A 40,408-nucleotide genomic window follows, 5' to 3' on the forward strand; every position below is an offset into this window, starting at 1 on the left:
CGGCGAGATCGACGGCATGAACCAGTCGGTGGCCACCGCCACCGAGGAGCAGAGCGCGGTGGTCGAGAGCCTGAACCTGGACATCACCCAGATCAACACCCTCAACCAGCAGGGGGTGGAGAACCTCAACGAGACCCTGCGTCACTGCGATGCCCTGAGCCAGCAGGCCGGGCGGTTGAAGCAGTTGGTGGGGAGTTTCAGGATCTGAGGCGAGCTGCTGGCTGGGGCTCCTGCACTTGCCAATGATGTGGCTTTGCAGGGCCCTGTGGGAGCGGGCTTGCCCGCGATTGGGCCGCACAGCGGCCCCCGCTATCTACCCCTGCCAACCTACCTGCCGCAGTGCCTCCAGCAAGCGCTCGCCACCCAGCCCCGGCACCAGCACACCGTCGGCGGTGTGCATGTCACCCCCCGCCAGCAGGGCATTGACGATCGCTTCCTCCACCGCCTCGGCCGCCGCCATGAACAACGGTGTGATGTGGTCGTTGTTGAGCATCTGCACCGGCATGCTCAAGGGCACGCCCTTGCGCCCGTAGGCGGCCGCTGGCAGTTGCTGGTCGGCGCAGGAGAAGGCGACGAACAGGTCACCGCTGGCATCCTCGGTACCACCGCCGGTACGGGCGATGCCGATGGACGCCCGTTGGGCCAGGCGCTGGCACTGGTGCGGCAGCAACGGTGCGTCGGTGGCGATGATCACCACGATCGACCCCATGCCCGGCTCGCCACGGTCGTCGAAGGGCGAGGGAATGCCGTCCAATACCCGGCCGACCGGATAGCCGTCGATGCGCAGCTCGCGGCGCTGGCCATGGTTGGCCTGCACCAGCGCGCCCACGGTCCAGCCGCCCTGGTCTTGCGGCAGCTTGCGCGAAGCGGTGCCGATACCGCCCTTGAATTCGTGGCAGATCATACCGGTTCCGCCACCGACAGCGCCTTCGGCGACTGGGCCGGACTCGGCGCGGGCCAGCGCTTCGTTCACCTGGGCCGGGCTGACATGCTGGCCCCAGATATCGTTGAGCAGGCCGTCGAAGGTCTCCAGCACCACCGGCATGCACCAGTACACCGACGGATCGGCCAGGGCATCGCGCTCGGCGGCGATCAGGGCGTCACGCACCACGCCGACGCTGTGGGTGTTGGTGATGGCGATGGGCGTGGTCAAAAGGCCTGCCTCGCGGATCCATTCCAGCCCCGTGGCATCGCCATTGCCGTTGAGCACGTGGACACCGGCGAAGCACGGCGCCAGGCGGGCCGCGCCGGGGCGGGGCTGGATCACCGTCACGCCGGTGCGCACCTGCTTGCCGTCGCCGTCGGCGACCAGGGTGCTGTGGCCGACGCGGACCCCAGGGACATCGGTGATGGCGTTGAATGCTCCGGGGCTACCCAAGCCCAGGGTGATGCCGAGTTGACGAGCGCGCATAGGGACTCCTTCGTTTCAGAGTTTCTGGAAGGCTGGGCTGAGCTTGCCGTAGGTGCCATAGAGGAGCACCGAGGCAGCCAGTATGCCGAGGATGATCAGGGTGTCGCGTACCGAAGCCCCGAGCAGGCAATTGAGCAGCAGGTAGCCGGAACCGAGCGTCGCCAGCAGCGCCGGCAGTGGCCACAGCGGCATGCGGTACGGGTGTTCGCGGTCGCTGCGCAGTACCCGGCTGAACAGGCCGCACAGGGCCACCGCCAGGTAGACCATGACCAGTAGCAGGACGGTGAAGGAGGTCAGTTCCTCCAGGTTGGAGCTCAAGCTCAGGGCTGCCGACGGCACGGCGAGGAACAAGGTGGCCAGCCACGGCGATTCCCAGCGTGGGTGGATGCGCGTGAACAGGCGGTTCAGGGCTGGCGTCCACAACTGGTCGCGGCCGCTGCTGAAGATCACCCGGCCAGACTGGATGACGATGGCGATGATGGCGTTGAACACCGAGAGGAAGATCCCGGCACTGACCAGCCGCGAGAGGGTTTCGTTGCCATGGGCGGTGAGCAGGTAGCCGATCGGGTCGGGGCTGGCCAGCATGTCCTGCAAAGACGGGGCGCCGAGCAACAGCGCGCCGATCGGTATCAGCTCGATCGCCACCACCAGCGCCAGCGACCAGAGCACGGCGCGGTGGATGCCCTGCCCACCGTCCTTCATGTCCTCGGCCAGCAGCACGGCGCCGCCGAAGCCGTTGTAGGAGAACAGTGCGGTGCCCACCGCGGCGAACACCAGCGCCCAGGGCGCTGCCGCGAGCAGGCCGTGGTCCAGGTGCAGGGGCTGGGCCAGTACGCTCAGCGGCTGGCTGACGTTGCCCAGGCCAAGCACCACGATCACCAGCAGGGCGACGACCTCGCAGAGCAGGAAGACCCCGGTGACCCAGGCGTTGACGCGGATGTTGAGGATACCCAGGCCGTAGCTGGCGACGACGATGGCCAGGGCCACGGACGGGGTGTCGAACTGCGTGCCCAGGGCGCTGTTGAGGTAGGTGGCCGCGCCTGTGGCCAGCACCGGCGGGATGAACAGCAAGGACACCAGCACGGTGAGGAAGGTGGCATAACCGGCCATGCCGCCGAACACTCGCTTGGCATAGACGTATTCGCCGCCAGCCGAACTGTGCGCACGGCCGAGCTCGGCGTAGCACCAGGCGAACATCAGCGCCAGCAGGGCGGCCAGGACGAAGGCCAGGAAGGCACCGCTGCCGGCCTGGGCGATGGCGAAAGGTGCGATGACGAACACGGAACTGGCCGGTGTGACCGCCGATACCGTGATGGCGACCACATCGAGCATGCCCAGGCTGGGCTTGAGCGCACGGTCGTGCATGTCGTTCTCCTCGAATTGTTATTGGTGGTTGAGGCAGTGACGAAGAAGCGGATGGCGCCCTCTCGGCGCAGCGCTGCATGGGCGGCAATCTAGGCTTGGCGGGGGAGGCGGCCAATCACCCTTTGGGGGTACGCCCCTTGACGCGAGGGCGGGAAAGGAGGGAAATCCCATCACCTTTTCAGGGGAACCGACGGATGCACAGCCTGTTTCACGAAGTCGGCGTTCACGCCAGCCTTGGCCGCACCATCGAACAGATCGGCCAGCCACGCTTCTGGAAGCAGCTGGTCCTGCTGCTGCGCTGCTGGCTGCCGTTCGACAATGCCCTGGCCGCCTTCTACCCCGCCCGCGGGACGCCCGTGGTGCTGGAGGAGTACGACGCCGCCCCCCAGGATGGCCCGGCAGCCATGCCCTTGTACCTCAGCGGCCTGTACCAGCTCGATCCTTTCTACCAGGCCTGCCAGGACGGCCTGCCCAGCGGCCTGTACCGCCTCGACGAAGTGGCGCCGGACCAGTTCCAGCAGAGCGAGTACTACCTCAACTACTTCCATGCCAACGTGCTGGAGGACGAGGTGCAGTTCATCCTCCAGCTACCCGGCCAGGGGGCGCTGTCGTTGTCATTGGGCATGCGCCAGCCGTTCGACGTCGGGCAGTGTGGCCTGCTGGAGATGCTCTGTCCCTGGGTGCTGGCGCTGATGCAGCAGCACTGGCCATTGCGCAGCCAGCGCTTGTTGCCGGCCGGCGAGCCGGTGGCCGCCCAGGTGCGTGATGCGCTCAGCCACTTCGGGGCGGGGGTGTTGTCCGAGCGCGAGCTGGAGATCGCCCGGCTGATCCTGCGCGGCTATTCCTCCAAGGCCATGGCCGAGCGCCTGGCGATCTCACCGGAAACCGTCAAGGTCCACCGCCGGCACCTCTACGCCAAGCTCGACATCTCCTCGCAGCCGGAGCTGTTCTCGTTGTTCCTGCAGTCGCTGGGGCACGATGTGGAGAACCCCTGAGCCTATTTCGAGCCCTGCCTGGCTTGCTCGGCGCGCACGGCCATCATGAAGGTCTGCATCGCCGAGGAATGTACCCGGTTGCGCCGGGTGATCAGGCCGTAGGGCGGCAACCGGGGCTCCAGTTGGATGGGCAGGACCGCCAGCAGGTGCCGTCCCGGATAGTCCTCGACCACCGAGCGCGGGGTGATGCCGATCATGTCGGTCTGCTGCAGCAGCGACAGCAAGGTCATGATCGAGGTGGTCTCGACGATGCTGCTGGGCAGGTCGATGCGGGCATTGTGGAAGGCCTGGTTGACGATGGCGCGCATGGGGCTGGGATGTTGCTGCAGCACCCAGGTCATTTCCTGCAGTTCGGTCCAGTCCAGTTTCCTGGCCTTGGCCAGCGGGTGCTGCGCGCCGGTGATCACGCACAGGTCCTCTTCGCCGAGGCTGTCGAACTGCAGGTCGTCGGTACGCGCGTTGCTGGGGATGCGCCCCAGCACTACGTCGAGCTGGTCTTGTTGCAGGGCCTGCACCAGCACGTCGCTGGTATCCACCTGGATGCTCATCGACAGGCGCGGGTGGCTTCGCTTGAGGGTGGCGATGGTACGGGTCAGCAGGCCAGAGGCCAGGGCAGGAATGGCGCCGACCGTGACCCGGCCGAGGTTGCCGGACTCCAGGGCGACCATTTCCTCGCGCATGCCCGACAGCTCGGCGAAGATCATCCGCGCGTAGTAGATCAGCGTCTCGCCGAACGGCGTGGCGCGCATGCCGCGTGGCAGGCGCTCGAACAGCTCGACGCCGAGCAGGTCCTCGGCTTCATGAAGCATCTTGGTCGCCGCCGGCTGGGTCATGCCGATCTCCTCGGCGGCACGCCGCAGCGAGCCCAGCTCCTCCAGGGCCAGCATCAGGCGCAGCTGACGCAGACGCAGGCGGCTATGGATGATACTGGCGTCGGGGATGCGGGACATGGTCTGGCTCATGGTCGAGGGGCGGTCAAGAGTGACAAGAAATGGCAGCGCTCGCCAGCGGATTGCGCGAGGGGGGCTGCAAAGCAGCCCCTGCCCAGGAGGTTCAAGCCGTGCGCCGCTGCCGTTTCTGCCCCAGCGCCGAACGCAGCGCTGTCGCCAACCTGGCAAGCAGTGGCCAGCACAGCATCACCAGGGCCGCACTGGTCAGGCTGCCCACCAGCGGGTTGGACCAGAAGATCGACAACTGCCCGTCGGAGAACAGCATCGACTGGCGGAACGCATCCTCGGCCTTGTCCCCCAGTACCGCGGCCAGCACCAGCGGGGCGATGGGGTAGCCCAGTTTCTTGAACACATAGCCCAGCGCGCCGAACAGCAGCATCAGCCCGACATCGGTCATCGAGTTGTGCACCGAGTAGGCACCAATGGCGCAGACCATGATGATGATCGGCGCGATGACCGAGAACGGAATGCGCAGGATCGAGGCGAACAGCGGCACCGTGGCCAGCACCACGATCAGGCTCACGACGTTGCCCAGGTACATGCTGGCGATCAGCCCCCAGACGAAGTCGTGCTGTTCGACGAACAGCGTCGGCCCTGGGTGCAGGCCCCAGATCATCAGCCCGCCGAGCATCACCGCGGCGGTCGCCGAACCGGGGATGCCGAGGGTCAGCATCGGCAGCAAGGCGCTGGTGCCCGCACTGTGGTCGGCGGTCTCCGGTGCGATCACGCCTTCCACCTCGCCCTTGCCGAACCTGTCGCGGTTCTTCGAGAAGCGCCGGGCCAGGCTGTAGCTCATGAACGACGCGGCGGTCGGGCCGCCAGGCGTGACCCCCATCCAGCAACCGACCAGGGCACTGCGCAGCCAGGTCAGCCAGTAGCGCGGTAGCTTGGCCCAGGTGCGCAGGATCACCATCGGCGTGATACGGGCACGCTCTCCCCGGAACACCAGGCCTTCCTCCACGGTGCAGAGGATCTCGCCGATGCCGAACAGGCCGATCACCGCCACCTCGAAGCTCAGGCCCGACAGTAGCCATGGCTGGTCGAAGGTCAGGCGCAGTTCGCCGGACACGGTGTCCATGCCCACGGCGGCCATGGCGAAGCCGATCATCATCGCCACCACGGTTTTCAGCGGTGGGTTCTTGCTCAGGCCGATGAAGGTACAGAACGCCAGCAGGTAGACGGCGAAGAACTCCGGCGAGCTGAACGCCATGGCGAAGCGGGCGATGTGGGTGGAGAGGAAGGTGAGCAACAGCACGCCGACCAGAGCCCCGAGCAGTGCCGAGGTGAACGCGGCGGTCAGCGCTTCGCCGGCCTGGCCGTTGCGGGCCATCGGGTAGCCGTCGAAGGTCGTGGCCACCGAGGACGGCTCGCCGGGGATGTTGAACAGGATCGAGGTGATCGAGCCACCGAACAACGCCCCCCAGTACATGCACGACAGCAGGATGATCGCCGACACCGGCGACATGGTGAAGGTCAGCGGCAGCAGCAGGGCCACGCCGTTCGGCGCGCCCAGCCCTGGCAGCACGCCGACCAGGATGCCCAGCAGCACGCCGACCACCATCAGGCCCAGGTGGTGGGCGGTGAAGATCAGGCTCATGCCCTGCATCAGCGAGTCGAATTCACTCATGGCCGCAGCCCTCCCAGGAAGGTGGCCAGGTCGCCCAGCACGCCGGCGTCCAGCGGCACCTTGAACCAGACCGCGAAGATCAGGTAGCTGGCCAGTGCCGCACCGCAGGAGATCATGGCGATGGCCAACTTGCCATGGCCCTGGCCATCCTGGCGGCTGCGCCACATGAACCAGGCGATGAACAGCACCGAGGCCAGGTAGATGCCCGTGAATGGCATGGCCGCCACGTACACGGCAATGGGCAGGAACACCGACAGCACCCGGGCGAATGCCTGGCGCCCGACGAACGCCGCCATCGCCTGTCGGCGCAGCAGCGCCAGGAGCAGGTTGCCGATACTGGCGGCGCTCAGCAGCAGGCCGATGTAGAAGGGGAAGTAGCCGGCTTCTGGGCCGGCATCGCCCCAGCCGATACCGATATCCAGGCTGCCCTGCATGACGATGCCGCCCAGTGCGGCAGTGAACAGCGCAAGGCCGGTTTCCACCCAGCGGGTGGCGATCAATGGCGCGTCTGAAGGTGAGGACATGGGCGTCTCCATGGCAGGGTTCACTGGCGCAGCCAGCCGGCTTGCTGGAACAGCGGGATGACCCGCTCACGGTCCTTCTCGATGTAGGCCACCAGGTCCTGGCCTTCGAGGAAGGTCGGTGCCAGCGCCGAACGTTCGATGTAGGTCTTGAATTCCGGGGTCTGGCTGACCTTGCGCAGCAGCTCGACATAGAAGGCGCGTTGCTCGTCGCTGATGCCGCCAGGCAGGAACACAGTGCGCGGGAAGCGGTACTGATCGATGCCCAGGCCCTGCTCGTGGCAGGTCGGGATGTCTGCCCAGGACTGCTCGGCGGTGACCTTTTCGCTGTAGATCATGCGCTCGCGGCTGAACACGCACAGCGGCTTGACCTGGCCGCCGCGCCACTGGCTGAGGCTTTCGGCAGGGTTGTTGAGGTTGGCCGCGATGTGCTTGCCGGCCAGCTGGATGGAGGCCTCGCTGCCGCTCTTGAAGGGGATGTAGGTGAGCTTGCTGCCGACCTGCTGGCCGATCAGCAACGCCAGGGTCTGGTCGACGTCCTTGGACTGGCTGCCGCCGAAGCGCATCTTGCCGGCGTTGCTTGCAAGGGCTGCCTTGAACGCCGAGGCATCGGCCCAGGGCGCGTCCTGGTAGGTCCAGAGGATGAAGTCATCCTCGGCGACCGCGGCCACCGGTGTCAGGTCGGTCCATTGGTAACCCAGCTTGGCCACCAGCGGTAACAGGTAGACATTGTTGGTGCCGATCACCAGCTTGTGCGCATCGCCCTGGGCCAGCTTCATGTCGAGGAAGGCTTCGGCGCCATTGCCGCCGCCTTTGTTCAGCACCACGGTGTTGACGTCCAGCAACTGATGCTGGCTGATCGCCGACTGGATCAGGCGTGCCAGCTGGTCGGTGCCGCCCCCGGGGCCACCGGCGACGACGATTTCAACGTTCTTCCCGGGCTTCCAACCCTCGGCAAGGGCGGGCAGGGTGCTGGCGCAGAGCAGCGTGCAAGCGGCCAGGAACGACGACAGGTGACGCGCGGATGCGGTTCGCATGGGATACCTCTTGTTGTCTTTGTTATGGGTAGCCGGAGTGTGCGAAGCGAACCGATAAGCGTCTACTCAAAATAAGGCATACACCGATAGCCCTGGGTTATGCCAGGCCGGTGCGCCTAGCGATAACCACAGGAAATGGCTGTATGAGCAGGTTTGATTAGACGGTTATCGATGCCGCACCCATAGTGGGCTTCACCGGCCTTACCGGATCACAACAATAACGATCAGAGGGACTTCCCATGGCTCAGGCACACCCTGCCGTGCTGCACGCCAGCCCTGCGCGCGGCAAGACCGTCGCGCAGAAGGCCAGCAATGTGCGCTGGCGCATCTTCGCCATCATCTTCGCACTCACGGTGATCAACCTGATCGACCGTGTCTCCCTGTCCATCGCCATGCCCACCATCGCCGCCGAGTTCGAGCTGACGCCGAGCATGCAGGGGCTGATCCTCAGCAGCTTCTTCTGGGCCTACGCCTTGCTGCAGATCCCCGGCGGCTGGTTGATCGACCGCTACGGGCCGCGCCGGGTGATCGGCTGGTCCACGGGCTTGTGGGGCATGTTCCAGACGCTCGCGGCATTCGCCACCGGGGGCCTTTCGCTGATGTTCGCGCGCGTGGCGCTGGGGGCCGCGGAGGCGCCATTGTTCCCCTCCGGCGGCAAGCTCAACTCGCTGTGGCTGGGTTCCAGCGAGCGCAGCCGTGGTGCCGTGCTCATGGATTGCGGCGGGCCGCTGGGCGTGGCCCTGGGCGGTTTGATCATCGCCTACCTGATCGCCGTGCTCGGTTCCTGGCGCATCGCCTTCTTCATCGCCGGCATCGCCACCCTGGCCATGGCCTGGCTGGCCTGGCACTACCTGCGCGACAACCCCGCCGAGCATCCGGCGGTCAATGATGCCGAACTCGACAAGATCAACCAGGGCCGTGCCGTGCCGATGGCCGAGGCCGCCCTGCAGGCGACCAAGGGCCTGGGCATCGCCGCCCGTTCGCTGACCGGCATCCTGCTCGGGCGTGCCAGCTGGGCCATGGTGTTCTTCGGCCTGCTGACCTGGGGGCCGAGCTACCTGGCCCAGGCACGGGGCTTCGACATCAAGGGCATCGGTGCCGCGACTTTCATCATCTTCCTGTGCGGCGCGGTCGGCTCGCTGGTTGGCGGTTACCTCTGCGACCTGTTGATCCGCAAAGGCGTGCGCCGTGGCGTGGCGGCCAAGAGCCTGTTGAGCGTGTCCGGGCTGGTGGCGCTGGGCGCCTTCCTGCTGCTGCCACAACTGGACGATGCCTTCGCCGCCGTCGCGCTGCTGGCGCTGACCGCCTTCTTCCTGATGTGGGGCAGCCTGTACTGGAGCTTCCCGGCGCTACTCGCCGCCCCCTCGCGGGTCGGCTTGATCGGCGGGGTGATGAACCTGGCCGGCAGCCTCGGCGGCATCGTCGTGCCGATCTTGGTCGGCCTGCTGCTCCAGCACTTGGGCGGCTACTCGGCGGTGCTCGGTTTCTTCGCCTTGTGCTCGGCGCTGTTCATCGCCGGCACCCTGTTGATCGCTCTGGACAAGACCGAGGTATCCCATGGCTGAGCTGTACGACGGGCCGATCGTCGATGCCCATCATCATTTCTGGGACCCGCAACGCAACCACCATCCGTGGTTGTCGGGCAGCGAGAACATCCCCTTCCGCTACGGTGACTACAGCGCGATCAAGCGGCGCTATTTCCCCGAGGACTACCTTGCCGATGCAGGGGCCCACCGGGTGGTCGAGACCGTCTACGTGGAAACCGAGTGGGACCCGCGTGACCCGATTGGCGAAACCCGCTTCATCCATGAGGTCGCCGCCCGCTATGGCGCGCCCAACGCGGTGGTCGCGCAGGCCTGGCTGGATGCTCCCGAGGCGGCCGAGGTGCTGGCCGCACAGGCCGGCTTCGAGCGGGTCCGCAGCGTGCGCCACAAACCGGGTGGCCCGAGCCGGCCGGAGGAGGTCGGCCAGTGCCGCAGCCTGATGAGCGACGAGCGCTGGCGCCGTGGCTACGCCGAGCTGGCCCGCCACGGGCTGCACTTCGACCTGCAGACGCCGTGGTGGAACCTGGCCGAGGCCGAGCGGCTGGCGCGTGATTTCCCCCAGACACTGCTGATCCTCAACCACACCGGCCTGCCGTCGGACCGCGGCGAAGCGGCCCTGGCGGCCTGGCATGCGGCCATGGCGCGGTTCGCCGAGTGCCCGAACGCGAGGGTGAAGATCTCTGGCATCGGCCAGGCCGGCAGGCCGTGGCGTGCCGAGGACAACGCCTGGATCGTGCGCGAGACCATCGCCATGTTCGGCGCGCAGCGGGCGATGTTCGCCAGCAACTTCCCTGTCGACAGCCTGTGCGGCTCGTTCGACGACATCTATGGCGGCTTCAAGCGCATCGTCGCCGACCTGCCCGGCGAGGCGCAGGCCCAGCTTTTCTACCATAACGCCCGGCGCATCTACCGCACCGTGCCCGACACCTTGCGCCCTGCGCCAGTGTCGACCGACCTGAGGACCCCTGCATGAGCAAACCCACCCTCCCGCGCCTGGCCATGGTCCTGGGCGACCCCGCCGGTATCGGCCCGGAGCTGATCGCCCGCCTGCTGGCCGAGCCCGAGGTGCGCGGCAAGGCCCGCGTGGTGCTGATCGCCGACGAAGCGGAAATGCGTCGGGGCATGCGTATCGCCGGCTGCGAGTTCCCTTACCGGCGCATCGACGACCTGCAAGCGCTGGACTTCGCCGATGACACGCCGCTGCTGTACCCCTATCGCGGCGCAGCCGAGGGCGAGTTCCCGCGCAGCGAGGCGAGCGTGATCGGCGGGCGCTACAGCCTGGATACCCTGGCCGTGGCCCTGGCGCTGACCCAGGACGGCAGGACCGACGCGATTCTCTTCGGGCCATTGAACAAGACCTCGCTGCACATGGCCGGCATGGGCCATAGCGACGAGCTGCACTGGTTCGCCGAGCGCCTGGGCTTCGCCGGCCCGTTCTGCGAGTTCAACGTGCTCGATGAGCTCTGGACCTCACGGGTGACGTCCCACGTGGCGCTGGCCGACGTACCGGGCCTGCTCAGCCAGGCGCGGGTGCTCGAGGCCATCGGCCTGATCGACACCGCGCTCAAGCGCAGTGGCCTGGCCCGGCCGCGCATCGGTGTGTGCGGCCTCAACCCGCACAACGGCGACAACGGCAGCTTTGGCCGCGAGGAGCTGGACATCATCGGCCCAGCGGTGCAGACGGCGCGTGCGCAGGGCATCGAAGCCGACGGGCCTTATCCGGCCGACACCATCTTCCTCAAGGTGCAGGGCGATGCCCAGGCCTTCGATGCCGTGGTCACCATGTACCACGACCAGGGGCAGATCGCGATCAAGCTGATGGGCTTCTCCCGTGGCGTGACCGTCCAGGGCGGGTTGCCGGTGCCCATCACCACACCCGCGCATGGCACGGCCTTCGACATCGCAGGGCAGGGCAAGGCCAACGTCGGCGCGACCCGCCAGGCCTTCGAGATCGCCTGCCGGATGGGGCTCAACGCCCGCTGATCCCGCGCACCGCCAGCCTCACCTTCCCGTCAGTCAATCACCCACATCGCCTGGGGCCCGGAGGGCTCCACGGCGGGGCTCACCCTGGAAAAAGGAAAACAACAACAATGACCCGTGCTTTTTCTCACCGCTTCAAAGCCACCTCGATGGCGCCTGTGCTGATCGCCGGCCTGCCGCTGAGTGCCATCGCCGAGGGTTTCATCGACGATGCCAGCGTGACCTTGGGGATGCGTAACCTCTACTTCAACCGTGACTTTCGCCAGCCCGCTGCGGCGCAGTCGAAGCAGGAGGAATGGGCCCAGGGGTTCTTGCTGCAGGCCAAGTCCGGCTACACGCCCGGCCTGTTCGGGGTGGGCATCGACCTGATCGGCCAACTGGGCTTCAAGCTCGACAGTAGCCCAGAGCGCAGCGGCTCGGGACTGTTGCCCAGGCATAGCGATGGCCGGGCGGTGGACGATTACTCGCGGCTGGGCCTGGCACCCAAGCTGCGGTTGTCGAAGACCGAGCTCAAGGTAGGCGAACTGCAGCCGGAGTTGCCGATCCTGCTGCGCAACGATGGCCGCTTGCTGCCACAGACGTTCCAGGGCGGCATGCTCACCTCGCGGGAGTTCGATGGCCTGACCTTGCAGGGCGGGCAGATGCGCTCGCTGAGCCAGCGCAACTCTTCCGACCATGAGGATTTGTCCGTGGACGGTCGCGGCGGGGTATTCGCCGACCGTTTCGACTATGTTGGCGGCGAGTACCGCTTCAATGCCGACCGCACCCAAGTCGGGCTGTGGCAGGCACGGCTGCAGGACATCTACCAGCAACGCTTCTACAACGTCAGCCACAAGCAGAAGGTCGGCGACTGGACCTTGGGGGCCAATGTCGGCTTCTTCGCCACCCAGGAGGAGGGGAGTGCCGACCTGGGGGATCTGGACAACCGGGCGCTGACCAGCTTCGTCAGTGCGAGGTACGCCGGCCATACCTTCGGCGCCGGCTATCAGCGCATGTATGGCGACGACGGCATGGTCTACATCGCCGGGACCAGCACGCCGCTGGTCAACGATATCCAGGTGCGCAACTTCACCACGGCGGGCGAGCGCTCCTGGCAGGTGCGCTATGACTACGACTTCGTCGCCCTGGGGATTCCCGGGCTGTCGCTCATGGCCCGCTATGCGAGCGGTGACCATGCCGAGGTGGCAGGCGGGAGCGATGGCAAGGCCTGGGAGCGTGACCTGGATATCACCTATGTCATCCAGGCGGGGCCCCTGAAGAACCTGGGCGTGCGTTGGCGCAATGCCATGGTGCGTTCCAACCATGCCGCCGATGTGGATGAGAACCGCCTGATCCTCACCTATACCCTGAAGTTACTCTGACACTCCCATGGCCTCTGGGGCCGCTTCGCGCCCCAGCTTACGATGCATACCTCCCCCGATAACCCCGAAGCCACCAATGGGCATCCTGGTATATCCCCAGGTTATCGATGGATACGCATAAGTGATTATCCAGCCCCGCCTGCCCCCTCTACAGTCGCCCCATGGCTCGCCACTGCCTGGCGCGCCAGCCAAGACCAACAAGAAGCCCGTCCTGACGCTTCGCAGGACGATCACGGCAAGCACGAGGAAGTCCCCATGAGCGACCACGCCAGAGCCCTGGCCTCGGCCATTTCCATCAGCCGCGCGCGGCTACTGCCTTTCCTGATCCTGATGTACGTACTGGCCTTCATCGACCGGGCCAACGTCGGTTATGCCCGGGCCTTCCTGCAAGCCGACACCGGCCTTGGCGATGCGGCCTTCGCCTTCGGCGCGAGCATCTTCTTCATCGGCTATGCCTGTTTCGAAGTGCCCAGCAACCTGATGCTGCACCGCCTCGGCGCACGGGTCTGGCTGTGCCGGATCATGGTCACCTGGGGGCTGGTCAGCGCGGCGATGATGTTCGCCGACAACGCCACGACCTTCTACGTGCTGCGCTTCTTGCTCGGCGTCGCCGAGGCCGGCTTCTTCCCCGGCATCATCCTCTACCTCACCTACTGGTTCCCGTCCCAGAGCCGCGCCCAGGCCCTGGGCCTGTTCTACTTCGGCCTGCCGCTGGCGCTGGTGCTGGGCGGGCCGTTGTCCGGCTGGTTGCTGGAGTTCCATGGGGTATTCGGCCTGACCAACTGGCAATGGCTGTTCGTGGTCGAGGGGCTGATGGCCTCGGTGGTCGGTATCGCCGCCTACTTCTACCTGGTCGACCGCCCACGCAATGCCCGCTGGCTCAGCGATGTGCAGAAACAGGCGCTGGAAGGCACGCTGGCCGAGGAAGACGCGCAGAAGCAGGCCCATGGCCCGCACGGCTTCCTCGGTGCGCTGCGCAATGGCCAGGTCATGAAGTTCTGCCTGGTGTACTTCACCGTGCAGATGAGCGTGTACGGCGTGGTGTTCTACCTGCCGACCCGCATCGCCAGCTTCCTGGACGGCCAGGTGGGCCTGAGCGTCGGCCTGTACACCGCGATTCCCTGGGCCTGTGCCCTGGTGGTCACCCGCCTGGTGACCCGTTATGCCGACCGTAGCGGCCTGCACCGCCAGCTCGCGGTGGCCATGCTGGCCATGGCCGCCGCCGGTATCGCGGCATCGGCCCTGGCTGGCAGCCTGCCGCTGGTGGTGCTGGCCTTCTGCTTCGCCGCTGCCGGTTTCGTTTCCGTGCAGCCGCTGTTCTGGACCCTGCCCACCGGCTACCTGAGCGGTGCGGCCGCGGCCAGCGGCATCGCCCTGATCAACTCCCTGGGCAACCTGGGCGGCTTCGTCGCGCCGAACCTCAAGACCTTGACCGAAACCCTGTTCGCCGATCCACGTGCCGGCATGTTCGCCCTGGCCGTGGTGGGTGTCCTGGGGGCCTGCCTGTTGTCCCGACTCAAATCTTCCCGACCATCGCCTGCCCCGATCGAACCCGCGCGGGCCGGCTGATCAACGCCATGTGATAGGAGCTGTGACCATGAAAATCAAATCCGTGCGTACCCGTGTCTTCGAATGGAAAGGCAAGGTCGTGCCACCCCAGGCGCATTTCTGCACCAATGCCAGCGACATCCTCTTCGAGCGCGGCGACGCCATGGGTTCGTTCCGCTTCCACGGCTGGCTGGTGGTGGAGATCGAAACCGACAACGGCATCGTCGGTATCGGCAACTGCGCCCTGGCCCCGCGCGTGGCCAAGGAGATCATCGACCTGTACCTGGCACCGATCTGCATCGGCGAGGACCCCTTCGACAACGAGTACATCTGGCAAAAAATGTACCGTCGCACCCATGCCTGGGGCCGCAAGGGCATCGGCATGGCGGCCATCTCGGCGGTCGACCTGGCGATCTGGGACATCATGGGCAAGGCGGTGAACAAGCCGGTGTTCAAGCTGCTCGGCGGGCGCACCAAGGAAAAGATCTGGACCTACGCCTCCAAGCTGTACGCCAACGACAACCTCGACGTGTTCCTCGAGGAAGCCCAGGGTTACCTGAACCAGGGCTTCACCGCGCTGAAGATGCGTTTCGGCTACGGCCCCAAGGACGGTCCGGCCGGCATGCGCCGTAACATCGAGCAGGTCCGCGCCCTGCGCGAACTGGCCGGCCCCGACGTCGACATCATGCTCGAGTGCTACATGGGCTGGACCCTGGAGTACGCCCGGCGCATGTTGCCCAAGCTCGCCGAGTTCGAGCCGCGCTGGCTGGAAGAGCCGGTGATCGCCGATGACATCGAAGGTTATATCGAGCTGAAGAAGATGGGCATCATGCCGATCTCCGGCGGCGAGCACGAGTTCACCGGCCATGGCTTCAAGGACCTGTTGGAGCGCCGCGCGGTGGACGTCATCCAGTACGACACCAACCGTGTCGGCGGCATCACCGCCGCGCGCAAGATCAACGCCATGGCCGAAGCCTGGTCGGTGCCGGTGATCCCCCACGCCGGGCAGATGCACAACTACCACTTGACCATGGCCAGCACCGCTTCGCCGATGGCCGAGTTCTTCCCGGTGTTCGACGTCGAGGTCGGCAACGAGCTGTTCTACTACGTCTTCAAGGGCGAACCGCAGCCGGTGGATGGCTACATCCAGCTGGACGACGACAAGCCGGGCCTGGGCCTGGAGATTTCCGAGGAATACCTCAGCGACTTCAACATCATCGAATGATCGCGCCGGGCGCTGCCGCTCGGTGGCGCCCAGCCCGTCGAACGGGAGGAGAGACACATGCGGTTGATTCAATTCGAAGACCCGGCCGGCCAGCGCCAGGTCGGAGTGGTCGAGGGTACGCAGGTCCAGGTGGTGCGCGGTGTGCGCAGCACCCGCGAGCTGGCGTTGGCGGCGATCCGTGGTGGGCGCGCTCTGGTGGAGGAAGTACTGGCCCGTGGCTGCGACGCCGGGCCGGCCTATGCCGGGCTGCTGGAGGCGGGGCGGGTGCTGCCACCGTTGGACCATGAAGACCCGGCGCACTGCCTGGTCAGCGGTACCGGCCTGACCCACCTGGGCAGCGCCGCCACGCGAGACAAGATGCACCAGCACGGCGAGCAGGACGACACCACGCTCACCGACACCATGCGTATCTTCAAGTGGGGCCTGGAGGGGGGCAAGCCCGCCGCCGGCGAAGCGGGGGCGCAGCCGGAATGGTTCTACAAGGGCGATGGCAGCATCGTCGTGCGCCCCGGTGCGGACCTGCCGTTGCCGGCCTTCGCCGAGGATGCCGGCGAGGAACCAGAGCTGGTCGGTCTCTACGTGATAGGTGACGACGGCCGCCCGTATCGGCTGGGCTATGCCCTGGGCAACGAGTTCTCCGACCATGTCATGGAGCGGCGCAACTACCTGTACCTGGCGCATTCCAAGCTGCGCAGTTGCGCCTATGGCCCTGAGCTGCGCGTGGGCGAGCTGCCGCGCCACCTGCAAGGGCGCAGCCGTATCCTGCGCAATGGCGAGGTGCTCTGGGAGCGCGAGTTCCTGTCCGGCGAGGACAACATGTGCCACAGCTTCGAGAACCTGGAGTTCCATCACTTCAAGTACGCCCAGTTCCTGCGCCCGGGCGATGTGCACGTGCATTACTTCGGCACGGCCACGCTGTCCTTTGCCGACGGCATCAAGGCCGTGCCGGGCGACACCTTCGAGATCGCCGTGCCTGACTTCGGTGCGCCGCTGCGCAACGGCATCGCCGCTGGCGAACCGGCCATGGCGCCGGGACAGGTCGCGGCGCTCTGAATCCTCGTCACCATCCGCTTTTGCCGGGTCGCGCCGCCTGCCGATGGCGGTGGCGCGGCCCCCGATCATGAGGTCGATATGCCAACCATCCTCGGTTACAACTACATCGCTGGCGCCCGTAGCGCGGCAGGTTCGGTCGTGCTGCAGAGCATCGACGCGACCACCGCCGAGGCGCTGCCCTACAGCTTCCACCAGGCGACCCTGGAAGAGGTGGACGACGCGGCGCAAGCGGCCGCCGCTGCCTTCTTGCCATACCGCGACCTGCCGGCCACGCGCCGGGCGGCGTTCCTCGACGCCATCGCCGAGGAGATCGACCTGCTCGGCGATGAGTTCGTCGCCATCGTCTGCCGCGAAACGGCATTGCCGGCGGCACGCATTCAGGGCGAGCGTGGCCGTACCAGCGGTCAGATGCGCCTGTTCGCCCAAGTGCTGCGGCGTGGGGATTTCCATGGCGCGCGGATCGACCGCGCCCTGCCGGAGCGCAAGCCGTTGCCACGGGTCGACCTGCGCCAGTGCCGCATCGGCGTGGGGCCGGTGGCGGTGTTCGGCGCGAGCAACTTCCCACTGGCATTCTCGACTGCCGGTGGCGATACCGCCGCGGCCCTGGCCGCCGGATGCCCGGTGGTGTTCAAGGCGCACAGCGGCCACATGGCCACCGCCGAGCTGGTGGCCGATGCCATCCTGCGCGCCGCGCAACGCACCGGCATGCCCAGCGGTGTGTTCAACATGCTTTACGGCGCCGGTGTCGGCGAGCCGTTGGTCAAGCACCCGGCGATCCAGGCGGTCGGCTTCACCGGTTCGCTCAAGGGCGGTCGTGCCCTGTGCGACATGGCGGCTGCACGGCCGCAGCCGATTCCGGTGTTCGCCGAGATGAGCAGCATCAACCCGGTGGTACTGCTGCCCGAGGCGCTGCAGGTACGGGGCGAGACGCTGGCTACCGAGTTGGCCGCCTCGGTGGTGCTCGGTTGCGGACAGTTCTGCACCAACCCCGGGCTGGTCATCGGCATCCGCTCGCCGGCCTTCTCGCGCTTCGTCGAGCAGTTCAGCGCGCGCATGGCCGACCAGCCGGCACAGACCATGCTCAACGCCGGTACCCTGGCCAGCTACGAGAAGGGACTGGCGGCCCTGCACGCCCACCCGGGCATCCGCCACCTGGCCGGCCAGCGTCAGGAAGGCAGGCAGGCCCGGCCACAGCTGTTCCAGGCCGAGGCCCGGGTGCTGATCGACGGTGATGCGTTGCTGCAGGAGGAGGTCTTCGGGCCGACGACCGTGCTCGTCGAGGTGGCGGATGAGCAGGCGCTGGCCCAGGCCCTGAATGCCCTGCACGGGCAGCTCACGGCGACCCTGATCGCCGAGCCGGACGACCTGCGCCAGTTCGCGGCGCTGGTGCCGGTGCTCGAGCGCAAGGCCGGACGCCTGTTGCTCAATGGCTACCCGACCGGTGTCGAAGTCTGTGATGCGATGGTCCATGGCGGGCCGTACCCAGCCACCTCGGATGCGCGGGGCACCTCTGTCGGTAGCCTGGCGATCGACCGCTTCCTGCGCCCGGTGTGCTACCAGAACTACCCCGATGCCCTGCTGCCGGATGCGCTCAAGGACGGCAACCCGCTGGGGATCGTACGCTTGCTCGACGGGGTGCCGAGCCGCGATGCGCTAATCCCAGCCTGACAACGTCAGCCGTTGGCGAACAGCACCTTGGCCTCGGCGAAGCACTGTTCGGCGATCGCCGAGCGGGGCTCGCTGCGGCGCAGCAGCAGGCCGACCGGGCTGTGGATGCTGGCGTCGGCGATGGGGATGATGCGCATGTGCTGGGACAGCTCCTCCAGGCCGCACTCCAGCGGCATCACCGCGCAGCACACGCCGCTGTTGATGGCCTGGACCAGCTGGAAGGTGGAGTCGCTTTCCAGCACCGCCGCCGGTTCCAGGCCACGGCTGCGCAGGCTCAGGTCCAGCGCCTGGCGGTAGTGCATGCCTTTGCTCAACAGGCCCAGGGGCAGGTCGGCCACGCTGTCCCAGGACAGTTCGGTCTGCTCGAACTGGAAGTGCCGGGTGTCGTGCAGCAGGCCCATGGTGGTGGTGCCCAGCTCGATCACTTCGAAGAAGCTGGCGTTGACCTGATCCAGGTAGCAGAGCCCCAGGTCCAACTGGTTGCGGCTCAGGCCGTCGGTGATCTGCTCGGAGCTGAGCGAACTGAGCTCGAAGTGCAGTTCGGGGTACTTCTCGCGCAGTGGCAGCAGCAAGTGCATGGGGTTGAAGCTGGCCAGCGGCACGGTGCCCAGGCGCAGGCTGCCGACCACCTGGCCCCGGCAACTGGCGGCCTCGGCCTGCAGGCCGTCGTGGGCGGCCAGCAGGGTGCGGGCCCAGGCCAGGATGCGTTCGCCGGCCTCGGTGAAGCCCTCGAAGCGCTGGCCGCGCTTGACCAGTACCAGGTCCAGCTCGTCCTCCAGGTTGCGCAGGCGCATGGACAGGGTCGGCTGGGTGATGTGGCACAGCGCTGCGGCCTGGCCGAAATGGCGGGTCTTGTCGAGGGCGATGAGGAACTTGAGCTGCTTGATGTCCATGGGGTGGCCTGGTGGGCGGTGAAGTCGATGGCGTTGACCTTAACCAAGTCGGCCGTGGCTGGCCAATGTTTAGTGCCGATTGTATGGGAGGCGGGTGCCCACAGAGTGCGCGAGCCGATCACAAGTAATGTGGTTTGCAGGGGCCCCTGTGGGAGCGGGCTTGCCCGCGATCAAGGGCGCAGCCCTTGCCATATGTCGGTGATGTCAGGGCCGGCCCAATCGCCGACAAGCCGGCTCCCACAGGGCTCTGCTAAATCAAAGCGTTATGTTCTGTTCTATCGAACCGGCTTGCCGACGATAGACCCACTCGATGGCCCGGTTCGCCATATCGATTGGACGCTGGGCAGGCTTCTCTCTAGCGTGGCACGGGACAATGCCTATTCAGGAGCAAGCCCAGGTGAGTGTGAAACCGGACGCGGTGTTCGTACCGCTCAATATCGCCGTGCTGACGGTCAGCGATACCCGCACCTTCGACAACGACACGTCCGGCGAACTGCTGGCCAGCCGCTGCGTGCAGATCGGCCATCGACTGGTGGCGCGGGAGTTGCTCAAGGACGACCTGTACAAGATCCGCGCCCAGGTCGCCACCTGGATCGCCGACGACCAGGTGCAGGTGGTGCTGGTCACCGGCGGCACCGGCTTCACCGGGCGGGACAGCACGCCAGAGGCGGTGGAGTGCCTGCTGGACAAGCGCATCGACGGTTTCGGCGAGCTGTTCCGCGCCCTGTCGATCCTCGATATCGGCACCTCGACGGTACAGAGCCGGGCACTGGCGGGCCTGGCCAACGGCACCCTGGTGTGCTGCCTGCCAGGCTCGACCGGGGCCTGCCGCACGGCCTGGGAGGGGATCCTCGCCGAGCAGTTGGATGCACGGCACCGGCCCTGCAACTTCGTGGCGCACCTCAAGCCTATCGGGGCGTGCGAAACCCGGGGGTGAGGCGCGGCTCGTCAGAACCGTGCCAGGCGGTAGGCTTCCAGCCCCGCCACCGGCCCCTGCGCCAGGCGCCCGAGCCACTGCGCGGTCAGCGCGGCCTGGGTCAGGCCCAGGTGCTGGTGGCCGAAGGCGAGCAGCACCTTGCCGTCGCACACCCGGTCGATCACCGGCAATGAGTCGGGCAAGGAAGGGCGAAAGCCCATCCACGGGGTCGCGCCAGTGGCGTCGAGGTCGTGGCGCAGCAGGCCCTTGCTCAGGTTCAGCAACTGCCAGGCGCGCTGCATGCGGGGCGGGCGGCGCAGGCCGGCGAACTCCACCGTGCCGGCCAGGCGCAAGCCGCCGGCCATGGGCGTCATGATGAACTTGCGCTCCAGCGAGGTGACCGCGAACGGCAGCCGTTGCCGTTCGCCGGGCAACATCAGGTGATAGCCGCGCTCGGTGTCCAGCGGCACCCGGGTGCCGGTCAGCGCCTGGGTCAGTGGGGCCGAGTGCGCGCCACAGGCGATCAGTACCTGGCGCGCCCGCACGGGGCCGTGGTCGGTGACCAGGGTGACGCCTTGCCCCTGCAGGCGGCCATCGCGTACCTGCTGCTGGTGGAACTGCACGCCTTGGGCCTTGGCGGCCTCGACCAGTTCGCAGACCACACGGTACGGGTCGAGGAAATGCCCCGTGGCGGGAAAGAACAGGCCGCCCCGGATGCCTTCGCTCAACTGTGGCGCTGCCGCCTGCACGGCCTGGGCGGACCACGGCTCGACCGGCACCGCCTGTTGCCGCAGGCGCGACTGCAGGGCCTCCAGCGCCTGGCGCGACTCCGGGCGCTCGAACACCAGCAGCGAGCCGTCCTCTTTGAGCAGTGCGGTACGGTCGATCGAGGCCAGCAACTGCCGCCACGCCGCCAGGCTGCCTTCGTTGAGCACACGCAGGCCCGCCACGCTGCGCTGGAAGGCGGCCGGGCGCAGGTTCAGCAGCAGGCGGGCGAACCACGGCAAGGCGCGGGGCAGGTGTCGCCAGTCCAGGCGCAGCGGGCCCATCGGGTCGAGCAGCATGGCGGGGAGGCGCGTGAGGATCGACAGGTCGGCGATCGGGAACACCTGTTCGGTGGCCAGGTGGCCGGCGTTGCCGAACGAAGCGCCGTGGCCGGGCGCCTGCTGGTCGATGACCTGTACCCGCCGGCCCTGGCGGGCCAGCTCGAGGGCACAGGCGACACCGACGATGCCGGCGCCGACCACCACCAGGTCGGCATCGGCGTGGGCATGATCGAGGGGGAGGGCGTTGGGCATTGCCTAGGCTTCCCTCTGGCCATCGAGCAGCCGCCGCAGGTGCAGCGGGTTGTCGTGCTTGAGGGCGGTGGGCAACAGGGCATCGGGGAAGTCCTGGTAGCAGACCGGGCGCAGGAAACGCAGGATGGCGGCGGTGCCGACCGAGGTGCTGCGGGCATCGAGGGTGGCCGGGAACGGCCCGCCATGGACCATGGCATCGCAGACTTCGACGCCGGTCGGCCAGCCGTTGACCAGCAGGCGCCCGGCCTTGCGTTCGAGGGTCGGGAGCAAGGCGCGGGCGGCCGGCAGGTCGTCATCGTCCAGGTGCAGGGTGGCGGTCAGCTGGCCTTCCAGGTGTTCGGCAACCTGCTCGAACTGTTGCGCGTCGCGGCACGCCACGATCAGCGACGAGGCGCCGAACACCTCGGCTTGCAGGGCGGTATTGGCGAGAAAGGCCGAGGCGTCGGCGACGAACAACTGGGCCTGGCCCTGGTTCGGCCCCAGGGCCGGCTGGCCACTGGCGAGCGCCTGGGCGTGCTCGCCCAGTGCTGCGACCCCTGCCTGGTAGGCGCTGAAGATGCCCGGCGTGAGCATCGTCTGTGCCGGTATGCCAGCCAGGTGTTCGGCGGCCGCGGCGACGAAACGCTCCAGCGTCGGCCCTTGGCGGGCGATCACCAGGCCCGGGTTGGTGCAGAACTGGCCGGCGCCCTGGGTCAGCGAGGCGACGAAGCCCTGCGCCAGCCCTTCTGCACGGGCCTGCAGAGCGTTGTCGAAAAGGAATACCGGGTTGATCGAGCTCATTTCCGCGTACACCGGGATCGGCTCAGGGCGTGCCTGTGCCGCGCGGTTCAAGGCCATGCCGCCGCTGCGCGAGCCCGTGAAACCGACCGCCTTGATACGCGGGTCGCTGACCAGGGCGATGCCCACCTCCCGCCCTGCGCCATGCAGCAGCGAGAACACGCCCTCGGGCAGGCCGCATTGCGCCACCGCCCGGGCGAGCGCTTGGCCTATCAGTTCGCTGGTGCCGGGATGGGCGCCATGGGCCTTGACCACCACCGGGCAACCGGCGGCCAGGGCCGAGGCGGTATCGCCGCCGGCTACCGAAAAGGCCAGGGGGAAGTTGCTGGCACCGAACACCGCCACCGGGCCCAGGGCCACCTGGCGCTGGCGCAGGTCCGGGCGGGCCAGCGGCTGGCGCTGCGGCTGCGCGCTGTCGACGCGCGCATCCAGCCATTCGCCGGCGCGCACGGTGCGGGCGAAGGTGCGCAATTGTTGGCAGGTCCGCCCACGTTCACCGAGGATGCGCGGACGCGGCAGGCCGGTTTCGGCGACGGCGCGGTCGATCAGCGCGTCGCCCAGGGCTTCGATCTGCTCGGCGATGGTTTCCAGGAACAGCGCACGTTGCGCCAACGAGGTTTCGCGGTAGGCGTCGAAGGCCGACCAGGCCAGCGCGCAGGCGCGGTCCACGTGCTCGCGCGTGCCACCGGGGTAGGCCGGTTCCAGGGGATGGTTGGTGGTCGGGTCGATGGCCCGGATCGCTTCGCGGTTGCCGGTAACGGCCTGCTGGCCGATCAGCAGGTTGCCTGTGAGAGTCATGCTGGCGTCCTGAAAGAATCCTGAAGAGGCCGCTGCGCCATGAAGCTGACGCAGGGCGAGGGGAGGCGAGTGTCAGGCGACGTTCTGCTGCGCCGACCAGTTGGCGTACCACTGGCGGAACAGCGTGTACTGGTTGTGCGCGTAGTTGCGCTGGGACTCGGTGAGCGCGTCGCTTTCGTTGAAGTGCAGGGTGTATTCCTGGTCGCCGTTGAGCACCATCAGGTACTTGTAGTACAGCACCAGGTCGCAGCCTTCATCGAACGACGACAGCACCGCCAGCGCCGACTCCAGCTCACCGGCCAGGCGGCGGGCCTTGGCGTCGCCCTTGGCTGCCTGCTTGCTCAGCGCCACCAGTTGCAGCACCTCGCGGGGCAGGGCATTGCCGATACCGGTGATGGCGCCGGTGGCATTGCAGTTGACGAAGCCGTGGACCACCTGGGTGTCGACACCGACCATCAGGGTCACCTGGTCGTCCTTGGAGGTGATGTGCTCGGCGGCGTAGCGCAGGTCGGCACCGCCACCGAATTCCTTGAAGCCGATCAGGTTCGGGTATTCGCGGCGCAGTTCGAAGAACAGGTCGGCGCGGGTGGCGAAGCCGTAGTAGGGGCTGTTGTAGATCACCGCCGGCAGTGCCGGGGCGGCTTGCAGGATCGCCGCGAAGTGCGCCTTCTGCGCCGCCAGCGAGGCGCCACGGGAGAGCACGCGGGGGATCACCATCAGGCCGGCGGCACCGACCTTGGCGGCGTGGGCTGCGTGGGAAACCGCCTCGCGGGTATTCACCGCGCCGGTGCCGACGATGGTCGGGATGCCGGCGGCCACCAGCCGGGCCACGCCTTCCTGGCGCTCGGCCTCGCTGAGCAGCGGCCAGTCGCCCATCGAGCCGCAGTAGACCACCGCGCTCATGCCGGCCTCGATCAGTTCGCGGCCCTTGCGCACCAGGGCGTCGTAGTCCGGCTTGCGCTCGGCGGTGCAGGGGGTCATCAGGGCGGGCATGCAGCCGGTGAAGATGTTGTCGCTCATTGTCTGTGCTCCTTGGCGCAGGTGTTCAGGTGGGGTGCTTGTAAAGGGAGCGGGGCGGGTCAGATGCCCCACGCGAAAGGGTCTTGTTCGTCGATCAGCAGGGTGCTATCGGCGGTCATGTGGGCGCGGCCGGTGATGAACGGGCGAATGCGCTCGCCCTGCCATTGGAAGCGGCCTTCGAACTGGCTGCCGGTGATGCTCGCCTGCACCCAGGCCTGGCCTGCGGCGAGCTTGCCGTCGGCCGCCAGGCAGGCCAGCTTGGCGCTGGTGCCGGTACCGCAGGGAGAGCGGTCGTAGGCCTTGCCGGGGCACATGACGAAATTGCGGCTGTCGGCGTTGGCATCGTCGGCGAACAGCTCGACGTGGTCGATCGGCGCGCCGTGCTCGCCCGTGATGCCCTGGGCCTGCAGGGCCTTGAGCATCGCCCAGGTGAATGCCGTGAGGGCTTCGACATTGTCCAGCGTCAGCCGCTGGCCGTGCTCGCTGACCAGGAAGAACCAGTTGCCGCCCCAGGCGATGTCGCCCAGGAACGCCCCGTACCCGGGGACCTCGACCGCCACTTGCTGGCGGTAGCGGTAGGCCGGGACGTTGCCGACCGTCACCGCGCCGTCCTCGTGCAAGGTGGCCGTGACCTGGCCGACCGGGGTGTCGATCTTGTGCTCGCCGGGGCCGATCATGCCCAGGTGCTGCAGCGAGGCGACCAGGCCGATGGTGCCGTGGCCACACATGTTCAGGTAGCCGGCGTTGTTGAAGAAGATCACCCCGCAGGTGGCGTCCGCCGACACCGGCTCGCAATACAGCGCGCCGACCAGCACGTCGTTGCCGCGTGGCTCCAGCAGGCAGGCGCGGCGCCACTGGTCGTGCTGTTCGCGCAGTTCGTCGCGGCGCTCGGCCAGGGTGCTGCCCGTCAGCCGGGGGAAGCCTTTGATCACCAGGCGGGTAGGTTCGCCGCCGGTATGGGAGTCGATGACGTGGATGTGTTTCATGGGCATGTCCATTTCAGTGGGCGATGTTCAGGACGCCAGCGCGGCAGGGTGCTGGCCGGGCTGGGGCTGCGGGTTGGCCTCGCTTTCGTCCTCGCCATCCAGGCGTACCAGGTGGGCGGGCACGCCGGTGCGTGCGCCCCAGTAGTAGATGCCCAGGGCACAGGCGGCCACGACCAGGGTGTCGAACGGGTGGCCGATCAGCCCCAGGCCGCCGAAACTGCCGAGCCACGACAGCAGGATGGTCAGCGCGTAGAAGCCGATCAGCCAGGCCGACGAGCGCACTTGCTGGGCGAGGGACAGGTGCTGGGTGGGCACGAAACGGCCGCACAGCAGGTACAGCACGAACATCACGATCTGCAGGGCGAGCAGCCAGGACACGGTGTTCCAGCCGGACCAGTAGACGATCAGCGCGGCGATGATGAACGACAGCGGGCCCAGCACGGCCATGCCCTTGACCCGGAACGGACGCGCCATGTCGGGGGCGTTGCGACGCAGGGCCGCGACCGACACCGGTGCCACCGCGTAGCTCAGTACCAGCGCTGCCGAGACCACGTTGATCAGCGCTTCCCAGGAAGGGAAGGGCAGGGTCCAGAACACCGACAGGGCGAAGGTCAGCCACAACGCGGGGCGTGGAATGCCTGATTGTTCGTCGATGCGGGTGAAGACCTTGAAGAAGGTGCCGGTTTGCGCCCAGCCATAGACCACCCGCGGCGTGGCGTTCATGTAGATGTTGCCGCAGCCGCTCGGCGAGATCACCGCGTCGGCCACCACCAGGTAGGCCAGCCAGCCCACCCCCAGCGCCAGGGCGATGTCGCGATAGGGCAGCGCCAGTTCCTTGGTCACGCCGGCCCAGCCGTTGGCCAGCATCTCGGTCGGCACGCTGCCAAGGAACGCCAGTTGCAGCAGCACGTAGATCGCGGTCGACAGCAGCACCGAGAGGATCAGTGCGATGGGAATGGTGCGTTGCGGGTTCTTCACTTCGCTGGCCACCGAGATGATCGGGGTCAGGCCCAGGTAGGCGAAGATGATGCCGCCTGCGGAAACCGCCATTTCCACGCCGGACAGGCCGAACGGGGCGAAGCCCTGGGCCTCGAAGTTCTCTGGCTTGAAGAAGGTGAACAGCACGCCGATCACCAGCAGCGGCACGATGAACTTGAACACGCTGACCAGGTTGTTGGCCTTGGCGAAGGTCTTCACGCTGCGGTAGTTGAGCAGGAAGAACAGGCATAGCAGGCCGAACTGCACCAGCCAGCCGAGAACGGTCGGATCGCTGGAGCCCGGTTGGGTCAGCGAGGGGAACCAGGCGGCGGCGTACTGGCGCGAGGCGACCACTTCGATCGCCACCAGGCTGGAGAAGGCGATCAGGGTGATGAACCCCATCAGGTAGCCCAGCAGTGGCCCGTGGGAGTAGACCGGGTAGCGCACCACGCCACCAGCACGGGGCAGGGCCGCGCCCAGTTCGCAATAGACGATGCCCAGCAACAGCACGGCGAAGCCGCCGAGGAACCAGGACAGGATGCCGGCCGGGCCGGCGATGGCTGAGACGTGGCTGGCGGCGAACAGCCAGCCCGAGCCGAAGATGGCGCCGAGGCCGATGAATGTGAGGTCCAGCAACGACAGCTGTTTCTTGAACTTGCCTGACATGGGGTCGCCTTCTTGTGGGTTATTGGATAGGCAGGTCTGATGTCACGTGATGCGGGCGCTCGTGCACCGCGTTCTTGTAGGTCTGTGGCGGCTTGCGTTGGCCATAGAGTGGACCGATCCGGGCGTGGGTTCTTGATGGTTTTCTGCAGCGTGGGTGACGAAATCGGCACAGTCCGCGGCTTCGTCATGGCGCAGTGGACACGGCCGGGCCCTTGCGGCAAGGTGCCAGGCGCAAGGTTGCCGGAGAACGCGAATGAGGCAGGAGACACTGTCGATGCTTTACCAGGGCTTCGATCGACATCGCCCGCAGTCGATCGAAGCCCTGTTGGTTGGCGTGGCACCGCTGTTGCCGCTGTTGGATGTCATCCCCGACGCGGCGATCTTCATCAAGGATGACCAGGCCCGCTATGTGCTGGCCAACCGCACGCTGGTGCAGCGCTGCGGGCTGAAGGCGTTGGCGCCGCTGTTGGGCAAGACCAGTGCCGAGGTCTTTCCGGCGCAGTTGGGGCCGGGCTACACCGAGCAGGATCGCCGGGTGCTCAGGCAAGGGGCAACCCTCGAGGACCAGTTGGAACTGCACCTGTATGGCAGCCGCGAACCGGGCTGGTGCCTGACTCACAAATGGCCGCTATACGACACCGCCGGCCAGATCATCGGCCTGGTGGGGATTTCCGTGGACCTGCAGGCCGCCACCGATACGCACCCGGCCTACCAGCGCCTGGCCGCTGTGGACGAGCATATCCGCCGGCATTTCAACCAACCGATCAGCCTCGGCGAGCTGACCCGCATCGCCGGCCTCTCCGTCGCCCAGCTAGAGCGCTACTGCAAGCGGGTGTTCCACCTGACGCCACGGCAGATGATCCACAAGGCCCGGCTGGAGCACGCGCACCGCCTGCTGCACACCGAACTGCCGATCACCGAGGTCGCCCTGCAGTGCGGCTATACCGACCACAGCGCCTTCAGCCGGCAGTTCAAGCAGCTGACCGGCTTCACGCCCCGGCAGTATCGAGCGGCGACGGAGCAACGATGATCGTAAGCGGTGCAGGGTGTGGGAGCGGCCTTGTGTCGCGAAGCGGCCCTCTGGGGAATCAACTGAGCACATGATCCACCGGCTCCAGCGCCGGTGGCAGTGGCTCATGCCCCAGTGCCGCCAGCACGTCGCGCTCGAGGGTGCGCACCAGGGCATCGGTCGGCAAATCGTTCTGGTCGCGGCCGAACGGGTCTTCCAGTTCGTTGCCGATGGCGTCCAGGCCAAAGAAGGTATAGCTGATGATGGTGGTGAACAGCGGCGCCAGCCAGCCCAGTGGCCCGGCCAGGGCGAACGGCAGCAGCAGGCAGAAGATATAGATGGTGCGATGCAGCAGCAGGGTGTAGGGGAAGGGCAGCGGCGTGCCTTTGATCCGCTCGCAGGTGGCCTGGACGTCCGACAGCCCGACCAGTCGCTGCTCCAGCAGGGTATAGCGCCACTCGCTGATCTGCTGGCGCTCGGCCAGGCGCGCGCAGTGCTCGCCGACCTGGCGCAGGATACCGTCGCACAGGTTGTGCGGGCTGATGGCGTCGATATCGCTCAGCCAGGGCCGGGCGGCATGCAGCTCGTCTTCGCTGCGCAGGCGTGCGTTGAGGGCGTGGGCGAAGCCGCACAGGCTGCGCAGCAGCTCGGTACGCAGGCGTTCGTCGGCGATCGCCAGGCTTTCGCGGGCGAACGAGCGGACCTCGATGATCAGCCGGCCCCAGGCCTTGCGTCCCTCCCACCAACGGTCGTAGCAGGCGTTGTTGCGAAAGCTCATGAAGATCGACAGCGACAGCCCGAGCAGGGTGAACGGCGTCGCGCTGACCGGATAGGCAAAGGCCGGGAAGTGCCGCTCGGCCAGCACGATCAAGGCGGCCAGCAGGGTGACCATCAGGCAGCGCAGGGCGATGCGCTTGACGATCGATCCCTTGAGGGTGAACAGCAGGCGCAGCACATCGGGGCGGGGGTGGACGATCATGAGGTTCCAGAGGCGGCCGCTCAGCCGCCGGTCATGTTCATGAAGCGCAGGATCTGCACCTCGCCGCCGACCTCGAAGTGGTGGCGGTAGGGCTTGAGCTGCATGGCCTCGCGGATGGCCTTTTCCAGGCGCGCGCTGTCGCCGGGGTGGGCGCGCAGGACCTGCTTGAGGTCCATCGAGTGCTCGTTGCCCAGGCACAGCAGCAGGCGTCCCTCGACGGTCAGGCGCACGCGGTTGCAGGTGGCGCAGAAGTTGTGGCTGTGCGGCGAGATGAAGCCGACCCGGGTATTCACCGCTTCGGCCAGGCGCCAGTAGCGCGCCGGGCCCTGGGACGACTCGGCCGACTCGACCAGGGTGAAGTGCTCGGCCAGGCGCTCGCGGACTTCATCGCTGGAGCAGTAGGATTCGCCGCGTTCGTGCTCGCTGATCACGCCCAGGGGCATTTCCTCGATGAAGGAGATGTCCAGTTCACGGTCGATGGCGAAGCGCACCAGGTCGACGATCTCGTGGTCGTTGCGGCCCTTGAGCACCACGCAGTTGAGCTTGGTACGGCGAAAGCCTGCGTGGCGCGCGGCGTCGATGCCGGCGATCACCTGGTCGAGGTCGCCGGTGCGGGTCAGGCTGCGGAAGCGTTCGGCGTTCAGGCTGTCGAGGCTGATGTTCAGGCGCGAGACGCCGGCATCGAACAGCGGCCCGGCCAGGCGGACCAGTTGCGAGCCGTTGCTGGTCAGGCACAGTTCGCGCAGGCCTGGCAGGGCGGCGATGCGCTCGCACAGCCCGACGATGCCCTGGCGCACCAGCGGCTCGCCGCCGGTCAGGCGGATCTTGCGGGTGCCCAGGGCGACGAAGCGCTCGGCCACCTGGTACAGCTCCTCGAGGCTGAGGATCTGTTGGCGCGGCAGGAACTGCATGTCTTCGGCCATGCAGTAGACGCAGCGGAAGTCGCAGCGGTCGGTGACCGACATCCGCAGGTAGTCGATTCTCCGGTTGAAGCCGTCGATCAGTGCCTGGGGGTTCTGTTCCACGTTCACGCTCGAATGAGGGGGTGAATTGAGCGGCGAGCTCGCCGCGGACAAGGTTCAAGCTATAACCTGCGGGCACCCCCGTCAAATCGCTTTCCCCTCTTATGCGATCAGCCCCGTCTATCACCCGTGCATGCCGCGCCCCCCGTGGTCTGCGCGCCATCATCGATACGGTTTATCGTGCCGTAGGGGATATCGATTGGACGCGCTCATACCAGGCTTCTTAGGCTGGCGAAAATACCGGGCGAGCGATCCGGTGACTTCTATGCCCGCGTGAGGATCCACCGCATGAGCCAAGACGAACACATCAGGGACTACAAGGGCCCGGCTGCCGGCTGGGGCGCGCTCAAGAGCGTGACCAAGGCCTGGCTGGGCAGCGAGAATGCCTTCAAGAACCTGCGGGCCATGCTCAAGACCAACCAGAACGGTGGCTTCGACTGCCCCGGCTGCGCCTGGGGCGAGTCGCCGGAAAGCGACATGGTCAAGTTCTGCGAGAACGGCGCCAAGGCGGTGAACTGGGAAGCCACCGGGCGCTCGGTGGACCCGGCGTTCTTCGCCAAGTACAGCGTCAGTGCTTTGGCCGCGCAGACCGACTACTGGCTCGAGTACCAGGGCCGGTTGACCCACCCGATGCGTTACGACGCGGCCACCGACCACTATGTGCAAACCAGTTGGGACGAGGCCTTCGCCCTTATCGCCCAGCACCTGAACGCCCTGGAGTCGCCCGACCAGGCCGAGTTCTACACCTCGGGCCGGGCCAGCAACGAGGCGGCGTTCCTCTACCAGCTGTTCGTCCGTGCCTACGGCACCAATAACTTCCCCGACTGCTCGAACATGTGCCACGAGGCCAGTGGCGTGGGCATGAACAGCACCCTCGGGGTCGGCAAGGGCACCGTGGTGTTCCATGACCTGGAACTGGCTGACGCGATCTTCGTGATCGGCCAGAACCCCGGCACCAATCATCCACGCATGCTCGAACCGCTGCGCGAGGCGGTCAAGCGAGGTGCCCAGGTGGTGTGCTTCAACCCGCTCAAGGAGCGCGGCCTGGAGCGCTTCCAGCACCCGCAGCACCCGTTCGAGATGCTCAGCAACGGCGCCGAGCCGACCAACACCGTCTACTTCCGTCCGGCCCTGGGCGGCGACATGGCGGTGATGCGCGGTATCGCCAAGTACCTCCTGCAGTGGGAGCGCGAGGCCCAGGCCAAGGGCGAGCCAGCGGTGTTCGACCATGCCTTCATCGCCGAGCACACCAGCGGTATCGACGCCTACCTGGCGGCGGTGGACGCCACGCCCTGGGCGCACATCATCGAGCAATCCGGCCTGAGCCAGGCCGAGATCGAGTTGGCCGCGCGCATGTACCGCAAGGCCGAGCGGGTGATCATGTGCTGGGCGATGGGCGTGACCCAGCACCGTCACTCGGTGCCCACCGTGCAGGAGATCGTCAACCTGCAACTGCTGCGCGGCAACGTCGGCAAGCCCGGTGCCGGCCTGTCGCCGGTGCGAGGCCACAGCAACGTGCAGGGCGACCGCACCATGGGCATCGACGAAAAGCCCCCGGTGCGTCTGCTCGATGCCCTCGAAAAGCGTTTTCACTTCAAGGTGCCCCGCGAACATGGGCACAACGCCGTGCTGGCGATCAAGGCCATGGAAGAGCAGCGCGCCAAGGTGTTCATCGGCCTGGGTGGCAACTTCGCCCAGGCGACGCCGGACACCTCGCGCACCCATGCGGCACTGCGCAACTGCGACCTGACCGTGCACATCGCCACCAAGCTCAACCGCTCGCACCTGGTGACCGGGCGTGACGCGCTGATCCTGCCGTGCCTCGGCCGGACGGAAATCGACCTGCAGGCCGAGGGGCCGCAAGGCGTCACCGTGGAAGACACCTTCAGCATGGTGCACATCTCCCATGGCCAGTTGAAACCGCGCTCGCCGCATCTGCGCTCGGAGCCGGCGATCATCGCCGGCATGGCCAAGGCCACCCTGGGCAACCATCCGATCGACTGGGACTATGTCGTCGGCGACTATGCGCGTATCCGTGACTTGATCGCCGATGTCATTCCGGGCTTTGCCGATTTCAACGCGCGCTTGCAGCATCCGGGCGGTTTCCACCTGGGCAACAGCGCGGCCGAACGTACCTGGCGCACCGCCAGCGGCAAGGCCCGCTTCACCGCCAGCCAGTTGCCCGAGCAACTGGTCAACGCCCAGGTGCTGGCCCGTGGCGACAAGCCGGACCTGATCCTGCAGACCCTGCGTTCCCACGACCAGTACAACACCACCCTGTATGGCCTGGACGACCGCTACCGGGGCGTGTTCGGCCTGCGCGAGGTGGTGTTCGTCAACGAGGCGGACATCCGCCGCCTGGGCTTCGAGCCTGGCGAGCACGTGGACATGGTGTCGCTGTGGGAGGACGGGCGCGAGCGGCGGGTGTCGGGTTTCCGCCTGGTGCCCTACGACCTGCCCGAGGGCCAGGCCGCGGCGTACTACCCGGAGACCAACCCGCTGGTGCCGTTGGAGAGCTATGGCGAGGGGACCTACACGCCGACCTCCAAGTTCGTGGCGATCAAGCTGGAGAAGGCGCAGGCGGGGAACCGGATCGAGGCGGCGATCGCCGTGGAGTGAGAGCGTGGGCTGGCGGATCAGCCAAGTGGTGCTTTGAAGCCTGGGCTGCCAAGCGGCCCTCGTGTCACCGATGCACCGGATACGCCGTGGTGTACTTCATCTGCTCCATGGCAAAGCTGGACGTGATGTTCGACAGCCCGTCGGTGCTGGTGATCAGCTTCTTGTAGAAGCGATCGTAGGCGGCGATGTCGCCCACCACTACCCGCAGCATGTAGTCCCAGTCCCCGGACATGCGGTAGACCTCCATCACCTCCTCGAAACCGGTCACCGTCGTGGCGAACTGCTCGAGCCAGGCACTGTCGTGGCGCTGGGTCTTGAGCTGGACGAACACCGTCAGGCCCAGGCCCAGGCGCTCGGGGTCGAGCAGGGCGACGCGGCGGCGAATATAGCCCTCGTCTTCCAGGCGCTTGACCCGCTTCCAGCAAGGGGTTGTGGACAGGTTGACGGCTTCGGCCAGGTCCTTGAGGGACATCGAGGCATCGCGCTGGAGCAGGGTGAGGATGTGCTGGTCGAAACTGTCCATGTCGGTGAAGGGCTCGATGGAGAAAAAGGTTCTCCAGATTAGCCCAGTTGCAGAAACAAGAGAACGCTTGTGTGTCGCCAGTGACATGTTCGTTCCCCATACAACGAGGATGAGGGCGGATATGCGATAGTGGCGCCTTTCAACCTGCCTCGTTCCCAGTCAATGGACCCGATCATGTCCGACAAGCCACGCAATTTCGCCACCCGTACCCTCCATGCCGGCGAGCAGTTCGGCGTCGCCGACAATGCCATCTTCCCGGCCATCGTCACCGCCAGCTCGTTCATCAAGCGCAGCCTGGACGACAACCCCGAGTACGCCTACAGCCGCGTCGGCAACCCGACCCGGCATGCCTACGAGACCTGCGTCGCGGCCCTGGAGGAGGGTGTCGGCGCGGTGGCCACCGCTTCGGGCGTGGGCGCCACGGCCACCGTGCTGGAGCTGCTGCCCAAGGATGCCCACGTGGTGGTGATGAACGGCGTCTACGGCGGTACTTTCCGCCTGCTGGAAGACTACCGCAGCCACACCTCGGGCCTGACCACCACCTACGTCGACCTCAACGACCTGCAGGCCGTGGCCGCGGCGATCCGCCCCGAGACCCGGCTGATCTGGATCGAGTCGCCGACCAACCCGTTGCTGCACCTGGTGGACATCCAGGCCATCTGCGCCCTGGCCCGCGAGCACGGCATCCTCACCTGCATCGACAACACCTTCTGCTCGCCCTGGAACCAGCGGCCGATCACCCTCGGCGTGGACCTGGTGATGCACTCGGCGAGCAAGTACATCGGTGGCCATTCCGACCTCATCGGTGGCGTGGTGGTGGCGGGCAACGACGCGCTGCTGGCGCGGCTGCGCAAGATCAGCATGGCCGTTGGCGCGATCCAGGGGCCGTTCGACTGCTACCTGGCCCTGCGCGGCCTCAAGACCCTCGACGTGCGCATGGAGCGCCAGTGCGCCAACGCCCTGCGCGTGGCGCGCTTTCTCGAAGGGCATGCGCAGGTCGAGCAGGTCTACTACCCGGAGCTGGAGAGCCATCCGCAGCACGCGCTGTGCAAGCGCCAGATGCGCAGCGGTGGGGCGGTGGTGGCGATGAAGGTCAAGGGCGGCCGGGCGGCGGTCGAGCGGCTGGTCGAGGCGCTGTCGATCTTCGTCCTGGCCGACTCGCTGGGGGGCGTGGAGAGCATGATCAACCACTCCTGGAGCATGTCGCACAACTCCCTGAGCCCGGAGCAGAAGGAGGCGATGGGGATCGGCGAGAACCTGCTGCGGTTGTCGGTGGGGATCGAGGATCATCGCGACTTGATCGATGACCTGGACACTGCGCTCAAGGCTTCGGCGGCGGTATAGGTGCCTGGGGCCGTTTCGCGCCCCATCGCCGGCAAGCCGGCTCCCACAGGTACGAGTCGTACCCTGGATGATGCGGTTTGCAGGGACTGTGTGGGAGCCGGCTTGCCGGCGATGGGCTGCAAAGCAGCCCCAATGCCACTTGACTGGCCGGCCCGCGAAGGGGCGGTGGGACGGGTCAGGATTTGGGCGGATGGATGATCCGTTCGATCTTGTCCTTGATCAACAACCGCTCCTTGCGCAAGCGGTTGACCGCATCGTCGGAAGTACCGTTGCCTTCGGCGGCCACCACTTCCTTGTCCTTGGCGTTGTACTCCTTGTGCAGTTGATGCAGCGTCTGGTCCTTGTCGATGAGCGCCTGGAAATCTTCAGCGCAAATGTGCAGGTCAGCGAGCAGATCATGCGGGACTGGCATTTCTTCACCTCGGGTCAGGGGTTGGCGAAAAGTCCTGAACCTTGAGGATAGTCGTCTTTGCGCAGGTCAGGGACTGGGGTAGGCTGTCGCACTCCCTCCCGTGACCCGGAACCCGCGCCATGCCTCATCTGAACCTGGAATACAGCGACAACCTGGGCGACCTGAACGTCGACCTGCTGCTCATGCGCCTGAACCATGCCCTGGTCGGCAGCGGCCAGTTCGCCGACGAGCTGGACATCAAGAGCCGCGCCCAGGCTTTCGCCCAGTACCGGGTAGGCACCGCACCGGGCGAGCGGGCCTTCGCCCACGTACGCCTGGCGATCCTCAGCGGGCGTTCACCGCAGGTGAAGAAGCAGCTGTCCGGCAGCCTGCTGGAGGTGCTGCGCGAGGCGATCCCGACCAGGGCCGGGCTGGATATCCAGCTGTGCGTGGAAGTGCTGGACATCGACCGCGAACCCTACGCCAAGCTGCACCTGCCCGGCTGAGCGACTGCGCCGATCGCCCGCCAGGTTTCACCCCCAGGCCCCGCGCCGTATATACTGCGCGCCAATGTTTGTGGGAGAGCCTCGTGGCCATCGAAATACACTGGATCCGTGACGACCAGACCCTGGCCGAACACTGCCGGGCCTGGCGCGAACTGCCTTTCGTAGCGCTCGACACCGAATTCATGCGGGTCGACACCTTCTATCCCAAGGCCGGCCTGATCCAGGTCGGCGACGGTCAGCGGGCCTTCCTGATCGACCCCTTGCTGATCGGCGACTGGCAACCGCTGGCCGGGCTGCTCGAGGACAATGGCGTGGTCAAGGTCCTGCATGCCTGCAGCGAGGACCTGGAAGTGCTCCTGCGCCTGACCGGCAAGCTGCCGCAACCGTTGTTCGACACCCAGCTGGCCGCCGGCTACCTGAACATCGGTTTTTCCATGGGCTATTCGCGGCTGGTGCAGGAGGTCCTGGGGATCGACCTGCCCAAGGGCGAGACCCGCTCGGACTGGTTGCAGCGGCCGTTGTCCGAGACCCAGGTCAGCTATGCCGCCGAGGACGCCGTGCACCTGGCCGAGCTGTTCACCGCCCTGCGCCCGCGGCTGTCGGACGACAAGTACGCCTGGGTGCTGGAGGACGGCGCCGAGCTGGTCGCCCAATTGCGCCGGGAGGTCGAGCCCGAGGCCCTGTACCGCGACGTCAAGCTGGCCTGGAAGCTGTCGCGCCAGCAGCTGGCGGTGCTGCGCGAACTGTGCGCCTGGCGTGAGCGCCAGGCCCGTGGCCGCGACCTGCCGCGCAACCGCATCCTGCGCGAACACGCGCTCTGGCCCATGGCCAGGCACCAGCCGGACAGCCTGTCGGCCCTGGCGAAGATCGACGACATGCACCCGCGCACCATCCGCCAGGACGGCGAGTTCCTCCTCGAGCTGATCAAGCGCGCCGCCAGCCTGCCCGAGGCGCAGTGGCCGCCCGCGTTGCCCGAGCCGCTGCCGATCGAGGCCGCCGCTATCCTCAAGCGCCTGCGCGGGGTTGGCCAGGCCGAAGGCGAGCGCCTGGGCATCGCCCCGGAGCTGATGCTGCGCAAGAAGACCCTGGAGGCCTTGCTCAAGAGTGGCTTCCCCAACGGCCCCTATCAACTGCCCGATTCGCTGCGCGGCTGGCGTCGCGAGCGCATGGGCCAGGCCCTGCTGGACAGCCTGGCAGGTGCCGGAGAATCCTGATGAAACGTATCTGTTCGATCTACAAGAGCCCACGCAAGAACGAGATGTACCTCTACGTGCTCAAGGCCGATGGCCTGGAGCGTGTGCCGGAGGGCCTGCTGCCGTTCTTCGGCACCCCGGTGCACGCCTTCGACCTGGTGCTCACCCCCGAGCGCAAGCTGGCCCGCGAGGACATCGCCAAGGTCTTGGAGAACCTCGACAACCAGGGCTACCACCTGCAGATGCCGCCGCCCGAGGACGACTACATCGAGCACCTGCCCGAAGAACTGCTGCGCCGCAACGACCCGGCCTGATTCCGGGCCGTTCGCCTCACCCTGCCAAGCGGTCCGTCTGCCGGGCCGCCTTCGTTGTTGTCTGCCAAGGTTTTCGACATGCGCGTTCTGATCGCTGAACAGGATCATGCCCACTATGCCCGCCTGCTGGGCGAGGCGGCACCAGACCTGGAGGTACTGACCAGCGGCGACGCCGCCGAACTGGCACGCCAGGCAGCCGAATGCACGGTATGGCTGGGCCAGCCTGACCTGCTGGCCAGCCTCCTGCGCCAGGGCCACAGGCCACGCTGGGTGCAATCGACCTGGGCGGGGGTTACCCCGCTGCTGGCCGAGGGGTTGCCCCGCGACTACCGTCTGACCCGTGCCGTGGGCATCTTCGGCCAGGTCATGGCCGAGTACATGCTGACCTACATGCTCGGCCACGAGCGCGACGTACTGGCGCGGCTGGCCAGCCAGGCCGAGCGGCGCTGGGACGACCGCCCCGGGCGCAGCCTGGAAGGGCGGCGGGTGCTGGTCGTGGGTACCGGCGACATCGGCCAGCGGGTCGCGGAACTGCTCGCGCCGTTCGGGGTGTCCCTGCATGGCATCGCCAGCAGTACCCGCCAGCAGGCGCCGTTCGTCGAGGTAGCTGGCCTGGACGCGTTGCCGCGGTTGGTGGAGCAGGCCGACTACGTGCTCAACCTGCTGCCGGACACCCCGCAGACCCATGATTTGTACGATGCGGCGCTGTTCCGGCGCTTCAAGCCCAGCGCGTTGTTCATCAATGCCGGGCGCGGCGTGGCGGTGGTCGATGACGACTTGGTCGAAGCCTTGAAGCAGGGCCACTTGGCCGGCGCGGTAATCGACGTCTGCCGCCAGGAGCCCTTGCCCCGGAGCCACCCGTTCTGGACCGCCTGGGGCCTGCTGCTGACCGGCCACAGTTCGGCCCCCACCTCGCCGACGGCGATGGTGCGGTTGTTCGTCGAGAACGTGCGGGCGTACCAGGCGGGCCGGGCATTGCGAGGAGAGGTGGATTTCGGGCGGGGGTATTGAGCGGCAAGCTTCAAGCTGCAAGAGAGATCGTGCCGAGCTTTCGATCTTGGATCATGCCCCGGTCCAGAGGCGACATCGATCTTCTTGCAGCTTGAGGCTTGCAGTTTGCCGCTTAGAGAAGGTTGAAATCGCCTTCGGCGGCCAGTTCGCTCAGGGGGCGGCGAGGGCTGGGGACTTCGCGGGCTTGCAGGCCTTCGGCGAGGGTTGCCTTGTCGCCCAGCTTGCCGATCGCCACCATCGCATGCAGGGCGTAGCCCTCGGGGATCTTCAGTGCCTGACGCGCCAGCGCCTGGTCGAAGCCGGCCATGCCGTGGGTGTGCCAGCCGCTGATGCTGGCCTGCAGGGCCAGGTGGCCCCAGGCCGAGCCGGTGTCGAAGGTGTGCCACAGCGCCGGGGTTTGCTCGCTGGCGCCCGGGGCGGTGAAGGTCGTCTTGGACATGATCAGCACCAGCGCCGAGGCGTGCTGGGCCCAGCTGCGGTTGAATTCGTTGAGGATGCCCAGGTAGCGCTCCCAGTTCGGCGTGTCGCGGCGGGCATAGAGGAAGCGCCAGGGTTGCGAGTTGTAGGCCGAAGGTGCCCAGCGCGCGGCTTCCAGGAAGCCCAGCAGGGTTTCCTGGCTGATCGGCTCGGCGGTGAATGCCCGTGGCGACCAGCGGTTGATGAACTGCTCGTTAATGGCGTAGTCGGCAATGCGCGGGTTGGCGCTCATGGGTCGCTCCTGCAAGGGAAGGGAAAGCGCGCACGCTACTGCGTCCGCTCGCCGCTGACAAGCGGTCTGGCATTGACCGGGGACAGGCTCTAGACTGGCGCCGCCGTGGCAGATGCCAGCAGCAAGCATCGAGCTGCACGCCACCAGAGAAGTCGTTACGCGCCCGCGCTTGCTTGACGCTCGTCGCTGGCCTTATGCAGGAAACCTGTGATGATCGCTGACAACGCGCCCTTCTGGCGGCGCAAGACCCTCGAGCAACTCGATCCCCGGGAATGGGAGTCGCTCTGCGACGGCTGCGGCCTGTGCTGCCTGCAGAAGCTCGAGGACGAGGACGACAACAGCGTCTACTACACGCGCATTGCCTGCAAGCTGCTGGACCTCGACACCTGCCAGTGCAGCGACTACCCCAACCGTTTCGCCCAGGTGCCGGACTGCATCCAGCTCACCCCCGGCAAGGCCGACCAGTTCAAGTGGCTGCCGACCACCTGCGGTTATCGCCTGGTCAGCGAAGGCAAGGACCTGCCGACCTGGCATCATCTGGTTTGCGGTGATCGCAAACAAGTGCATGAGCAGCGTATTTCCCAGTCGGGGCGTATGCTCAGCGAGAACGACGTGGACGAAGACGACTGGGAAGACCACCTGATCTTTCGCGCCGGTTGAGCTGCCTGGGCCTGTCGCGTCTGGGAAAAAGGAGTTTCTGTATGCGTCGCCACCTCTTGTTGGTCCTGGGCCTGACGGCCTGCTTCCCCGCCTGGGCGCGCAAGGTCGACCTGGATTACCAGGTGCGCCTGCTGCCCCAGAGCGGCCAGGCCGAGGTGCGCCTGGTCCTGGCCGATGGCAGCGCGGTGCGCAGCCTGGATTTCGACCTGGGCAAGGGCGGCGTCTACAGCGGCTTCCTGGCCGATGGCCAATGGCAGGTGCAGGCGCAACGGGGGATCTGGCACCCGGCCCCGGGCAAGGCCAGCCTCAGTTACCGCGTGCAACTGGACCAGAAGCCCCAGGGCGTTACCTATGAAAGCCGCATCACCCCGCGCTGGGCGCTGTTTCGCGGCGACCAGCTGGTGCCGGCGGCGCGCCTCGACCAGCAGGATGGCACCGAGTTGGTGGCGCGCCTGGCGTTCGAGCTGCCCGAGGGCTGGAAGAGCGTCGAGACCGCCTGGCCGCGTATCGGCAAGCACAAGTTTCGCCTCGACAATGTCTCGCGCCTGTTCGACCGCCCCACCGGCTGGATGCTGGCCGGCAACCTCGGCAGCCGCCGTGCGCGCCTGGGCGAGACGGAGGTGACCGTGGCCGCGCCGCAAGGGCAGGGCATGCGGCGCATGGACACCCTGACCCTGCTGACGTTCGTCTGGCCCCAGTTGCAGGCGGTGTTTCCGCGCAACCCGCCCAAGCTGCTGCTGGTTGGCGCGCGTGACGAGATGTGGCGCGGGGTCCTGAGTGGGCACAACTCCCTGTACGTGCACAGCAGCCGTCCGTTGATCGGCGAGAGCGGCACCAGCCCCTTGCTGCGCGAGCTGGTGCAGTTGTTCGCCCAAGTCAATGACCGGGATGGCAGCGACTGGCTGGGCGAAAGCCTGGCCGACTACTACGCCACCGAGCTGCTGCGTCGTGCCGGCGGCATGGGCGACGACCGCTACCAGGCCCTGCAGGCGCGCCTGCACCAGCAGGGCGCCAAGGTCACCCGCCTGCGTGGCGACAAGGCCGACGCCGCCCAGGTGGCCCGCGGCGTGCTGTTGCTCCAGGCGCTGGACCGCGAGATCCGCCTGCATACCCATGACAAGCGCTCGCTGGATGACGTCACCCAGGCGCTGATGCGGTTGTCCAGCGTCAGCAACGAGGAGTTCGTGCAGATCAGCGAGAGCGTGCTCGGGCGGCGCTCCGAGGTGTTGCAGAGCAAGCTGTTGCGCTAGCGCGCGAAAAGGCTGGCCCCAACATCACCGGTGCATGGCAAGGGCTACGCCCTTGTTCGCGGGCAAGCCCGCTCCCACGGGCCCCTGCAAACCACATTACTTGTGATCGACTCGACCACTCTGTAGGAGCCGGCTTGCCGGCGATTGGGCCAGCCCTGACACCACCGACATATGGCAAGGGCTACGCCCTTGTTCGCGGGCAAGCCCGCTCCCACGGGCCCCTGCAAACCACATTACTTGTGATCGACTCGACCACTCTGT

At 66.9% G+C, this 40,408-nt stretch carries 36 protein-coding genes and 2 pseudogenes; 21 read left to right on the forward strand and 17 right to left on the reverse strand.

The genetic code is table 11. The features are described 5' to 3' along the window. Window positions 1–208 (forward strand): annotated as a pseudogene (locus tag NJF35_RS23260) (chemotaxis protein); the annotation flags it as partial. Window positions 209–313: 105 nt separating this feature from the next. Here the strand turns inward: NJF35_RS23260 and NJF35_RS23265 are convergent. Beyond that, the gene (locus tag NJF35_RS23265) at window positions 314–1,411 is read right to left on the reverse strand and encodes a P1 family peptidase (RefSeq protein WP_225790832.1); all 1,098 of its coding nucleotides are present in this window, start codon (window positions 1,409–1,411) and stop codon (window positions 314–316) included. Between the two features lie 15 nt (window positions 1,412–1,426). Beyond that, on the reverse strand, window positions 1,427–2,776 hold the full coding sequence (locus tag NJF35_RS23270; protein ID WP_225790833.1) for an APC family permease: 1,350 nt from the start codon (window positions 2,774–2,776) through the stop codon (window positions 1,427–1,429). A 194-nt stretch (window positions 2,777–2,970) separates the two neighbouring features. Between NJF35_RS23270 and NJF35_RS23275 the strand changes: the two genes are divergently transcribed. Further along, complete coding sequence (locus NJF35_RS23275; protein ID WP_225790834.1) at window positions 2,971–3,771, forward strand: helix-turn-helix transcriptional regulator; 801 nt, start codon at window positions 2,971–2,973, stop codon at window positions 3,769–3,771. A 2-nt stretch (window positions 3,772–3,773) separates the two neighbouring features. Here NJF35_RS23275 and NJF35_RS23280 read toward each other — a convergent pair whose 3' ends face one another. The 4 genes from NJF35_RS23280 to NJF35_RS23295 all read right to left on the reverse strand — a co-directional run bounded on the left by NJF35_RS23280 (window position 3,774) and on the right by NJF35_RS23295 (window position 7,906). Further along, a complete protein-coding gene (locus NJF35_RS23280) occupies window positions 3,774–4,721 on the reverse strand; it encodes a LysR family transcriptional regulator (RefSeq protein WP_225790835.1) in 948 nt (315 codons plus the stop codon). A 103-nt stretch (window positions 4,722–4,824) separates the two neighbouring features. After that, window positions 4,825–6,348: a tripartite tricarboxylate transporter permease gene (locus NJF35_RS23285; RefSeq protein WP_225790836.1), complete on the reverse strand. Its 1,524-nt coding sequence runs from the start codon at window positions 6,346–6,348 to the stop codon at window positions 4,825–4,827. Next, window positions 6,345–6,872 (reverse strand): tripartite tricarboxylate transporter TctB family protein, encoded by a 528-nt coding sequence (locus NJF35_RS23290; protein ID WP_225790837.1) that lies wholly within the window; start codon window positions 6,870–6,872, stop codon window positions 6,345–6,347. The genes NJF35_RS23285 and NJF35_RS23290 overlap by 4 nt, the downstream gene beginning before the upstream one ends. A gap of 20 nt (window positions 6,873–6,892) precedes the next feature. Next, complete coding sequence (locus NJF35_RS23295; RefSeq protein ID WP_317235063.1) at window positions 6,893–7,906, reverse strand: tripartite tricarboxylate transporter substrate binding protein; 1,014 nt, start codon at window positions 7,904–7,906, stop codon at window positions 6,893–6,895. Between the two features lie 239 nt (window positions 7,907–8,145). Between NJF35_RS23295 and NJF35_RS23300 the strand changes: the two genes are divergently transcribed. The 9 genes and pseudogenes from NJF35_RS23300 (at window position 8,146) to NJF35_RS23335 (ending at window position 18,285) form a co-directional block, all read left to right on the forward strand. Next, complete coding sequence (locus tag NJF35_RS23300; RefSeq protein ID WP_225790838.1) at window positions 8,146–9,471, forward strand: MFS transporter; 1,326 nt, start codon at window positions 8,146–8,148, stop codon at window positions 9,469–9,471. Further along, window positions 9,464–10,423 carry an amidohydrolase family protein gene (locus NJF35_RS23305; protein WP_225790839.1) on the forward strand — a complete coding sequence of 320 codons (960 nt, stop codon included), beginning with the start codon at window positions 9,464–9,466 and terminating at the stop codon, window positions 10,421–10,423. Before NJF35_RS23300 ends, NJF35_RS23305 begins: the two co-directional genes overlap by 8 nt. Then, the gene (locus NJF35_RS23310; protein WP_225790840.1) at window positions 10,420–11,433 is read left to right on the forward strand and encodes a 4-hydroxythreonine-4-phosphate dehydrogenase PdxA; all 1,014 of its coding nucleotides are present in this window, start codon (window positions 10,420–10,422) and stop codon (window positions 11,431–11,433) included. The genes NJF35_RS23305 and NJF35_RS23310 overlap by 4 nt, the downstream gene beginning before the upstream one ends. A gap of 107 nt (window positions 11,434–11,540) precedes the next feature. Then, window positions 11,541–12,791 (forward strand): OprD family porin, encoded by a 1,251-nt coding sequence (locus NJF35_RS23315; protein ID WP_225790841.1) that lies wholly within the window; start codon window positions 11,541–11,543, stop codon window positions 12,789–12,791. Between the two features lie 84 nt (window positions 12,792–12,875). Continuing rightward, window positions 12,876–12,992: pseudogene (locus NJF35_RS24945) on the forward strand (hypothetical protein); the annotation flags it as partial. A 54-nt stretch (window positions 12,993–13,046) separates the two neighbouring features. After that, window positions 13,047–14,360 carry an MFS transporter gene (locus NJF35_RS23320; RefSeq protein WP_225790842.1) on the forward strand — a complete coding sequence of 438 codons (1,314 nt, stop codon included), beginning with the start codon at window positions 13,047–13,049 and terminating at the stop codon, window positions 14,358–14,360. A 28-nt stretch (window positions 14,361–14,388) separates the two neighbouring features. Next, on the forward strand, window positions 14,389–15,564 hold the full coding sequence (locus NJF35_RS23325; protein ID WP_225790843.1) for an L-rhamnonate dehydratase: 1,176 nt from the start codon (window positions 14,389–14,391) through the stop codon (window positions 15,562–15,564). A gap of 57 nt (window positions 15,565–15,621) precedes the next feature. After that, complete coding sequence (gene araD1 / locus NJF35_RS23330) at window positions 15,622–16,617, forward strand: AraD1 family protein (protein ID WP_225790844.1); 996 nt, start codon at window positions 15,622–15,624, stop codon at window positions 16,615–16,617. 78 nt (window positions 16,618–16,695) lie between these two features. Further along, a complete protein-coding gene (locus tag NJF35_RS23335) occupies window positions 16,696–18,285 on the forward strand; it encodes an aldehyde dehydrogenase (NADP(+)) (RefSeq protein WP_225790845.1) in 1,590 nt (529 codons plus the stop codon). 5 nt (window positions 18,286–18,290) lie between these two features. Here NJF35_RS23335 and NJF35_RS23340 read toward each other — a convergent pair whose 3' ends face one another. After that, the gene (locus NJF35_RS23340; RefSeq protein ID WP_225790846.1) at window positions 18,291–19,178 is read right to left on the reverse strand and encodes a LysR family transcriptional regulator; all 888 of its coding nucleotides are present in this window, start codon (window positions 19,176–19,178) and stop codon (window positions 18,291–18,293) included. 397 nt (window positions 19,179–19,575) lie between these two features. On the opposite strand from NJF35_RS23340, the gene moaB reads away from it, so the two are divergent. Then, window positions 19,576–20,115, forward strand: coding sequence for a molybdenum cofactor biosynthesis protein B (moaB, locus tag NJF35_RS23345; protein WP_225790847.1), 540 nt, complete (start codon window positions 19,576–19,578; stop codon window positions 20,113–20,115). A gap of 11 nt (window positions 20,116–20,126) precedes the next feature. On the opposite strand, the gene NJF35_RS23350 is transcribed toward moaB, so the two are convergent. The 5 genes from NJF35_RS23350 to NJF35_RS23370 form a co-directional block, all read right to left on the reverse strand. Next, the gene (locus NJF35_RS23350) at window positions 20,127–21,392 is read right to left on the reverse strand and encodes an NAD(P)/FAD-dependent oxidoreductase (protein ID WP_225790848.1); all 1,266 of its coding nucleotides are present in this window, start codon (window positions 21,390–21,392) and stop codon (window positions 20,127–20,129) included. Between the two features lie 3 nt (window positions 21,393–21,395). Beyond that, window positions 21,396–22,967, reverse strand: a complete 1,572-nt coding sequence (locus NJF35_RS23355; RefSeq protein WP_225790849.1) for an aldehyde dehydrogenase (NADP(+)) — start codon at window positions 22,965–22,967, stop codon at window positions 21,396–21,398. 72 nt (window positions 22,968–23,039) lie between these two features. Then, window positions 23,040–23,987, reverse strand: a complete 948-nt coding sequence (locus NJF35_RS23360; protein ID WP_225790850.1) for a dihydrodipicolinate synthase family protein — start codon at window positions 23,985–23,987, stop codon at window positions 23,040–23,042. 59 nt (window positions 23,988–24,046) lie between these two features. Further along, complete coding sequence (locus tag NJF35_RS23365; RefSeq protein WP_225790851.1) at window positions 24,047–24,973, reverse strand: 4-hydroxyproline epimerase; 927 nt, start codon at window positions 24,971–24,973, stop codon at window positions 24,047–24,049. A gap of 27 nt (window positions 24,974–25,000) precedes the next feature. Then, on the reverse strand, window positions 25,001–26,617 hold the full coding sequence (locus NJF35_RS23370) for an APC family permease (RefSeq protein ID WP_225790852.1): 1,617 nt from the start codon (window positions 26,615–26,617) through the stop codon (window positions 25,001–25,003). Window positions 26,618–26,870: 253 nt separating this feature from the next. On the opposite strand from NJF35_RS23370, the gene NJF35_RS23375 reads away from it, so the two are divergent. Then, window positions 26,871–27,647, forward strand: coding sequence for an AraC family transcriptional regulator (locus NJF35_RS23375; RefSeq protein ID WP_225790853.1), 777 nt, complete (start codon window positions 26,871–26,873; stop codon window positions 27,645–27,647). A 58-nt stretch (window positions 27,648–27,705) separates the two neighbouring features. On the opposite strand, the gene NJF35_RS23380 is transcribed toward NJF35_RS23375, so the two are convergent. Both NJF35_RS23380 and moaA read right to left on the reverse strand, forming a co-directional pair. Then, on the reverse strand, window positions 27,706–28,605 hold the full coding sequence (locus NJF35_RS23380; RefSeq protein WP_225790854.1) for a bestrophin family protein: 900 nt from the start codon (window positions 28,603–28,605) through the stop codon (window positions 27,706–27,708). A gap of 20 nt (window positions 28,606–28,625) precedes the next feature. Then, on the reverse strand, window positions 28,626–29,630 hold the full coding sequence (moaA, locus tag NJF35_RS23385; RefSeq protein ID WP_225790855.1) for a GTP 3',8-cyclase MoaA: 1,005 nt from the start codon (window positions 29,628–29,630) through the stop codon (window positions 28,626–28,628). A gap of 285 nt (window positions 29,631–29,915) precedes the next feature. On the opposite strand from moaA, the gene NJF35_RS23390 reads away from it, so the two are divergent. Beyond that, entirely contained in the window at window positions 29,916–32,246 is a 2,331-nt protein-coding gene (locus NJF35_RS23390) for an FdhF/YdeP family oxidoreductase (RefSeq protein ID WP_253091535.1), read from the forward strand. Window positions 32,247–32,310: 64 nt separating this feature from the next. On the opposite strand, the gene NJF35_RS23395 is transcribed toward NJF35_RS23390, so the two are convergent. Beyond that, on the reverse strand, window positions 32,311–32,769 hold the full coding sequence (locus NJF35_RS23395) for an Lrp/AsnC family transcriptional regulator (RefSeq protein WP_225790935.1): 459 nt from the start codon (window positions 32,767–32,769) through the stop codon (window positions 32,311–32,313). 162 nt (window positions 32,770–32,931) lie between these two features. Between NJF35_RS23395 and NJF35_RS23400 the strand changes: the two genes are divergently transcribed. After that, window positions 32,932–34,113 carry a trans-sulfuration enzyme family protein gene (locus NJF35_RS23400; RefSeq protein ID WP_225790936.1) on the forward strand — a complete coding sequence of 394 codons (1,182 nt, stop codon included), beginning with the start codon at window positions 32,932–32,934 and terminating at the stop codon, window positions 34,111–34,113. A gap of 175 nt (window positions 34,114–34,288) precedes the next feature. Here NJF35_RS23400 and NJF35_RS23405 read toward each other — a convergent pair whose 3' ends face one another. Next, window positions 34,289–34,525 (reverse strand): YdcH family protein, encoded by a 237-nt coding sequence (locus NJF35_RS23405; RefSeq protein WP_225790937.1) that lies wholly within the window; start codon window positions 34,523–34,525, stop codon window positions 34,289–34,291. Between the two features lie 119 nt (window positions 34,526–34,644). On the opposite strand from NJF35_RS23405, the gene NJF35_RS23410 reads away from it, so the two are divergent. The 4 genes from NJF35_RS23410 (at window position 34,645) to NJF35_RS23425 (ending at window position 37,528) form a co-directional block, all read left to right on the forward strand. Further along, the gene (locus tag NJF35_RS23410; protein ID WP_225790938.1) at window positions 34,645–35,010 is read left to right on the forward strand and encodes a 5-carboxymethyl-2-hydroxymuconate Delta-isomerase; all 366 of its coding nucleotides are present in this window, start codon (window positions 34,645–34,647) and stop codon (window positions 35,008–35,010) included. An 83-nt stretch (window positions 35,011–35,093) separates the two neighbouring features. Continuing rightward, entirely contained in the window at window positions 35,094–36,224 is a 1,131-nt protein-coding gene (rnd, locus tag NJF35_RS23415) for a ribonuclease D (RefSeq protein ID WP_225790939.1), read from the forward strand. Further along, window positions 36,224–36,517, forward strand: a complete 294-nt coding sequence (locus NJF35_RS23420) for a YcgL domain-containing protein (RefSeq protein WP_015271354.1) — start codon at window positions 36,224–36,226, stop codon at window positions 36,515–36,517. The genes rnd and NJF35_RS23420 overlap by 1 nt, the downstream gene beginning before the upstream one ends. A 78-nt stretch (window positions 36,518–36,595) precedes the next feature. Beyond that, window positions 36,596–37,528, forward strand: a complete 933-nt coding sequence (locus NJF35_RS23425) for a D-2-hydroxyacid dehydrogenase (RefSeq protein WP_225790940.1) — start codon at window positions 36,596–36,598, stop codon at window positions 37,526–37,528. Between the two features lie 112 nt (window positions 37,529–37,640). Here NJF35_RS23425 and NJF35_RS23430 read toward each other — a convergent pair whose 3' ends face one another. Then, window positions 37,641–38,237, reverse strand: coding sequence for a nitroreductase family protein (locus NJF35_RS23430; RefSeq protein WP_225790941.1), 597 nt, complete (start codon window positions 38,235–38,237; stop codon window positions 37,641–37,643). Window positions 38,238–38,447: 210 nt separating this feature from the next. Between NJF35_RS23430 and NJF35_RS23435 the strand changes: the two genes are divergently transcribed. Both NJF35_RS23435 and NJF35_RS23440 read left to right on the forward strand, forming a co-directional pair. Continuing rightward, window positions 38,448–38,897 (forward strand): YcgN family cysteine cluster protein, encoded by a 450-nt coding sequence (locus NJF35_RS23435; protein ID WP_225790942.1) that lies wholly within the window; start codon window positions 38,448–38,450, stop codon window positions 38,895–38,897. A gap of 41 nt (window positions 38,898–38,938) precedes the next feature. Continuing rightward, window positions 38,939–40,147: a hypothetical protein gene (locus NJF35_RS23440; RefSeq protein ID WP_225790943.1), complete on the forward strand. Its 1,209-nt coding sequence runs from the start codon at window positions 38,939–38,941 to the stop codon at window positions 40,145–40,147. Window positions 40,148–40,408 lie beyond the last annotated feature (261 nt).

The organism is Pseudomonas guariconensis (genome assembly GCF_024127895.1).
GTDB lineage: Bacteria > Pseudomonadota > Gammaproteobacteria > Pseudomonadales > Pseudomonadaceae > Aquipseudomonas > Aquipseudomonas guariconensis_B.

What these genes read in the sequence shown, in the direction of transcription:
- araD1 (WP_225790844.1), top strand. Translation starts at nt 15,622, where the DNA reads ATGCGGTTGATTCAATTCGAAGACCCGGCCGGCCAGCGCCAGGTCGGA.
- NJF35_RS23425 (WP_225790940.1), top strand. Translation starts at nt 36,596, where the DNA reads ATGCGCGTTCTGATCGCTGAACAGGATCATGCCCACTATGCCCGCCTG.
- NJF35_RS23420 (WP_015271354.1), top strand. Translation starts at nt 36,224, where the DNA reads ATGAAACGTATCTGTTCGATCTACAAGAGCCCACGCAAGAACGAGATG.
- NJF35_RS23305 (WP_225790839.1), top strand. Translation starts at nt 9,464, where the DNA reads ATGGCTGAGCTGTACGACGGGCCGATCGTCGATGCCCATCATCATTTC.
- NJF35_RS23400 (WP_225790936.1), top strand. Translation starts at nt 32,932, where the DNA reads ATGGACCCGATCATGTCCGACAAGCCACGCAATTTCGCCACCCGTACC.
- NJF35_RS23375 (WP_225790853.1), top strand. Translation starts at nt 26,871, where the DNA reads ATGAGGCAGGAGACACTGTCGATGCTTTACCAGGGCTTCGATCGACAT.
- NJF35_RS23360 (WP_225790850.1), bottom strand. Translation starts at nt 23,987, where the DNA reads ATGAGCGACAACATCTTCACCGGCTGCATGCCCGCCCTGATGACCCCC.
- NJF35_RS23300 (WP_225790838.1), top strand. Translation starts at nt 8,146, where the DNA reads ATGGCTCAGGCACACCCTGCCGTGCTGCACGCCAGCCCTGCGCGCGGC.
- NJF35_RS23355 (WP_225790849.1), bottom strand. Translation starts at nt 22,967, where the DNA reads ATGACTCTCACAGGCAACCTGCTGATCGGCCAGCAGGCCGTTACCGGC.
- NJF35_RS23280 (WP_225790835.1), bottom strand. Translation starts at nt 4,721, where the DNA reads ATGTCCCGCATCCCCGACGCCAGTATCATCCATAGCCGCCTGCGTCTG.
- NJF35_RS23395 (WP_225790935.1), bottom strand. Translation starts at nt 32,769, where the DNA reads ATGGACAGTTTCGACCAGCACATCCTCACCCTGCTCCAGCGCGATGCC.
- NJF35_RS23295 (WP_317235063.1), bottom strand. Translation starts at nt 7,906, where the DNA reads ATGCGAACCGCATCCGCGCGTCACCTGTCGTCGTTCCTGGCCGCTTGC.
- NJF35_RS23290 (WP_225790837.1), bottom strand. Translation starts at nt 6,872, where the DNA reads ATGTCCTCACCTTCAGACGCGCCATTGATCGCCACCCGCTGGGTGGAA.
- NJF35_RS23430 (WP_225790941.1), bottom strand. Translation starts at nt 38,237, where the DNA reads ATGAGCGCCAACCCGCGCATTGCCGACTACGCCATTAACGAGCAGTTC.
- NJF35_RS23285 (WP_225790836.1), bottom strand. Translation starts at nt 6,348, where the DNA reads ATGAGTGAATTCGACTCGCTGATGCAGGGCATGAGCCTGATCTTCACC.
- NJF35_RS23320 (WP_225790842.1), top strand. Translation starts at nt 13,047, where the DNA reads ATGAGCGACCACGCCAGAGCCCTGGCCTCGGCCATTTCCATCAGCCGC.
- NJF35_RS23275 (WP_225790834.1), top strand. Translation starts at nt 2,971, where the DNA reads ATGCACAGCCTGTTTCACGAAGTCGGCGTTCACGCCAGCCTTGGCCGC.
- NJF35_RS23270 (WP_225790833.1), bottom strand. Translation starts at nt 2,776, where the DNA reads ATGCACGACCGTGCGCTCAAGCCCAGCCTGGGCATGCTCGATGTGGTC.
- NJF35_RS23335 (WP_225790845.1), top strand. Translation starts at nt 16,696, where the DNA reads ATGCCAACCATCCTCGGTTACAACTACATCGCTGGCGCCCGTAGCGCG.
- NJF35_RS23380 (WP_225790854.1), bottom strand. Translation starts at nt 28,605, where the DNA reads ATGATCGTCCACCCCCGCCCCGATGTGCTGCGCCTGCTGTTCACCCTC.
- NJF35_RS23265 (WP_225790832.1), bottom strand. Translation starts at nt 1,411, where the DNA reads ATGCGCGCTCGTCAACTCGGCATCACCCTGGGCTTGGGTAGCCCCGGA.
- NJF35_RS23315 (WP_225790841.1), top strand. Translation starts at nt 11,541, where the DNA reads ATGACCCGTGCTTTTTCTCACCGCTTCAAAGCCACCTCGATGGCGCCT.
- NJF35_RS23435 (WP_225790942.1), top strand. Translation starts at nt 38,448, where the DNA reads ATGATCGCTGACAACGCGCCCTTCTGGCGGCGCAAGACCCTCGAGCAA.
- NJF35_RS23440 (WP_225790943.1), top strand. Translation starts at nt 38,939, where the DNA reads ATGCGTCGCCACCTCTTGTTGGTCCTGGGCCTGACGGCCTGCTTCCCC.
- NJF35_RS23365 (WP_225790851.1), bottom strand. Translation starts at nt 24,973, where the DNA reads ATGAAACACATCCACGTCATCGACTCCCATACCGGCGGCGAACCTACC.
- NJF35_RS23390 (WP_253091535.1), top strand. Translation starts at nt 29,916, where the DNA reads ATGAGCCAAGACGAACACATCAGGGACTACAAGGGCCCGGCTGCCGGC.
- NJF35_RS23350 (WP_225790848.1), bottom strand. Translation starts at nt 21,392, where the DNA reads ATGCCCAACGCCCTCCCCCTCGATCATGCCCACGCCGATGCCGACCTG.
- NJF35_RS23310 (WP_225790840.1), top strand. Translation starts at nt 10,420, where the DNA reads ATGAGCAAACCCACCCTCCCGCGCCTGGCCATGGTCCTGGGCGACCCC.
- NJF35_RS23370 (WP_225790852.1), bottom strand. Translation starts at nt 26,617, where the DNA reads ATGTCAGGCAAGTTCAAGAAACAGCTGTCGTTGCTGGACCTCACATTC.
- NJF35_RS23325 (WP_225790843.1), top strand. Translation starts at nt 14,389, where the DNA reads ATGAAAATCAAATCCGTGCGTACCCGTGTCTTCGAATGGAAAGGCAAG.
- NJF35_RS23340 (WP_225790846.1), bottom strand. Translation starts at nt 19,178, where the DNA reads ATGGACATCAAGCAGCTCAAGTTCCTCATCGCCCTCGACAAGACCCGC.
- NJF35_RS23410 (WP_225790938.1), top strand. Translation starts at nt 34,645, where the DNA reads ATGCCTCATCTGAACCTGGAATACAGCGACAACCTGGGCGACCTGAAC.
- NJF35_RS23405 (WP_225790937.1), bottom strand. Translation starts at nt 34,525, where the DNA reads ATGCCAGTCCCGCATGATCTGCTCGCTGACCTGCACATTTGCGCTGAA.